This window comes from Ectothiorhodospira mobilis (assembly GCF_900114895.1).
In the GTDB taxonomy this organism is placed as follows: Bacteria; Pseudomonadota; Gammaproteobacteria; order Ectothiorhodospirales; family Ectothiorhodospiraceae; genus Ectothiorhodospira; species Ectothiorhodospira mobilis_A.
Window position 1 is genome coordinate 56,933 of the sequence record NZ_FOUO01000002.1, and the last position, 57,500, is coordinate 114,432.

Sequence of the window (57,500 nt, forward strand, 5' to 3'; positions counted from 1 at the left end):
GCTAGACTGCCCCATGTTGAGGTCGAGGTGCCTGGCGGCGCGGACAAGCGGCCCCCGGGCAGGACCGTGGGCCGCGCCGGCGGCCCCTTCAGCTTGGGGAGAATAAGGCATGGTAACTGCCAGACGACAGATCGGCCGGGAAGACGGGGAGTCGTCGCCGGGACGGGGCGGGGCCCGCCAGCCGGGCGCGGAGGGTGTCTTTCGTGCGCAGGATCAGGGGGGTGGGGCCCCTTCGGTGGAGACCTGCACCGAACGCATGCGGCGGGAGCTTTCCCGGGTCATTGAGGGGGAGATCATCCCCCGCCTGATGCTGGCCCACCGGGACCATGATCCGCTCCCCCGGGAGGACGGTGCGGGGCAGGAGGCCTCCCCCGGGATCGATGCGGGGACGGTGCAGGCCTTTGCCCGCACCATCATGGAACAGGATTCCGCCCAGGCGGTGGACTTCGTCTCGGATCTGAGGGACAAGGGGGTCTCCCTGGAGATGGTGCTGGTGCACCTCCTGGCCCCCGCGGCGCGGCGTCTCGGGGCCTTTTGGGACGAGGATGACGCGGATTTCACCCAGGTTACGGTGGGGCTGTGCCGTCTGCAGCATGTCCTCCGGGCGCTGGGGGAGGAGATGGACACGGCCTCTGCGGGGTCCAGCGGACGCCGTGTGCTGCTGGCCCCGGTACCCGGAGAGCAGCACACCTTCGGCCTGATGATGGTGGCCGAGTTCTTCCGGCGGGAGGGATGGGACGTGAATTGTGATCCGGCGGCCTCGATCCGGGATCTGAACCGCCTGGTGCGCCAGGAGCGGTTCGATATCGTGGCCTTCTCCCTGAGCTGTGACGTCATGCTGGACCGGCTTCGCGCCGCCATCCGTGGGGTGCGTCGTGCCTCCTGCAACCCGGATCTCGGGATCCTGGTGGGCGGGCGGGTGTTCGTCGATCACCCCGAAATGGCCGATCAGGCGGGGGCCGATGCCACCGCGCCGGATGCCCGGGAGGCGGTGCGGGTGGCCGAACGGCTGGTTTCCTTCCATGCCGGCGCCCCGGTGGGGAGGCCCGGCTGAGCCGGACGCTCCCCACCATGATCCGATACCGGAAAGCCCCGATGGCCCGATACCGGAAAGCGTGGAGCCCGTGAAGCCCTTCAATACCCCAAAGCAGGTGCTCGGGGATCTGGACCCCGATGAGGTGGCCTCCCTGATCGCCACCTCGGCGGATATCTCCCTGGTGCTGGATGCCTCCGGCGTGATCCGCGACCTGGCCTGCGCCAATGACGATGTGTCCCCCGAGGGGGCGGGAGAGTGGATCGGCCGGCCCTGGGTGGATACGGTGACGGTGGAGAGCCGCGCCAAGGTGGAGGCCCTGCTGCAGGAGGCGGGGGCGCCCTCCAAGCGCTGGCGGCAGGTGAACCATCCCTCCAGCCGCGGACCGGATGTGCCGGTGATGTACGCCGCCATGCAGGTGGGGGATGAGGGCCGTGTGGTGGCCTTCGGCCGTGATCTGCGCGGCGTGGCCAGCCTGCAGCGCCGCCTGGTGGACGCGCAGCAGGTCATGGAGCGGGAGTATGCCCGCATGCGTCAGGCCGAGACCCGTTACCGGCTCCTGTTCCAGGTCTCTTCCGAGGCCGTGCTGGTCCTGGAGGCCGCAAGCCAGAGGGTGCTGGAGGCCAATCCCGCTGCGGCGGAACTCCTGGGGCTCGCGGTGGAGCGCCTGAGCGGGCGGAGTTTCCCGGCGGAATTCCCCTTTGCCGATGTCCGTCCCCTGCAGGATGCCCTGGCCACGGTGCGCGCCACGGGGCACGCCGCCACGGTGCAGATGGCCCTGCAGGGGAAGGCCCTGGAGGTGTCCGCCTCCCTGTTCCGCCAGGACAATGCCAGCCATTTCCTCGTGCGCCTCCATAGCCCCCAAGAGGCGGCACTGGACGCGGTGGGCCCCCAGGTGCGTTCGCCCCTGTTGGGTCTGGTGCAGCAGGCCCCCGACGGATTCGTGGTCACCGACCCCGAGGGACGCATCCTGGCGGTCAACCCCGCCTTTCTCGAGCTCATCCAGATGGCCGCCGAGGATCAGGTCCTGGGGATGTCCCTGGGGCGCTGGCTGGGCCGGCCCGGAGTGGATCTGGGTCTGCTCCTGGGCCGGTTGCGGGAACACGGCTCCCTGCGCCTCTTCCAGACCGGGCTGCGGGGGGAGTACGGTTCGCGCACGGAGGTGGAGATCTCCGGTGTAGCGGTGGCCGGGGTGGAACCGTCCTGCATGGGGTTCACCATCCGGGATGTGGGGGCGCGGCTGCCCCATGACGGCCACTTCTCCCGGCAGGGGCCCCGCACCGAGGAGCAGCTCACCGAACTGGTGGGGCGGGTCCCCCTCAAGGAGTTGGTGCGCGAGAGCACGGACATGATCGAGCGCCTGTGCATCGAGGCGGCCCTGGAGCTGACCCAGAACAACCGCGCCTCGGCGGCGGAGATGCTGGGCCTCAGCCGCCAGAGCTTCTATGTGAAACTGCGCCGTTATGGCTTGGGGGATCCGGCCCCGGAGGACGGCGGATGAGGGCCCCGCATGGACCTGTCCAGCGGGCCTGATGCCTTCCCTCAAGAGATCTGTCAATGATGCTTGACGATCCCCGGGGCCGCGTATAAGTTACCCGCCATGTCCATGCCCGATCCGCGCGCAGCCTTTCAGCTGCTCCATCCCGTCACCTGGTTCCCGCCCATGTGGGCCTATGCCTGCGGCGTGGTGTCCGCCGGCATGCCCCTGCAGGAGCGCTGGCTGCTCCTCATCGTCGGTGTTCTGCTGGCGGGCCCCCTGATCTGTGGTACCAGCCAGGTGGTGAATGACTGGTTCGATCGCCACGTGGATGCCATCAACGAGCCGGACCGGCCCATCCCCTCGGGGCGTGTGCCCGGATACTGGGGGCTGTGGCTGGCCATCGGCTGGACCGTGCTCTCCCTGGCCGTGGCCACGATCCTGGGGTTCTGGGGTTTCATGGCGGCGGTGGTGGGCATGATCCTGGCCTGGGCCTATAGCGCCCCGCCCACCCGGTTCAAGCGCAACGGCTGGTGGGGCAATTCCGCCGTGGCCATCGCCTATGAGGGGATCCCCTGGTTTACCGGCGTGGTGGTCATGACCGGCGTCTTCCCGGACTGGCGCATCATCATCGTGGCGGTGCTCTACAGCATCGGCGCCCACGGCATCATGACCCTGAACGACTTCAAGTCGGTGGAGGGGGACACCCGCATGGGGCTGGGTTCCCTGCCGGTGAAACTGGGGGTCGAGCGGGCGGCGAAGCTGGCCTGCTGGGTGATGGCCCTGCCCCAGGCGGCGGTGGCGGTCCTGCTCCTGCTCTGGGGCGCGCCCGTCTACGCCCTGGCGGTGGCCGCCGTCCTGGCGGTACAGATCGTGCTCATGGCCCGCCTGCTGAAGCGGCCCAAGGACCTGGCCCCCTGGTACAACGCCACCGGGGTCTCGCTCTATGTCAGCGGCATGATGGTCACCGCCTTCGCCCTGCGCGGCATGGGTCTGATGCAGCCGTGAGCCGTCCCCGGGTCCAGGCCGCCGCTGCATGCGGGCGCGGACCTGCCCCGGGCCGATCACTCCCCCGTTCCCTCCCCCCGGCCCCTGCCTCCCGGCACGGGGCGCGGATGTCGCGTGCGCATCCTGCGCCCGTGGCCGCGGGGATTTCCCTTGAACGCGCCATCCCCATGGGATGCGCCGGAGCAGACAGGTAAACGCAATGACCGAGAGCGAGAGCGTGGACGTCGTCGTCGTGGGAGGCGGCCCCGCCGGGGCCACCGCCGCCACCGACCTGGCCCGGGCCGGGCATCGGGTGATGCTGCTGGAGCGGGGCGGGCGCATCAAGCCCTGTGGTGGCGCCATCCCGCCGGTGGCCATGACCGAGTTCGACCTGCCCGAATCCATCCTCGTGGCCAGGATCCGTTCGGCGCGCATGTTCTCCCCCTCCGACCGGCGCGTGGACATGCCCATCGAGGGGGGGTATGTGGGCATGGTGGACCGGGAAAGCTTCGATCCATGGCTGCGCCAGCGGGCGCAGGAGGCCGGGGCCCGGGTCTGCACCGGCACCTACCAGCGCCTGGAACGGCAAGGGGATGGTGTGACCGTGATCTACAAGGATGCGGACGGACAGGAGCGGCAGGTGCACGGCCGGGTGGTCGTCGGTGCCGACGGCGCCAACTCCCAGGTGGCCCGCCACGAGGTGGCGGGGGCGGACCGCATCCCCCAGGTGGCCGCCTACCACGAGATCATCAACGCCCCCGCCGCGGACAGCGGTGCCGAATACGACCCGCAGCGCTGCGATGTCTACTACCGCGGTTCCCTCTCCCCGGACTTCTACGCCTGGGTCTTTCCCCATGGTGACAAGGTGAGCGTGGGGGTGGGATCCGCCCACAAGGGCTTCTCCCTCAAGGGGGCGGTGGATGAACTCAAGCGCAGCGCCGGGCTGGACGGCTGCGAGGTGATCCGCCGCGAGGGGGCCCCGTTGCCCCTCTATCCCATGAAGCGCTGGGACAACGGCCGCGATGTGCTCCTGGCGGGGGATGCCGCGGGGGTAGTGGCGCCGTCCTCGGGGGAGGGCATCTACTACGCCCTGCTGGGGGGGCGGCTGGCGGCCGGTGCCGTGGAGGCCTTTCTGGCCACCGGGGACGCCAAGGCCCTGAGGCAGGCCCGCAAGCGCTTCATGAAGGCCCACGGGCAGGTGTTCTGGATCCTGGGCATCATGCAGCGCTTCTGGTACAGCAGCGACAAGCGCCGCGAGCGCTTCGTCGCCATCTGCCGCGACAAGGATGTGCAGGAGCTCACCTGGCAGGCCTACATGTACAAGAAGCTGGTGCGGGCCAAGCCCATGGCCCACATGCGCATCTTCTTCAAGGATATGGGCCACCTGCTGGGCCTGTCCCGGGTCTGAGACCGGGTACGCCGGCACGCGGGGCGGCATGATGACGGCATTCTTCACCTCCGGCCAGGTGGTGGATCTCATCCTGGTGCTGATGGCCCTGGAAGGGGGCTGGCTCATGGGGTACCACCAGCGTACCGGACGGGGGCTTCCCGTCCCCGCGGTGCTGGCCCTGCTGCTGCCCGGGGCGGCGCTCCTGCTGGCCCTGCGGGTGGCCCTCACCGGGGGGGCCTGGGTATGGATCACCTTCTGGCTCATCGTCAGCCTGGCGATCCATCTCCTCGATCTGCGCAACCGTCTGAGGTGACCCATGGGGGGTGAATCCGGGGCCACCCTGCTCAGCGCCCGGCGCGATCCCCGCGCCAAGGGGCGGCATCTGCAGGCCTGCCTCTCGGACGAGGTGGAATACCGCCGCTCCACGGGCCTGGAACGCTTCGAACTGCGCAACCGCGCCCTGCCGGAGACGGCCCTGCATGGGGTGGATCTCTCCACGCGGCTGCTGGGCCGGAGCATCCCCTTGCCCTTGATGATCGCCCCCATGACGGGGGGGGATCCCCGCGCCCACGGCATCAACCGACGCCTGGCCCGGGCGGCCCAGCGCTGGGGCCTGCCCATGGGGGTGGGCAGCCAGCGGGTGGGTATCGAGGACCCGGGCCGGGCGCGTTACTTCCAGGTGCGTGCCGAGGCCCCTTCCATCCTGCTGTTCGCCAACATCGGCGGGGCCCAGTTGGTGAAGGGCTGGGGCCTGGAGCAGGCCATGCAGGCCGTGGAGATGATCGGCGCGGACGCCCTGTTCGTACATCTGAACCCCATGCAGGAGGCGGTCCAGGGGGGAGATGCGGACTTTCGCGGGCTGGCGGGACGCCTGCAGGAGCTCTGCCGGGGGCTGCATGAAGAGGGCATCCCCGTGTTCGCCCGCGAGGTGGGCTTCGGCCTGGGGGAGGGCACCTGCCGGCGGTTGCGGGCCTGTGGCGTGGACGGCATCGACTGCGCCGGGGCCGGCGGCACCTCCTGGGCCCGGGTGGAGGCCGCCTGTGCCCGGGGGGAGCGGGCACAGGCCCTGGCCATGGCCTTTGCCGAATGGGGCATCCCCACGGCCCAGAGCATCCTCAACTGCCGCCGGGCGAGTCCCACCGTGCCCCTCATCGCCAGCGGCGGCCTGCGCAGCGGCCTGGATCTGGCCAAGGCCATCGCCCTGGGGGCGGACCTGGGGGCCATGGCCCGCCCCTTCCTGGTGGCCGCCGAGGCGGGGGACGCGGCCCTGGACGCCCTGGTGGAGGGGGTGATGTCGGAACTGCGGGTGGCCCTGTTCGCCGCCGGGGCCGCGGACCTGCCCGCCTTGCGGGGGGCGCTGTCTCCCGTGGCGGGGGCGTGGGGCGAGCCCGGGGCGGAATAGGTCCCTTCCGGGATTGCCATTGTTGCGCGCGTAGCCCCCCCCGGGCCGCGGGGCGGATGTCACACCAGGGGGAACATGGCCGCCAGGGTCCAGCCCAGGAAGCCCGCCAGGGCGATCCCGTCGGCCCAGGGCCGCTGCACCGGGCGGCTCAGCAGCAGGGGCAGGGCCAGCATGGCCGGCAGCAGCGGCAGGACGATGAACAGGAACTGCATCCCCTCCACCACGGCGGCCGCCAGGCCCATGCCCACCAGGGTGATCAGGGCGATGCCCAGCCCCGTGCCCAACCCCCGCCAGCCACCGCGCCCCTGCAGGGCCGTGGCCAGGGCCACCGCCCAGGGCAGGATGAGCAGGGCCAGCACCGGCAGGTAGGGCAGGCGGTGCAGGGGCGGCCACCAGGGGATCCATAGCAGCGCCCCCAGGGCCCCGAAGGCCAGCACCAGGGCCGCCAGCAGGGCCAGTCCCCAGACCAGATCCCGCCACTGCGGTAGCGGCGGGCGTGTGCCCAGCAGCATCCAGACCCCGCCCGCCAGGGCCAGCCAGAGGGCGAACTGGGGACCCACCACGATGCCGCCGATGCCGTCCAGGTGGATCCCCAGACCAATGCCAAACAGGCCCAGGGTGGCGGCGGCGCTGGCGATGGCCGCCCGCACCAGGGGGCGCTGGTTGCGCCCCTGGCGGGTGGCCTCGTCGGCATCGATGCGGCGCCGGTCGGGATCCGCCACCAGGGGGGCCAGGGCGCGCCAGAGCACCACCACGGCCACTAGGTGCAGCACCCACCACAGCAGGGGGCTGGGCGGGGCGCCGGCGGGCGGATCCAGGCCGAAGACCCGGGTGAGCCAGTCCACGGAGGCGTCGTGGGAACGGGCGCTGAACAGCACCCCGACGTGCTCGCTGCCGGGGACGATGAACAGGTCCCGCGCCGTGCCCTGCTCCATGCGCCCGCCCTCGCCGCCGGCCTCCTGTAGCAGGGATTCCGCCGCCGCCCGGAAGGGCCCCTCCAGGGCCCCGGCCATGAGCAGGAGGTTGGGGGGATGGGTGGCGTTGACTTCGGCCGGCCCCGGGGAGACGGCCACCACCGCCTGCACGGGCGGTTGTGCCTCCCGTGCGGCGGCGATCACGGCACCGGCCCCCAGGGAGTGCCCCAGCAGGGCCAGGCGCCCGGTATCCACCTCCGGCTGCTGCGCCAGCTCGGTCAGGGCCGATTGCACATCGCGGCGGAACTGGTCCGGGTCGTTCCACCAGTCCAGGGGCTTGCGGTTGGCCCCGTGGCCGCTCAGGTCCGGCAGGGCCACGGCCATGCCGGCATCGGCCAGGGCCAGGGCCCAGGTTTGCATGAGCCGGCCGGATCCGGCGAAGCCGTGGGCCACCACCACACCCGGGATGGGCCCGCTCCGCTTTGCGGGCAGCACCAGGGTGACCGGAACACCGTCGCGGATGACTTGCCGCTCCAGGATGCCATCCTCCAGGGACAGCACCTGCCACCAGGCGGTGATGATCAGCGCCAGGGCGCACAGGGCCAGGAGGATACGGGGCAGGGGGCGGGGGGCGTTCATGGGGGCGTGGCTCAGGAGGCCCGATGCACCGGGCTCAGCCAGGGCAGGATCTCCTCGGGGTGGCGGATGCAGCCGTCGGCCCCCCAGGTATCCGGGGTCTGGTCCGCATCGATGTAGCCGTAGAGGGCGGTGAGGGTGACCATGCCGGCGGCGCGTCCCGCCTGGATGTCCCGCAGGGCGTCGCCGATGTAGAGGCATCGCTGCGGGGTGCTGCCCGCCTCCCGGCAGGCCTGGAGCAGGGGCAGGGGATGGGGTTTGCGCTCGGGGGTGGTGTCGCCGCTGATGACCGTGGCCGCCCGTTCGTACAGCCCCATGGCGCGCAGCAGGGGGTCGGTGAGCCAGCCGGGTTTGTTGGTGACCACGCCCCAGTTCATCCCCCGGGCCTCGATCCCCTCCAGGATCTTGGCCATGCCGGGGAAGAGCCGGGTCTCCACGTGCAGGGCCTGGGCATAGAGGTCCAGGTACTGCCGCTTCAGGTCCTCGAAGGTCTCTCCCTCGATCCCGGGGAATCCCAACCGCACCAGGGCCACGGAGCCGTGGGAGACGTGGTCGCGCACCGCCTCGAAGGGCAGGGGATCCACACCGTGGCGGGTTTGCAGGCGGCAGAGGGCGGCATGCATGTCCGGGGCGGTGTCCGCCAGGGTGCCGTCCAGATCCAGCAGCAGGGTTTGCACGGGATCAGTCCTCCCGCACGGCGTGGGCCAGGTAGTTCACCTCCACCCCCGGGCCCAGGTAGTAGCGGCGGTGCAGGGGGTCGTAGTGCATGCCGGTGAGGCCGCGCAGCGCCAGGCCGCTGTCGCGCATCCAGCCGTCCAGTTCCGAGGGCCGGATGAAGCGGGAGAACTGGTGGGTGCCCCGGGGCAGCCAGCGCAGCAGGTACTCGGCCCCGACGATGGCCAGGGCGAAGGCCTTGGGGGTGCGATTGAGGGTGGCCACGCAGAGATGGCCGCCGGGTTGGAGCAGGCGGGCACACGCATGGATCACGGAGCGCGGGTCGGGGACGTGTTCCAGCAGTTCCATGCAGGTGACCACGTCGAAGGATTCCGGTTGTTCCGCCGCCAGGTCCTCCACGGCGATGCAGCGGTAGTCCACCTCCAGGCCCGACTCCAGCAGGTGCAGGCGGGCCACGTCCAGGGCCCCTTCCCCCAGGTCGATGCCGGTGACCCGGGCCCCCCGGCGGGCCATGGCCTCGGCCAGCAGGCCGCCGCCGCAGCCCACGTCCAGCACCCGCAGGCCCGCAAGGCCGCCGCTGCGTTCCTCGACAAAGCCCAGGCGCACGGGGTTGATCTCGTGCAGGGGGCGGCATGCCCCCTCCGGGTCCCACCAGTGGCGGGAGAGGTCATCGAACTTGGCCAGTTCGACGTCGTCGGCGTTGCGCTGAGGTTCACACATGGCGGTGGGCATCCCGGTGGGTGCGGATCAGTCGGCCTCGGCGATGCGGCGTTGCCAGTCGGCTACGCGCCGGCGCAGGTCCGGCAGGTCGATGGTGGTGAGCTGCCGGTCCCTGAGCAGGGGGCGGCCGGCCACCCAGACATCGCTCACCTGGTGGCGGGAGGCGGCATAGACCAGATGAGAGACCGGATCGTACAGGGGTAGGGTCTCCAGTTCCCCCAGGTCCACGGCGGTGATGTCGGCGCTCTTGCCCGGCTCCAGGGAGCCGGTGCTCTCCCCCAGGCCCAGGGCCCGGGCACCGTTGAGGGTGGCCATGCGCAGGGCGGTGTGGGCGGGCAGGGCGGCGGCGTCACCGCTCACCCCCTTGGCCAGGAGCGCCGCGGTGCGCATCTCCCCCAGCAGGTCCAGGTCATTGTTGCTGGCGGTGCCGTCGGTCCCCAGGGCCACGTTCACCCCCGCCTCCACCAGGGCCTGCACCGGGCAGAACCCCGAGGCCAGCTTGAGATTGGATTCGGGACAATGGACCACGTGGGCGCCGGTGTCCGCCAGGTAGCGGATCTCGGAGGCCTCCAGCTGGGTCATGTGCACCCCCAGGAGGTTGGGGCCCACCAGCCCCAGGCGGGCCAGGCGCTCCAGGGGGCGCATGCCGAAGCGGGCGACGGACTCCTCCACCTCGTGGGCGGTCTCGTGCACGTGCATGTGCACGGGAATCTCCAGCTCTTGCGCCAGGGTGGCCAGGCGCCCCAGGGGGTCGTCGCCCACGGTGTAGGGGGCATGGGGCGCGAAGCAGAAGGAGAGCAGGGCGTCGCCCTTATAACGGTCGTGGATGTCCAGCCCCTTGGTGATGTACTCCTCGGCGTCCCCCGCCCAGGCGCTGGGGAAGTCGATGACGATGAGCCCCAGCACCGCCCGCAGACCGGCGCGGGCGGCCACCTGCCCGGTGGTCTCGGGGAAGAAGTACATGTCGTTGAAGCAGGTGGTGCCGCCGCGGATCATCTCCGCCGCGGCCAGCAGCGTGCCGTCGTGTACGAAGCCCTCGCCCACGAAGCGCCCCTCCGCCGGCCAGATGTGGTTCTGCAGCCAGTCCATCAGCGGCAGGTCGTCCGCCAGGCCCCGCAACAGGGTCATGGGGCTGTGGGTGTGGGCGTTGACCAGGCCGGGGATGAGGGCGTGGCGCTCCAGACGGCGGTGGGTCTCGGGTCGGTAGCGGGCCTGGGCCTCCTCTGTGGGCAGCAGTTCCAGGATGCGCCCCTCGTGGATGGCCAGGGCATGGTCTTCCAGCACCCGCCCCTGCGGCTCCACGGGGATGATCCAGGGCGCCGAGATCAGTTTGTCGATGGTCTGCATGGCCGAAAGATAACGTCCCGCAGGATCCGGGACAAGCGCACCCGCGGGAGGGATCTGGCACCTCGCGGGCCATGCTGGCACAGTACGGAGCCGATCCCATCCATATGACCCGACCCAGCCCATGAGCACCTACGACCACGATTCCATCCGCGCCGTGCAGTGGACCGGCACCCACCTGAGGCTGCTGGATCAGCGCCTGCTGCCCCAGCGCTGTGTCCACGTGGACCTGGACTCGGCCACGGAGGCGGCCGGGGCCATCCGCAACATGGTGGTGCGCGGCGCCCCGGCCATCGGTGTTGCCGCCGCCTATGCCGCGGTCCTGGCCGGGCGCGCCGCCTGGCGGGAGGCGGGTCCGGACTGGCGCCGGGCCATGGAACCCGCCCTGCAGGCCCTGGCGGATTCCCGCCCCACGGCGGTGAATCTGTTCTGGGCCCTGGGGCACATGCGGCAGGTGATGGACGGCCTGCCGGCGGAGGCGGACCCGGAGCCGGCCCTGCTGGCGGCGGCGCAGGGCATCCATGAGGCGGACGTGGCGGGCAACCGGCGCATGGGCGACCTGGGGGCGGCCCTCATCCCCCCGGGACAGGATGTGCTCACCCACTGCAACGCCGGTTCCCTGGCCACGGCCGGCTACGGCACGGCCCTGGGGGTGATCCGCAGCGCCTTTGCCCAGGGCCGCATCGGCCATGTCTATGCCGACGAGACCCGGCCCTGGCTCCAGGGCAGCCGCCTCACCGCCTGGGAACTGGTGCAGGACGATATCCCCGTGACCCTGCTCTGCGAAGGGGCCGCCGCCGGTCTTATGCGTCAGGGGCGCGTGGGCTGGGTGGTGGTGGGGGCGGACCGCATCGCCGCCAACGGCGACACCGCCAACAAGGTGGGCACCTATGGCCTGGCGGTGCTGGCGCGCCACCACGGCGTGGGCTTCATGGTGGTGGCCCCCACCAGCACCATCGATGCCGACGCGGCGAACGGCAGCGCCATCCCCATCGAGCAGCGGGGAGAGGAGGAGGTGCTGGAACTGGCGGGTCAGCGGGTGGCCGCCGAGGGGGCCGGGGCCTGGAACCCGGCCTTCGACGTGACCCCGGCGGAGCTGATCGACGCCATCGTCACCGAGAAGGGGGTGGTGGAACACCCCGGCGGGCGCGGGGTGACGTCTCTGCTGGACTGAATGCCGCCCCCGGATGCCGTCCTGATGCCGCATCCGGGGATGTGGTATCCTTGCTGGCTTATTTCCAGTCCTCCCACGTTCACCATCGGGACCCGAGACTGAATGGTCGACTTCGCCAAAGAGATCCTGCCCGTCAATCTGGAAGACGAGATGCGTCAGTCCTACCTGGACTACGCCATGAGCGTCATCATCGGCCGCGCCCTGCCGGACGTGCGCGACGGCCTCAAGCCGGTGCACCGGCGCGTGCTCTATGCCATGCGCGAGCTGGGCAACGACTGGAACAAGCCCTACAAGAAATCCGCCCGCGTGGTGGGGGATGTCATCGGTAAGTACCATCCCCATGGCGATTCCGCCGTATACGACACCATCGTACGCATGGCCCAGCCCTTCTCCATGCGCTACATGCTGGTGGACGGGCAGGGCAACTTCGGCTCCGTGGACGGGGACGCGCCGGCGGCCATGCGTTACACCGAGGTGCGCATGGCGCGCATCGCCCACGAGCTGCTGGCGGACATCGACAAGGAGACGGTGGATTTCGTCGACAACTACGACGGCTCCGAGACCGAGCCCTCCGTCTTCCCCACGCAGCTGCCCAACCTGCTCATCAACGGCTCCGCCGGCATCGCCGTGGGCATGGCCACCAACATCCCGCCCCACAACCTCACCGAGGTGGTGAACGCCTGCGTCGCCCTCATCGACGATCCGGAACTGGACGTGGACGCGCTCATGGCCCACCTGCCGGGGCCGGATTTCCCCACCGCCGGTGTGATCAACGGCGACCGCGGCATCCACGAGGCCTACCGCACCGGCCGCGGGCGGGTCTATGTGCGTGCCCGCTCCCACATCGAGACCGATGACGACAGCGGCCGCCAGGCCATCGTCGTCACGGAACTGCCCTACCAGGTGAACAAGGCCCGGTTGCTGGAGCGCATCGCCGAGCTGGTAAAGGAAAAGAAGCTGGAGGGCATCAGCGAACTGCGGGACGAGTCCGACAAGGAAGGCATGCGCATGGTGGTGGAGCTCAAGCGCGGCGAGGTGCCGGAGGTGGTGCTCAACAACCTCTACATGCACACCCAGATGCAGAATGTCTTCGGCATCAACATGGTGGCCCTGGTGGACGGCCAGCCGCGGCTGCTGGACCTGAAGCAGGTGCTGGAGGCCTTCCTGCGCCACCGCCGGGAGGTGGTGACCCGGCGCACGGTCTACGACCTGCGCAAGGCCCGGGAACGGGCCCATGTGCTGGAGGGCCTGGCGGTGGCCCTGGCCAATATCGACGAGGTGATCGCCCTGATCAAGGCCTCCTCCAGCCCCGCCGAGGCCCGGGCCGGCCTGCTGGAACGCCTCTGGGCCCCCGGCGTGGTGATGGACATGCTGGACCGCGCCGGCGCGCGCACCTCCCGCCCCGAGGACCTGGCCCCGGAATACGGCCTGCAGGAGGATGGCTACCGCCTCTCGGAGGCCCAGGCCCAGGCGATCCTGGATCTGCGCCTGCACCGCCTCACCGGCCTGGAGCAGGACAAGATCGTCGGCGAGTACGGGGAATTGCTGGATCGCATCGCCGATCTTCTGGAGATCCTGGCCCGCCCCGGCCGGCTCATGGAGGTGATCCGCGAGGAACTGGTGGCCATGCGGGAGCAGTACGGCGACGCCCGCCGTACGGAGATCCTCGCCCGTCAGAAGGATCTCACCCTGGAGGACCTGATCCACGAGGAGGACGTGGTGGTCACCCTCTCCCACGCGGGCTACGTGAAGTATCAGCCCCTCACCGCCTACCGCGCGCAGAAGCGGGGCGGCCGCGGCAAGGCCGCCGCCAGCTTCCGGGACGAGGACTTCGTGGACCGCCTGGTGGTGGCCAACACCCACGACACCATCCTGTGCTTCACCAGCCACGGCAAGGCCTACTGGCTCAAGGTCTACGAACTGCCCCTGGGCAGCCGCACCGCCCGCGGCCGCCCCATCGTCAACCTCCTGCCCCTGGAGGAAACGGAACGGGTCAACGCCATCCTGCCGGTGCGCGAGTACCGCGAGGATCACTATGTCTTCATGGCCACCAGCCAGGGGGTCGTGAAGAAGACCCCGCTGGTGGAGTTCTCCCGCCCCCGCAGCAACGGCATCATCGCCGTGGGCCTGCGTGAGGACGACTGGCTGGTGGACGTGAAGCTCACCGACGGCTGCCAGGACGTGATGCTCCTGAGTTCCGCCGGCAAGGCCATCCGCTTCACCGAGGACGCCGTGCGCGCCATGGGCCGCACCGCGGCCGGGGTGCGCGGCATGCGGCTGGCCGAAGGCCAGCAGGTGATCTCCCTCATCATCGTGGACCAGGGCACCATCCTGGTGGCCACGGAGAACGGCTACGGCAAACGCACCTCCCCCACGGACTTCCCCCTGCACGGCCGCGGTGGCCAGGGGGTGATCGCCATCCAGACCGGGGGGCGCAACGGGGACGTGGTGGGGGCCTGCCTGGTGGCGGAGGAGGACCAGGCCATGCTCATCACCAACGGCGGCATCCTGGTGCGCACCCCGGTGGCGGACATCCCCGTGCTGGGCCGCAACACCCAGGGGGTGCGCTTGATTCGCCTCTCGGATCAGGAGAAGCTGGTGGAGATGGCCCGGGTGGAAGGGCTCAACGGTGATGCCGAGGGCGACGCAGGGGAGGGGGATGATGACCCCGAGGGAGAAGCCAGCGAAGGGGACACCCCCGCCCCTTGAACCCCGTCCGGGCCCCCGGGCCCATCCGCGATGCAAACCAGGAGCAAGCCATGACACGTGTCTATAACTTCAGCGCCGGCCCCGCCGTCCTGCCCGAACCGGTGCTGGAGCGCGCCCGCGACGAGATGCTGGACTGGAACGGCACGGGCATGTCCGTGATGGAGATGAGCCACCGGGGCAAGGCCTTCGTCTCCATCGCCGAACGCGCCGAGCAGGACCTGCGGGACCTGATGCGGGTGCCCGAGAACTACCGCGTCCTGTTCCTCCAGGGCGGGGCCTCGGCCCAGTTCGCCGCCATCCCCATGAACCTGCTGGGGGAGCGTCGCCGCGCCGATTACGTCAACACCGGCGCCTGGTCGAAGAAGGCCATCGCCGAGGCCCGCAAGTACGCCGAGGTGAACGTGGTGGCCAGCAGTGAGGCCGACGGCTTCACCTCCATCCCCCCCTTCGAGACCTGGCAGCGGGACCCGCAGGCCGCCTATCTGCACTACACTCCCAACGAGACCATCGGCGGCCTGGAATTCCCCTGGATCCCCGACAGCGGTGACGTGCCCCTGGTGGCGGACATGTCCTCCACCATCCTCTCCCGGCCCGTGGACGTGTCCCGCTTCGGGCTCCTCTATGCCGGGGCCCAGAAGAACATCGGGCCTGCGGGGCTGACCCTGGTGATCGTGCGCGACGACCTGGTCGGCCATGCCACGCCCCAGGTGCCCTCCGTGCTGGACTACCGGGTCCAGGCCGAGGCCGGGTCCATGTCCAACACCCCGCCCACCTATGGCTGGTACCTGGCGGGGTTGGTGTTCCAGTGGCTCAAGGCCCAGGGGGGACTGGAGGCGATGGAAACCCTGAACCGCCGCAAGGCGCAGAAGCTCTACAACGCCATCGACAACTCGGCCTTCTATTCCAATCCGGTGGAGCCCTCGGCCCGTTCCCTCATGAACGTGCCCTTCACCCTGGCCGATCCGGAGCTGGACGGCCTCTTCCTGAAGGAGGCGGAGCAGGCGGGGCTGGTCAACCTCAAGGGCCACCGCTCCGTGGGCGGCATGCGCGCGAGCCTTTACAACGCCATGCCCGAGGCCGGCGTGGACGCCCTGGTGGAGTTCATGGCCGATTTCGAACAGCGCAAGGCCTGACCGCCATGTACCGCATCCTCACCCTGAACCACATCGCCACCAAGGGGCTGGAGCGCTTCGGGCGCGAGCACTACGAGGTGGCCTCGGAGATCTCCCATCCCGACGCCATCCTGGTGCGTTCCTTCGACATGCACACCATGGAGATCCCCGAGGGGCTCAAGGCGGTGGGCCGGGCCGGTGCCGGGGTGAACAACATCCCCGTGGAGGCCCTCAGCGAGCGGGGGATCGCGGTGTTCAACGCCCCCGGGGCCAACGCCAACGCCGTCAAGGAACTGGTGCTGGCGGGCATGCTCCTGGCGGCCCGCAACATCTGCCAGGCCTGGGCCTACACCCGCGAGCTCCAGGGGGACGATGCCGAACTGCATCGCCAGGTGGAGGCGGGCAAGAAGCGCTTCGCCGGGTTCGAGCTCACCAGCCGCACCCTGGGGGTGATCGGTCTGGGGGCCATCGGCGTGCAGGTGGCCAACGCCGCCCGCGGGCTGGGCATGGAGGTGGTGGGCTATGACCCCCACATGACCGTCGGACGCGCCTGGCAGCTGGATGCCGGGGTGCACCAGGCCGCCAGTGTGGACGACCTGGTGGCCCGCTGCGACATGATCAGCCTGCACGTGCCCCTGAACGAGCACACCCGCCATCTCCTCGACGCCGACCGCATCCGGTCCCTGCGCCCGGGCAGCGTACTGCTCAACTTCGCCCGGGACGGCATCGTGGATGCCGCCGCCATGGTGGAGGCCCTGGACGCAGGGCATGTGCACGCCTATGTCTGCGATTTCCCTAGCCGCCAATTGCAGGGCCACGACCGGGTCATCGCCCTGCCGCACCTGGGGGCCTCTACCGTGGAGGCGGAGGAGAACTGCGCCGTCATGGTGGCGGATCAGCTGCGGGACTACCTGGAACATGGCAACGTGCGCAACGCCGTGAACCTGCCCGAGGTGCACCTGCCCCGGGCCGGGGATGCCCGCCTGGCCATCATCAACCGCAACCGCCCGGACATGGTGGGGCAGATCTCCCATGTGCTGGGCCAGAACGGCATCAATATCGTGCACATGGTGAACGAGTCCCGCGCCGGGCTGGCCTACAGCCTCATCGACACGGAAGGGGTCATCGACGAGGAGGCGGCCCGGGGCATCGCCGGCATCGATGGCGTCCTCAGGATGCGCGTCCTCTAGGGTCGGGCCGTGGGGATCCGCTATCAGGTACATGACGGGCGCCGTCCCATGGGGTGTGACCGTGACCGCTGACGGGCAGAACACCGCGGGCGGCGACGACGCCGCCCTGGAGGCCATCCGGGAGCGCATCGACGACCTGGATCAGCGCATCATGCAGCTGATCAGCGAACGCGCCGCCTGCGCCCAGGAGGTAGCCCGCATCAAGCGGGAGGCGGACCCTGCGGCCACCTTCTACCGCCCCGAACGGGAGGCGCAGGTGCTGCGGCGCATCCATGGGGGCAATCCCGGCCCCTTGGACCGGGAGGAGATGACCCGGCTGTTCCGGGAGATCATGTCCGCCTGCCTGGCCCTGGAACAGCCCCTTTCGGTGGCCTTCCTCGGCCCCGAGGGCACCTTCACCCAGGCTGCCGCCCTCAAGCACTTCGGCCATTCCGTGCAGACCGTGGCCATGAGCGCCATCGACGAGGTCTTCCGCGAGGTGGAATCCGGCAGCGTCCAGTACGGCGTGGTCCCCGTGGAGAACTCCACCGAGGGGGTGGTGACCCATACCCTGGACCGTTTCATGCAATCCCCGCTGCACATCTGCGGCGAGGTGGAGATGCGCATCCACCACCACCTGCTGGGGCAGGATGCAGACGGCGGGCAAATACTGCGGGTCTATTCCCATCAGCAGTCCCTGGCCCAGTGCCGGGAATGGCTGGATGCCCGGCTCCCCCAGGCCGAGCGCCTGCCGGTGAGCAGCAACGCCGAGGCGGCCCGGCGCGCCGCCGGGGAGGCGGGGGCCGCGGCCATCGCCAGCGAGGCGGCGGCGGAACTCTATGGCCTGCAGGTGCTGGCGGCCAATATCGAGGATTCCCCCGACAACACCACCCGCTTTCTGGTGATCGGACGCCAGCCCAGCGGCCCCTCCGGTCAGGACAAGACCTCCCTGCTGGTCTCCGCCCGCAACCGCCCCGGTTCCCTGCACGGGCTGCTGTCGCCGTTCGCCGAGAACGACGTGAGCATGACCCGCATCGAGTCCCGGCCTTCCCAATGCGTGAACTGGGAGTACGTCTTCTTCATTGATCTCGAGGGGCACGCGCAGGAACCCCGGGTGGCCCGGGCCCTGGAGGCCCTGCGCCGGGAGGCGGAGCTGGTGAAGGTGCTGGGATCCTATCCCAAGGCGGTCCTCTAGGGCCGCATCGCGGATCAAACCATCCTGGAGTCGACATGAGTTGTGATTACCGAGCCCTGGCCAATGCCGGGGTGCAGAAGCTGACGCCCTACCAGCCCGGCAAGCCGGTGGAGGAGCTGGAGCGGGAACTGGGCATCTCCGACAGCCTGAAGCTGGCCTCCAACGAGAACCCCCTGGGGCCCAGCCCCCGGGCCGTGCAGGCCCTGGGCGGACTGCTGGATCAGCTGGCCCGCTACCCCGACGGCAACGGCTTTGCCCTGCGCCAGCGCCTGGCCCGAGAGCTGGACGTGGAGCCCGAGTGCATCACCCTGGGCAACGGCTCCAACGATGTCCTGGAACTGCTCGCCCGGGCCTACCTGGGGCCGGAGCGCAACGCCGTCTTCTCCGCCCATGCCTTTGCCGTCTACCCCCTGGCCTGCCAGGCGGTGGGGGCCGACCTGCACATGGCCCCGGCCCATGCCGCGGACCATGCCACGCCCTACGGACACGATCTGGAGGCCCTGGCCGCGCGGGTGGACGCAGACACCCGGGTGGTGTTCATCGCCAATCCCAACAACCCCACCGGCACCTGGCTGGATGGCAAGGCTCTGTATGATTTCATCCGGTCCCTGCCCGGGACCACCCTGGTGGTGGTGGACGAGGCCTATTGCGAATACGTGGAGGAGGCCGATTATCCCGATACCACCCGCTGGCTGGCGGAATTTCCCAATCTGGTGGTGACCCGCACCTTCTCCAAGATCCACGGCCTGGCCGGACTGCGCATCGGCTATGCCGCCTCCAGCCCCGAGGTGGCGGATATCCTCAACCGCGTGCGTCAGCCCTTCAACACCAGCACCCTGGCCCAGGCGGCGGCCCTGGAGGCCCTGGACGACACCGCCCATGTGCAGGAGTCGGTGCGGGTGAACCGGGAGGGGCTGGCCTGGCTCACCGCCGCCTGCCGCGAGCGGGGGTTGGGCTATATCCCCTCGGTGGGCAACTTCCTCAGCATCGATGTGGGGCGTGAGGCGGAGCCGGTGTACCAGGCCCTGTTGCACCAGGGCGTCATCGTGCGCCCCATCGCCGGCTACGGTCTGTCCCGGCACCTGCGGGTGACCGTGGGCCGGGCCCACGAGAACCGCCGCTTCATGGAGGCACTGGATCAGGTGGTGGGCGCATGATCAAACGACTGACGATCTTTGGCGTGGGCCTCATCGGCGGCTCCCTGGCCATGGCCCTGCGGGCGGCGGGCACCTGCCACGAGGTGGTGGGCTGCTCCCGTTCCGAAGAACACCTGCGCCAGGCCCTGGAGCGGGGGGTGATCGACCGCTATACCCTGGATCCGGCCGAGGCGGTGCAGGGGGCGGACATGGTGGTCCTGGCCGTCCCCCTGGGGGCCATGCGTGCCGTCTGCGCCGCCATCCGCGGCCATCTCGCCCCCGAGGCGGCCCTCACCGACGTGGGCAGCGCCAAGGGCAGCGTGGTGGAGGCGGTGCGCGAGGGCTTTGGTGAGATGCCCCTGAACTTCGTGCCCGGGCATCCCATCGCCGGCACCGAGAAGAGCGGCGTCAGCGCCGCCTTCCCGGGCCTGTTCCACGGCCGGCGGGTGATCCTCACGCCCCTGGAGACCTCCGATCTGGGGGCCCTGGCGCGGGTGCGCACCATGTGGGAGGAGACCGGCGCCGTGGTGGAGACCCTGTCGGTGGCCCATCACGACGAGGTGCTGGCGGCCACCAGTCACCTGCCGCACCTGCTGGCCTTCGGTCTGGTGGACAGCCTGGCCCGCATGGGGGAACGGGACGAGATCTTCCGCTATGCCGCCGGGGGCTTTCGCGATTTCACCCGCATCGCCTCCAGCGATCCCGTGATGTGGCGGGACATCTGCCTGGCCAACCGGGAGGCCATCCTGCAGGTCATGGCGGGGTATCAGCAGGATCTGGGCCTCATCACCCGGGCCATCGAGGCGCAGGACGGGGACGCCCTGCTGGAGATCTTCCAGCGGGCGAAGGCCGCACGGGACGAGTTCTGCCAGTGAAGGGGAGGGGAATGACACCGCATCATGCACAGATCCCGGGCCGCCGCCCGGAGGGGAGGCCCCACGGTGGCCGCTGACGATCTCACCCTGCGCGTGGCCCCCCGGGGCACGCTGGCCGGTCGCCTGCGGGTGCCCGGGGACAAGTCCATCTCCCACCGTGCCATCATGCTGGGGGCCCTGGCCGAGGGGGAGACCCGGGTCGGCGGCTTCCTGGAAGGGGAGGACTGCCTGGCCACCCTGCGGGCCTTTCGTGCCCTGGGGGTGGATATCCAGGGCCCGGAGGACGGCGAGGTGCGCATCCGGGGTGTGGGGCTGCACGGCCTGCGGGCCCCTGCAGCCCCCCTGGACATGGGTAATTCCGGCACCTCCATGCGCCTCATGGCCGGCCTGCTCGCCGGCCAGCCCTTCGACACCGTGCTCACCGGCGACGCCTCCCTGACCCGCCGCCCCATGCGCCGGGTCACCGATCCCCTGGCGCGCATGGGGGCGCGGATCGACACCAGTGCCGACGGCACGCCGCCGCTGCATATCCACGGTGGCACCCCGCTCCAGGGCAGGGACTACGCCCTGCCGGTGGCCAGCGCCCAGGTGAAATCCAGCCTGCTCCTGGCCGGGCTCTATGCCCGGGGGCGCACCTGCATCACCGAGCCCGCCCCCACCCGGGACCATACCGAGCGCATGCTGGCGGGCTTCGGCCTCGCCGTGGAGCGCGGCGAGGGGCGCGTCTGCCTGCAGGGTGGGGGGCGCCTCCAGGGCACCCGCATCCAGGTGCCCGGGGATATCTCCTCGGCGGCCTTCTTCCTGGTGGGGGCCAGCATCGCCCCGGACTGCCGTCTCACCCTGGAGCATGTGGGCATGAACCCCACCCGTACCGGGGTCATCGACATCCTGCGCCTCATGGGGGCCGACATCCGTGTGGAGAACCCACGGGAGGTGGGGGGGGAGCCGGTGGCGGACCTGACGGTGAGCTCCGCGCCGCTGCAGGGCGTGGAGATCCCCCCGGCCCTGGTGCCCCTGGCCATCGATGAGTTCCCCGCCCTGTTCGTGGCCGCCGCCTGCGCCCGGGGGCGTACCGTGCTCACCGATGCCGCGGAGCTGCGGGTGAAGGAGAGCGACCGTATCCAGGTGATGGCCGACGGTCTCCTGCGCCTGGGCATCCAGGCCGAGCCCACCGCCGACGGTATGGTCATCCAGGGCGGGGACCCGGACGGCGGCGAGGTGGACAGCCATGGGGATCACCGCGTCGCCATGGCCTTCGCCATGGCTGCCCTGCGGGCCCGTGGGCCCATCCGCATCCGCCATTGCGCCAACGTCAACACCTCCTTTCCCGGCTTTGTCTCCCTGGCGGCCGGGGCGGGACTGCCCATCGAAGCCGAGGAGAATGGGGCATGAGCGTACCCGTGATCACCATCGACGGCCCCGGGGGGTCGGGCAAGGGCACCGTCAGCCGCCTGCTGGCGGAGCGCCTGGGTTGGTCCTTCCTGGACAGTGGCGCCCTCTACCGCCTGGTGGCCCTGGCGGCCCTGCGCCGCGAGCTGCCCCTGGACGACGCCGACGCCCTGGCGGAACTGGCCCGGGGCCTGGACGTGCGCTTCGAGCTGGACGGCGCGGGGGAGAGCCGGACCCTTCTGGATGGCGAGGTGGTGGCCTCCGAGCTGCGCACCGAGGCCTGTGGCGAAGCGGCCTCGCGGGTGGCGGCGATCCCGGCCGTGCGCGAGGCCCTGCTGGCGCGCCAGCGGGACTTCCAGTCCCCCCCGGGTCTGGTGGCGGACGGCCGCGACATGGGCACCGTGGTGTTCCCCCATGCCCCCCTCAAGATCTTCCTCACGGCCAGCCGCGAGGAACGCGCCCGCAGGCGGTTCAAGCAGTTGAAGGAACAAGGGCTTAGTGCTAACCTTCAAAACCTTTTACGTGAGCTCGCCGAGCGCGACCGGCGCGACAGCGAGCGGGCCGTGGCGCCGCTCAGGCCTGCGGAGGACGCCCTTGAGGTGGACTCCACGGACATGGGCATCGATGCGGTGCTGACCGAGATCGTACAGGCCGCGCGGCAGCGCGGCCTGCTGCGCTGAACCCGCCCGGGGCAGGAAGGCCCGGGTTCTTCCCGAAACAACCGGTTTGCAAAGGGAGCCATTGCAACCCCCAATCTTTGCAGGTTCAATCAACCCATGAGTGAAAGTTTCGCGCAACTGCTCGAAGAGAGCATGGCCTCCACCCAGATGCGGCCCGGTTCCATTCTGCATGGCACCGTCATCGACATCCGCAACGATATGGTGGTGGTGAACGCCGGCCTGAAGTCGGAAGGGGTGATCCCCGCCGAGCAGTTCTACAACGAGAACGGAGAACTGGAGATCCAGGTGGGCGACGAGGTGGAAGTCGCCCTGGAGACCCCGGAGGACGGCTTCGGGGAGACCCGCATGTCCCGGGAGAAGGCCAAGCGGGCCAAGGCCTGGGAACGCCTGGAAGAGGCCATGGAGAAGGATGAGACCATCACCGGCATGATCAGCGGCAAGGTCAAGGGCGGCTTCACCGTCGAACTGGGGGACATCCGTGCCTTCCTGCCGGGTTCCCTGGTGGACGTGCGCCCCGTGCGCGACACCGCCTACCTGGAAGGCAAGGAACTGGAGTTCAAGCTCATCAAGCTGGACCGGCGCCGCAACAACGTGGTGGTGTCCCGCCGCGCCGTGGTGGAGAAGGAATACAGCGCCGAGCGCGAAGCCCTGCTGCAGAACCTGCAGGAAGGCATGGTCCTCAACGGCATCGTCAAGAACCTCACCGACTACGGTGCCTTCCTGGACCTGGGCGGCATCGACGGCCTGCTGCACATCACCGACATGGCCTGGAAGCGGGTCAAGCACCCCTCCGAGGTGGTCAACATCGGCGACGAGATCCAGGTCAAGGTGCTCAAGTTCGACCGTGAGCGCAACCGCGTCTCCCTGGGCCTGAAGCAGCTGGGCGAGGATCCGTGGGAGAACATCACCCGCCGCTACCCGGTGGGCACCCGCATCTTCGGCAAGGTCACCAACATCACCGACTACGGCTGCTTCGTCGAGGTGGAAGACGGGGTCGAGGGTCTGGTGCACGTCTCCGAGATGGACTGGACCAACAAGAACGTCAACCCCGCCAAGGTGGTGGCCGTGGGCGACGAGGTGGAGGTGATGATCCTCGACATCGACGAGGAACGCCGCCGCATCTCCCTGGGCATGAAGCAGTGCCAGCCCAACCCCTGGGACGAATTCGCTGCCATGCACAACAAGGGCGACCGGGTCTCCGGCGTCATCAAGTCCATCACCGACTTCGGGATCTTCGTCGGCCTGGATGGCGGCATCGACGGTCTGGTGCACCTCTCCGACCTGTCCTGGAACATCCCGGGCGAGGAGGCCGTGCGCAACTTCCGCAAGGGTGAGGAGATCGAGGCCGTGGTCCTGTCCGTGGATCCGGAACGGGAGCGCATCTCCCTGGGCCTGAAGCAGCTGGACAAGGATCCCTTCTCCAACTTCGTGGCCGAGCACAGCAAGGGCAGCATCGTGCGCGGCACGGTCCGTGAGGTGGATGCCAAGGCCGCCGTGGTGGAATTGGCCGAGGGCGTGGACGGGGTCCTGCGGGCCTCCGAACTCTCCCGTGACCGCGTCGAGGACGCCCGCACGGTGCTCAACGTGGGCGATCAGGTGGATGCCAAGTTCATGGGCGTGGATCGCAAGAACCGCACCGTGACCCTGTCCATCAAGGCCAAGGAGAGCGCGGAGGAGCAGGAGATCCTGCAGGACTACAGCAGTTCCTCCGTGGCCGCCACCTCCCTGGGGGATATCCTCAAGGAGCAGCTGGGCAACAGCGGTTCGGACGACAAGGGCTGACCCGACGGGAACGCCGCGGCATCACGTCGGCGCCAGGGATGGCACCGCCGGGCCGCCCCGTGACGGGCGAAGGATCGGTGGCCGTTGCGGAATGAGGGGATCGCGCAACGCGCATCAGGACAGGGCGATGACGAAATCGGAACTCATCGATATACTAGCTCGCAAGCAAAACCATCTGGCGTATAAGGATGTCGAGCTGTCCGTGAAGACCCTTCTCGAGCAGATGAGCCAGGCGCTGGCGACCGGGGATCGCATCGAGATCCGTGGTTTTGGCAGCTTTTCGCTGCACTTTCGTCCGCCGCGCGTGGGCCGCAACCCCAAGACGGGGGAGACGGTGTCCCTGCCCGGCAAGTACGTGCCGCACTTCAAGCCTGGCAAGGAATTGAGGGAGCGGGTCAACGAGCCGGCAACCACCACTGGGAAGGTGGCCGCACGCTGATCCGGGTACAACGCATGTCCACAATCGGGAAAGCAGCCCATGAGTCGACTGATACTGATCTTGTTCTCCATCGTGGCCGTCCTGCTGGGCGCCAGTTTCACGGTCATCAACTCCGATAACGTCGCGGTGAACCTGTACCTGCAGACCTATCAGGTGCCCATGGCCCTGGTGGTGTTCATCAGCATGTTCCTTGGGGCCATCATCGGCGCCCTGGCCTGTTCGGGCCTGGTGATGCGTCGCGGCCGGGATATGCGCCAGCTGCGCAAGAAGTGCAAGCGGGCCGAGGACGAGATCGCCCGGTTGCGCCAGTTGCCCAGCACCGGCAAGGTCTGAGCCCATGTGGCAGCTCCTGTGGCTGCTGCTCCCCGTAGCGGCGGCCTCGGGATGGATGGCGGCGCGCCGCACCTGCCGGAACGAGTCCGGACAGGAGCGGGGCGCCGTTTTTTCTGCCGACTACATCAAGGGCCTTAACTACCTGCTCAACGAGCAGTCGGACCGCGCCCTCGAGGTCTTCCTCGAGATGGTGAACGTGGATCCGGAAACGGTGGAGACCCATCTGATCCTCGGTAGCCTGTTCCGCCGCCGGGGGGAGGTGGACCGGGCCATCCGCATCCACCAGCACCTGGTGGATCATCACCGGCTTGTCCCCGCGCAAAGGGCCAATGCCATCCTGGAACTGGGCCGGGATTACATGAAGGCCGGGGTCCTGGACAAGGCGGAACAGCTCTTCAGCGAACTCATCCAACTGGGGTACCTCCAGGCCGAGGCCTATCAGTGGCTGCGGGGGATCTACGAGCGGGAACGGGACTGGGCCCAGGCCATCTGGGCCAGTGAACGCCTCTGTGAATTCTCCAGCGAGCCCCAGAACCAGCGCATCGCCCACTATCACTGCGAACTGGGGGAGGCCGCCCGGGCCCGTGGCGACCGCCAGGAGGCGGCCCACCGGGCGCGCAAGGCCCTCAGCTTCGACCATGACTGCACCCGTGCCAGCATCCTGCTGGGGGACCTGGCCCGGGAGGAGGGGCAGCCGCGTCTGGCCATCGAACACTACGAGCGTGTGCTGCGTCAGGACGCGGCCTTCATCCCGCTGATCCTGCCCCGGGCGGGGGAGGCCTTTCAGGCGCTCAGGGATACGGACGGGCACGAGGCCTTCCTGCGCAGCGTGCGCCGGCACGACGGCACCGTGTGCTCGGCGGTGGCCCTGGCCCGGTTCCTCAATGAGCGCGACCGCCGTCAGCCTCTGGAGGAACTGCTGGGGGAGGAGATCCAGGGGGAACGCATCGGCCTTGGTCTGGTGCTGGAGTATCTGCGCATCAAGCTGGGCCGGGGTGAGGCCGGGGAGGCCGGCGTCACCGGGGTGGCGATCCGCGCCCTGGAGCGTCACCTGGAAGAACGCCCCCTCTACGGCTGCGTGCGCTGCGGCTTCCAGTCCCGCAGCCACTTCTGGCACTGCCCCGGTTGCCATGGATGGAGTACCGTACGTCCCCTGGACCGGGTGCCGGAGCGGCGCCCGGAGACCTCCCTGACCCCGCCCGGCGAACCGGACCCTTCCCATCGATGAACTGCCCGAACGACAGGCGATCCATGGCCCAAGACCAGATGCACCAAGACCAGCCCCTCATCGTGGCCCTGGACTTCCCCGACGGGGCGTCCGCCCGCGCCTTCGCCTCCCGCCTGGATCCCCGTCTGTGTCGACTCAAGGTGGGGTTCGAGCTGTTCGTGGCGGCCGGCCCGGCCCTGGTGGAGGACCTCCAGGGGCGTGGCTTCGAGATCTTCCTGGACCTGAAGTTCCACGACATCCCCAACACCGTGGCCGGGGCCTGCCGCGCGGCGGCGGGGCTGGGTGTATGGATGATCAATGTCCACGCCTGTGGCGGGCGCGCCATGATGACCGCGGCCCGGGAGGCGGTGGAGGGTGCGGCCCACCGTCCTCGGCTCATTGCCGTGACGGTGCTCACCTCCATGGACGCGGCGGATCTGGCCGCATCGGGGATCGGGCGCGGCCTGGAGGAGCAGGCCCTGTTCCTGGCCGGGGAGGCCCGCGCGGCGGGGCTGGACGGGGTGGTCTGTTCCGCCCGGGAGGCCCCGATGCTGCGCCGGGCCCTGGGGGCGGACTTCCTCAAGGTGACCCCCGGCATCCGCCCGGAGGGCAGCGCCAGCGACGACCAGAAGCGCGTGGTCACCCCGGGGCAGGCCATGGGGGATGGGGCCACCCATCTCGTGGTGGGCCGGCCCGTGACCCGTGCCGCGGACCCGTTGGCGGTGCTGGAGGCCATGAACCGGGAGATCGCTGCCGCCCGGGGGACTTGAAACCCCAAGATCAGGCACTATGATCCACTGGTGGGCACCATGGAGGATCAGGAGATCCGCGCCCACAAGACCAGGGAAATCCACGGAAACCAGGAGACAGGTCATGAAGCTTTTTCCCGCCCTTACCCTTTCAGTGTCACTGCTGTGCGCCGCTGGTCTGGCCCAGGCGGCCGACCCGGTGAATGTGAACCGGGCCGATGCCGAGGCCCTGGCAGCGGGGCTGCATGGCGTCGGCCCCGTGAAGGCCGAGGCCATCATCGCCTACCGCGAGGCCCATGGGCCGTTCCGCTCGGTGCATGAACTGACCGAGGTGGACGGCATCGGCGAGGCCACGGTGGAGCAGAATCTGGATGCCATCCACCTGGGTGAGCAGGCCGCGGCGAAGTAATGCACGGCGGTTGATCCCGCCGTTGCACACAGGGGGCGGCCCAGGCCGCCCCCTGTGTTTTGGGACCCCTGTGCCTTGGTGCCCTTGTGTTTTGGGGGAGGGCGTGCGCATGCTTGGCAAACCATCCATTGAATCCGATTGCGAAGACGGGACATGCAGAAACAGATCCGAAAGGCAGTTTTCCCCGTGGCGGGTATGGGCACCCGTTTCCTGCCGGCCACGAAGGCGAATCCCAAGGAGATGCTTCCGGTCGTGGACAAGCCCCTCATCCAATACGCCGCCGAGGAGGCGGTGGAGGCGGGGATCAATGTTCTGGTGTTCGTCACCGGCCGCAACAAGCGCTCCATCCCAGACCACTTCGACAAGGCCTACGAGCTGGAGACGGAACTGGAGGAGCGGGGCAAGGAGAAGATGCTGGAGGTGGTGCGCAACATCCTCCCGCCGGGGGTGACCTGCGTCTATATCCGGCAGTCCGAGGCCCTGGGTCTTGGACACGCCGTGGGCTGTGCCCGTCCCGTGGTGGGGGATGACCCCTTTGCCGTCATCCTGGCGGACGACCTCATCGACGGCCGGGGCAAGGGTGCCCTGAAGCAGATGGTGGAGGTCTATGAGGAATATGGCTGCAGCATCCTGGGTGTGGAGGAGGTCCCGGAGGATCAGACCCACAAATACGGCGTGGTGCGGCCGGAGCGTGTTCAGGATGGCCTCTGGGATGTCCAGGCCATCGTGGAGAAGCCGGCCCCGGAGAAGGCCCCATCCAACATGGCAGTGGTGGGCCGTTACATCCTCACCCCGCGCATCTTTGACCTGATCGAGCAGACCGGCCGGGGGGCCGGCGGTGAGATCCAGCTCACCGACGCCATCTCCGACCTGCTGGCCGAGCAGCGTGTCCTGGCCCACCGCTTTGAAGGGACCCGCTATGACTGCGGCAGCAAGCTGGGCTACCTGCAGGCCACCGTGGAATACGCCTTGAAGCACCCCGAACTCAAGGCCAAGTTCGGCGATTACCTGCGGCGGGAAGTCTGCACCCGGGAAATCTGAACCGGGTGTCACCCCCCTGGGGGTGTCTGGTGGGCCATCGGCCCCCGGGGTGCCACCCGCCCTGCCTGCGTGAGGACCGCGCAGGCCCCATGAGCTGCCCCTGGCCCTGCGCTTGAACTGGTTCCGATTCAAAGGCAAGCCCTCCGCCGGGCGTGACGAAGGTATCTCCCTGGGAAGGGAGGACAACGAGCGGGTGGAGCGCTGGCAGCGGGCGGTGAAGCGGGTGCGGGTCACACGCAACCTGCTCAAGCTGGCCTGGACCGCCGGACCGGTGACGGGGATTGGCCTCTACGGTGGTTACTACATCGGCTACGGGCGCCCCCCCGCCACCGACCTGCTGATCTACTTCACCACCTTCACCATCCTCTCCGGCCTGCTGGGTCTTTTGGCGGCCATCGTCTACGACACCACCTATGGGGCGGCCAAGGAGCGGGCACAGCAGGACGTCCTGGAGGCGGTGGACCTGCTGGGGGATCTGATCCTGGCGGTGCGCGACCTGGCCATGGAGGGCTTCGAGCCGGAGATCCGCCGCCGTGAGGCCGCCATGCAGCTCCTGCAGCGGGTGGATCTCTCTCCAGAGGCGGTGGCCTTCGCCTGTGAGGAACTCATCGGGGAACGGGAACTGGGCCGCTGTCTGGCCAAGATCGACACCTTCCGCCGGGCGGGACTCTACAGCCGCATCCGCGATCTGCACCAGGACCAGGGGGAGGCCTTCGACAAGGCCCTGTCGGAGCTGCACCGTGTGGCCCCCCTTGCCGCCTCGGTGCTGCGGGAACGCTACATGGGGGATGCCCCCAAGCTGCAGGACGGCATGCCCCGGGATGAGTTCTTTCTGGAGCGGGTCATGGCCGCCATCGACCAGGACAACCTCCTGCTCATGACCCCGGCGGACGTGGAGGCCATGCTGCTGCTGGCCTTCGAGCTCATCAACGGGCGAGAGATCCCCATGCTCACCTTCAGCTATGCCGGAAGGTGGCGTCTGGCCTCGGTGCTGGATCACCTGGAGGAACAGCGCAGCCGCTACCGGGTGGCCCGGGCGGCCGGCAGCAACCGCATGCGCGCCCTGGCCACCTGGCTGGTGGAGGTGGAGGTGCTGGCCTATGAAGAGGTGCCGGAGGGGATCTCCGCCTCCCTGCTGGTGGACCGGGTGGTGGCGGCCCTGGACCGCCTGACCCGGCAGCTGGATGCCGAATGCGACCGTCTGCGCCGGCGGCGGCACGGTTCCACCGGCGAACTCCGTCGTCTGGGGGATACCCTGGCCACTTCCCTGCGCCTCTACCGTATGGCCCACGATGCCTATCGTGAGCTGGGCAGGGTGCATGCCGATCTGTTGCGGGCCTCGGAGGAATGGGAACGTCTGCAGGCCCTGCCGGGGGAGGAACGCGGTCATCTGCATCTGGGACCCGGGCGCAAGGGGCTGCGCATCGTGGAGCGGGTCATCGCCCTGGACGAGGATGCCCGCGAGGCGGTGTGCCAACACCTGGTGAACTACCTGCACGGGGAGCAGCTGGAACGCCGCGGCCGGCGCTTCTTCACCCGTCAGGACGGCCGCCGGCGCGCCCTCACCCTGGAAGGGGCGCGGCAGCTGGCGGTGGAGACGGCCCTGGCCCTGGATCCCCATATCCGCCTCTCCCGTCCCGAGGTGCAGCGGGGCATCGGCGCCAGTCGCGCCAGTTACCTGGGCAACCTGGAGCCGGGGATGAGCGCCCACGAAAAGCGCACCCTGGGGGAGGCCATGGCCCAGGAGGTGGTGCAGGACATGAGCCATCCGGCGGAGCGCCTGGCCCTGGCCCTGGTGCGGCACTACCGAGTGAGCCTCACCGAGGAGGCGAAACAGTTCCTGCGGGACCATTACGGTGCCCGGGAACAGGTGCTGAACATGATCGCCCAGAGCCATGCCGAGGAGATGCCGCAGATGAACCTGCTCAGCCAGCGACCCACTGTCGTGCCCGCGCCCCGGCGGGACTGGTACCGCAGCCTGGTGCGGGCAAGACGCCTGCTGGACTGACGCTGAACCCCGGGTCCCGCCTCGAGTCCATACTATGAAACGAGTATCATTCCTGTAATGAATCCCGATGGAGTACCCCATGGTGATGCACATCCTGCAGGAGATCCTGGGCCTGGCCCTGGCCGCCGCCCCCTGGCTGTTGCTGGGCCTGATGGCCGCCGGCGCGGTGAAGGCCTGGGTGCCCGAGGCCCTCATGCGCCGCTGGGTCGGCGGGGATGGATTCGCGGGGGTGGCCCGGGGGGCGGTCATCGGCGCGCCGCTGCCCCTGTGCTCCTGCGGGGCCATCCCCACCGGGATCACCCTGTATCGGGGCGGGGCCGGCCGGGGTCCCACCACGGCCTTCATGATCGGCACCCCCGGGATCGGGGTGGATTCCCTGGCGGTGAGCTACGCCCTGCTGGGCCCCTTCATGATGCTCGCCCGCGCCCTGGGGGCCGTGGTCACGGCCATCGCCACCGGCCTGCTGGTGGGGTTCAGCCGCGGCGTCGCTCCCGCTGCGGTGGATGCCCCCTCCGGGGCGGCCGCTTGCACGGGCGGCTGCTGCGGCGATGACGCATCCGTCCACGACCATGGCCACGCCCCCGCCCCTTCGCCGGCGGGTCCCGGGGGGAGGCTGCGCGCGGGGCTGGCCTACGCCTTCACCGAACTCCTGGATGACATCGGCCCCTGGATCCTGGGGGGCCTGATCCTGGCCGGTATGCTGGTGGGCCTGGTGCCCGATGCGTGGTGGGCGGGTCTGGAGAACGGGCCGTTCACCCTCCTGCTGCTGTCCCTGGTGGGGATTCCCCTCTATATCTGCGCCACCGCCGCCACCCCCGTGGCCGCGGGGCTGCTGGCCGCCGGCCTCTCCCCCGGGGCCGTGCTGGTGTTCCTGCTGGCGGGTCCGGTCACCAGCCTGGCCACGCTGGGGGTGCTGCGGCGGGAGATGGGTAACGCCGCCCTGGGGTTGTACCTGGGCGGGATCGTGGCCAGCACCGTCGCCCTGGGCCTGGGGCTGGATCTGCTGGTGGGTACCCTGGGGCTGGATGTCCCCGCACAGGCCGGTGCCGTGCGCGAACTCACCCCCGCCTGGCTGGGCTGGGCCGCCCTGGCGGTGCTGTTGGCGGTGGGGCTGCGGCCTTTGCGCCGGGGGCTCGCCGGTCTGGGACGCCGCCTGGCCCTGGGGGAGTGATCCCGTGTGCGGCCGCTTTGCCCTGTACACTCCCCTGGGGCCGGTCGTGGCCCGCTACTTCGGGTTGACCGACGCCCCGCAGGGGGAACCCCGCTACAACGTGGCCCCGGGCACGGCCATCCACATCCTCCAGACCGATGCACAAGGCAGCCCGCGGCTTGATCCCTGCCACTGGGGATTCCGGCCTCCGGGGGCCGGGGTGGACGCGCCCCGGCCCATCAACGCCCGCGCCGAGAAGGTGGCCACCAGCCCCTATTTCTGTGGGGCTTTCGCCCGCCACCGCTGCCTCATCCCGGCCGATGGCTGGTACGAATGGCGACAGACCCCGCAAGGTCGCCAGCCCTACTACATCACCCTGCGTGATCCCGGCGAGGCTGAGGTGATCTTCCTCGCCGGCATCCACGCCCCCGGCACCGGGGTGGAGGATGGCGGCTGTGCCGTGATCACCGAACCCGCCCGCGGCCCCCTGGCCACCATCCATCCCCGCCAGCCCCTGGCCCTGAATCCCACCTGCCTGCAGGCCTGGCTCGATCCGGATATCACCGAGCGTCAGACCTTACGGGCCCGCATCCGCCCCCTGGATCCCGCACGCCTGGAGATCCGCCCCGTGGACCTCCGGGTGAACCGTGCCGGGGAGGAGGGGCCGGAGTTGATCCGCGAACGTCAACGGGGACTGCCCGCCTCTTAGTGCTGCCGGATCCCGTCCCGGCGGAATATGCCGATCCCCGGCCACAGGTTGGCGCTGAGCAAGGCGTTGGAGAGGGCGAAGGCAAGGAGGGCCGAGGGATGTACTTGATCCGGATCGAGCCGCGCACCGTGCATGGGGGCCGGTGTGCTAGCCTTCCTGCAGGAACGCCCCCTGGGCGGAGTCGCACATCAGCCAGGAACGCCCCATGAGCCGATTCATCTATCCAGAACCCGAGACCTGGATCCCCGCGGACCGTCAGGGGATCCGGGATCACTACCGGTGCGACGAGGCCGAGGCGGTGCGCATGCTGCTGGGGGAACTGCCCCCGGATGAGGAGACGGGTACACGCATCCGTTACCTGGCCCGGGGTCTGGTGAAGGGCATGATCCAGGCCGGGGAACGGCGCTCGGGGATCGGCGCCCTGCTGCAGGAATACGATCTCTCCAGTGAGGAGGGCATCGCCCTGATGTGCCTGGCGGAGGCCCTGCTGCGGGTGCCGGATAAGGACACCGCGGACCGTCTCATCCGCGACAAGCTCACCGCCGCCCACTGGGATACGCACCTGGGCGGAGGGCGCCCCTTCACGGTGAACGCCGCCAACTGGGGGCTGTGGATCAGCGAGCGCATCATCGACACCGAAGAGCGCCGCCGCTGGCTCGGTGGCGTGGTGCATCGCATGCTGGCCCGGGCCGGTGGGCCGGTGATCCGCACCGCCGTGCGCCGCGCCATGGCGGTACTGGGGGACAGCTTCGTCCTCGGCCGCGACATGCCCGAGGCCATGAAGCGCGCCCGCCGCAACGAGAAGCTGGGCTACCGCTACTCCTACGACATGCTGGGGGAATCCGCCCGCACCGAGGCGGACGCGCAGCGCTATTTCCAGGACTACCGTCAGGCCATCGAGGCCATCGGCAAGGCGGTGGATCCGCGCATGGCCCTGCCGGAGCGGCCCGGTATCTCCATCAAGCTCTCCGCCCTGGATCCCCGCTTCGAGCCGGGCCAGGAGACCCGCCTGGCAGGAAGGCTCATGCCCCGGGTGCTGGAGCTGTGCAAACTGGCCCGGGAGTACCATATCCCCCTGTGCATCGACGCGGAGGAGTCCTGGCGCCTGGATCTGACCCTGGACGTGGTGGAGGCCTTGCTGCAGGAACCCGGGCTGGACAACTGGAACGGCCTGGGCCTGGCGGTACAGGCCTATCAGAAGCGCTCCTGGGAGGTGCTGGGCTGGCTGGAGAAGAAGGCGGCGGCCCGTCAGCGCCAGGTGATGGTGCGGCTGGTGAAGGGGGCCTACTGGGATACGGAGATCAAGGAGACCCAGGTGCAGGGGCTGGCGGATTATCCCGTGTTCACCCGCAAGGCGGCCACGGATGTGGCCTTCATGGCTTGTGCCCGGCGGCTCCTGGAAGACTGCCCGCACCTCTATCCCCAGTTCGCCACCCACAACGCCTACACCGTGGCCGCCGTTCTGGAGATGGCCGGGGACCGGGCCTTCGAACTGCAGCGCCTGCACGGCATGGGGGAGACCCTCTACCCGCAGTTGATCCGGCGCGAGGACGGGGGTGGCGTCCCCTGCCGCATCTACGCCCCGGTGGGCAGCCACGAGCGGCTGCTGGCCTATCTGGTGCGCCGGCTCCTGGAGAACGGGGCCAACACCTCTTTCGTGCACCGGGTGCGGGAGTCGGACCTGGAGGACCTGGTGGCCGACCCGGCGGCCCGGCTGCGGGCCCGCAATGTCCTGCGCCATCCCCGTATCCCCCTGCCGGCGGACCTGTATGCCCCCCACCGGCGCAACAGTGCCGGGCTGGATTTTTCCGACCGTGCCGCCATGGCCGACCTGGCCGTGGAGATGGGGTGCGCCTTCGGCCGGGGCGGGCCGCGCAAGGCCGGACCCATCATCGGCGGCAGCCTGCGCACCCGCACCGGCGAGGCGGTGCGGTCCCCCCGGGACACCGCCGCCGAGGTGGGCCGGGTCACCTGGGCCGGCGAACAGGAGGTGGAGGAGTCCCTGGCGGCGGCTCACGCCGCCTGGCCCGCCTGGGAGGGTACCCGGGCCGAGACCCGGGCACGGTTGCTGGAGAAGGTGGCCGATCTCTACGAGCAGCACCGGGCCGAGCTCATGGCCCTGTGCGTGGACGAGGCGGGTCGTACCCTGCGGGATGCCCATGCCGAGGTGCGCGAGGCGGTGGACTTCTGCCGCTACTACGCCTGGCAGGCCCGGCGCCAGCTGGACCGGCCCGTGGTCCTGCCGGGCCCCACGGGGGAACACAACGAACTCACCCTGCATGGACGCGGCGTGTTCGCCTGCATCAGCCCCTGGAACTTCCCCCTGGCCATTTTCACCGGTCAGGTGGCGGCGGCCCTGGTGGCGGGCAACGCCGTGGTGGCCAAACCGGCGGAACAGGCCTCCCTCACGGCGACCCGGGCCGTGGCCCTGATGCACCAGGCGGGGATTCCGCGGCAGGTGCTGCATTGCCTGCCCGGGTCGGGGGATCTGCTGGGACCGGCCCTGGTGCGGGACCGGCGCGTGGCCGGGGTGGTCTTCACCGGTTCGGTGGAGACGGCGCGGCGCATCCACCAGGACCTGGCGGGACGCGAGGGCCCCATCGTGCCCCTGATCGCCGAGACCGGCGGCATCAACGCCATGATCGTGGATTCCACCGCCCTGCACGAGCAGGTGGTGGCGGACATCGTGCGCTCCGCCTTCCTCAGCGCCGGGCAGCGCTGTTCCGCCCTGCGCCTGCTGTGTGTACAGGAGGACGTGGCCGAACCCCTGCTGCACATACTCCAGGGGGCCATGGACACCCTGGTGGTGGGGGATCCCCGCTGGCTGGCCACGGACGTGGGCCCGGTGATCGACGCCGAGGCCCTGGAGGGGCTGCGTTCCCATCACACCCGCATGCAGGGCATGGGGCGGGTGATCCACCGCGCCCCGGTGAGCGGCGATTGCGAGCAAGGGCTCTACATGCCCCCCACCCTCTACCGCCTGGAACGTCCGGAGGAACTGGACCGGGAGGTCTTCGGCCCCATGCTGCACGTGGTGCGCTGGCGCTCCGGGGAACTGGAGGACCTGGTGGATCGCATCAACGCCCTGGGCTATGGCCTGACCCTGGGCCTGCACAGCCGCATCGCCGGCGCCGCGCAGCAGGTGCGACGGCGCGCCCGGGTGGGCAATCTCTACATCAACCGGGATATGGTGGGGGCCGTGGTGGGTACGCAGCCCTTCGGCGGCGAGGGGCTCTCGGGCACGGGGTTCAAGGCCGGCGGGCCCCATTACCTGCTGCGGTTCGTCAGCGAACGGGTGGCCACCTTCAACACGGCGGCGGTGGGCGGCAATGCCAGCCTGCTGGTGCTCTCGGATGATGAGGACATGCCGCAGCCCGCATCGGGTGCGGAGAAGGAAGGGCAGGATCCGGGACGGGCAGCGGCTGGGCGCCGCAGGAGGAAGGGCGCCCGGTGATAGGGTACCGCACCCCCTGGAGGCCCGGCCCCGTCGGGATCGCGGGGCCGGGCCGGGGCTTCAGTCTTCCTTGGCGCCGGAACCCTTACCGCTACCGCCGCCGTTGGTGCGGGAGCGGGGGGAGCGGCTGCGCCGGGTGCGCGGTTTCGCGGATGCCTTCTCCTGGGAGGCCTCCCGGGAAGCGGCCGGCTTGGGTGCCGGAGCCGGCTCGGGATCAGGATCGGGCTCGGGATCGCGGTCACCGCCACCGGGCCAGAAACCGTCCCGGGCCTTTTGCAGCCAGTTCCCCAGGTAGTCCTCGATCATGTCCTGGGTGTCCTGGGGCAGGTCGCGGTAGATGAAGGTCCCGGCCACGGCGAGCACCACCAGCCCGCCGATGAAGGTGAGGAAGGGCTGGAGGAAGACGATGGTGGCCAGGGCGATGACGCTGAGCAGGATGATGCGTGTTCTTGCTGGCATGGTCTCTCTCTGTTCGGTCGCGCGGCCGCCGGGGGCGGCGGGGTGGGGAAGGATGGAAAAACCCCGTTATTTTGCCTGATTTGCCGGGGTGGAGCCAGGAAGGATGTCACGCGCCCGCGGGGATCGCGGTATCGATGACCGTCTGGGTGACCCGATCGCGGCCGCCCCGCTTGCTGGTATAGAGGGCGTCGTCCACGGCTCGTACCAGTTGGGTCCGGGAGGGTCCCACGGCCTTGCCGGCACAACTGACCACGCCGATGCTGACCGTGATTTTCAGCTTCTGGCCCCGGTGTTCCAGGGGTTGGCGGGCGATCTCCTCCCGCAGCCGCTCGGCCATGCTCAGGGCCCCATGGGGGTCGGTCTCGGGCAGGATGACCATGAACTCCTCCCCCCCATATCGGGCCGCCAGATCCGATGTCCGTGCCCAGTCCTTGAGGATCCGGGCGATATGCCGCAGGAAGGCGTCGCCCACCGGGTGTCCGTGGGTGTCGTTGATCTCCTTGAAATGGTCGATGTCCATCATGAGGATGGAGAAGGGGCTGTGGTAGCGCTGGCTGCGTTCGATCTCCCGGTCGATGAGCTGCTGCATGTGGGCGTGGTTGAACAGCCCCGTCATGCCGTCGCGGTGGGCCCGCTCGGTGAGGTGGTGCATCTGGGTCAGGGCGCGGATGATGGGGCGCAGGGCCAGGATCTTGGCAACGAAGATCAGCGCGGCCAGTATGGCCAACAGTCCCGACAGGCGCCAGAGTTGCCGATTGGTCTCGGCGAAGAAGGCCCGGGTGTGCACCACCCCGTAGATCCGCCAGTCCACGGACGCCAGGGGGCGGTAGTGGATGTGGATCCCGTCGCCGATGGGGTTCCCCGCCAGGTGGGCCTGCAGGCGTTGGCGGGCATCCTGGTAGATCGCCCCCCGGGGCCAGAACAGCAGGCGTCCGTCCGCTGTGACCACGCCCAGGGTGACGGTATCCGGGTCCTCGCCATGGGGGGTCTCCAGGATCTCCTGGACCGGGGCGGCGTCCATCAGCAACTGGTCCATGCCGATGCGCTCCCCGCCCGGGCCGTGCAGGGGGGAGCAGTACACCAGCACCTGCCTGCCCTTCAGGGGGAACGGGCCATGGATCCGGACCCCGCCTTCCTGATCCCCAGTCTCCGGTAAGGTGCAGCGGGAAGCCTCGGGCAGGGGGTCCGGTGACCACCCCACCTGGAGCAGCGGGGTCCCGTCCGGCCCCAGGCGCCGGATGCCCAGCAGTTCCTCATTGGCCTTGAGGGCATCCCGCAGCTTGGGGTTGGCGAAGGCCCGCAGGTCGGCGAGATCCATTTTTCCCGCCAGGTAGCGCACCTGTTGCTGGCGGATGGCGCTGCGGCTGGCGGTCTGCCGGGCCAGGGCGATATGGCGGTCCAGGGCCCCCTGCACCAGCCAGCGGGTGCTGTCCAGGGTGTGATCGATGATCTGCCCGTGGGCCTCCCGCAGCCGTTCGGCCAGGGGCTGGAAACCGGCGACATAGAAGGTGAGGCTGAGCAGGGCGAAGCTGCCCCCCAGTACCAGGTAGACCAGGGCGATGCTGGGTCTGAAGGGCTTTAGCGGCATGGAAGGCGGCTCCCATGGGGGCAGGGTCGCGGGGTGGAGCACCGGCGGCGCCCCCAGGTGGCCCCCGGGCCGGTCAGGGTGCGGGGGGTGCGCGGCAAAGGAACAGACATGGCGCGGGCAGTATAGCCGTATAGGGCCAAGGGCCAAAGGCGGATAGGCCGTGGTGGATCGGTCGAGGGAGAGGGATGCGCACAGGATCGCCGAGGGGTACGATGACCTCCATGAACGACACCGGAATCCAGCGGGGCAACCGCCTGCTCATCGTGGAGGACAGCCGGGCCGTGGCCCGGCTCCTGGCGGAGCGGGTGGAGACCCTGCCCGGCATCGAGCCGGTGCTGGCGGGGAGCCTGGCCGAGGCGGAGGCGCGGCTGGCGCAGGGGGCCCAGGACTTCTTCCTGGCGGTGCTGGATCTGAATCTGCCCGATGCCCCGGATGGAGAGGTGGTGGAACGGGTCCTGGCCCATGGCCTGCCCGCCCTGGTGCTCACCGCCGGGGTGAGCGATGACGAGCGCGACCGGCTGCTGGACCTGGGCATCGTGGACTACGTCAACAAGGGCAATCTCACCGAGATCGAGCATGTCATCGCCACGGTGGAGCGTATCCATCGCAACCGGCGCATCGGCGTGTTGGTGGTGGATGATTCCACCTCGGCGCGGGCCTATCTGCGCACCCTCCTTGGGCGCTATGGCTATCGCACCCTGGAGGCCCGGGATGGCCAGGAGGCCCTGGACCTGCTGGCCTCGGGGACGGGTCCCATCCACCTAGTGCTGTGTGACCAGCACATGCCGGGCATGGACGGCATCACCCTCATCAGCCGCATCCGGCGGCATTTCTCCCGTACCGAGCTGTGCATCATCGGCATGTCCAACCACGGCTCCGGCATCCTCTCCGCCCGGCAGCTCAAGGCCGGGGCTAACGACTTCATCACCCGTCCCTTCCTGGAGGAGGAGTTCTTCGTGCGGGTGAATCAGAACGTGGCCCTGTTGGAGCTCCTCCAGGAGATGCGGGAGAACGCCAACCGGGATCCCCTGACCCGGCTGTACAACCGGCGCTACCTGGCCGATGCCGGGGAGACGGTCTATCAGGCGGCCCGCCGGGAGGGGCGCGGCCTCGCGGTGATCCTCCTGGATCTGGATCACTTCAAGCAGATCAATGACCGCTTCGGCCATTCCGGAGGCGATAAGGTGCTGGTGAACGTGGCCGACTGCCTGATGGCCCGGGCACGCCGTTCGGATATCCTGGTGCGCTATGGGGGCGAGGAGTTCTGCCTGCTGGCCCAGGACGTGGATGAGAAGGGGGCCCTGGGTCTGGCGGAGGCCCTGCGGGAGGCCGTGGGCGGCCTGGAACTGCGCCTGGACGGGGAACCATTGGCGCTCACCACCAGCGTGGGGGTGAATACCCACCCGGGGACGTGTCTGGAGGCCATGCTGGAGGCCGCGGATGAGGCCCTCTACCGCGCCAAGACGTCGGGACGCAATCGGGTGGTACAGGCCGGGGGGGAAACGGTGGGATGAAGCAGGACCGGCCGCACCCGGGTGGATGCGGCCGGTCCATACAAGCACCGGAGGATGCCGGGGCTTATTTCGCGCCGGAACCCTCGTAGGTGCGTTCCATGCGCTGCATCATCTCCCGCAGACGGGCATTCTCTTCCAGGGCGCGTTCGGCCTTGCTGTCGGCCTCGCGGGCCATGCGCTGGGCCTGGTCGGCGGTGGACTGGGCCTGTTCGGCCGTGCGCATGGCCTGGTCCGCCGTCACCGCGTTGTCCTCGATCATCTGGCGCTGCTGTTCCATGTTCTGGGTGGTGGCACAGCCGGTGGCCAGCACCAGGGAGAGGGCGGCTGCGGGAACCGCGACGACTTTCATCATGCCTTTTTTCATTGTTACCTCCGTCATGCGGGTTGTTTTACGCTGGAAATTCCGAGCGGCAAGCGACCCCTCGTTCCTTGGCGCTGCCGGCAGACGCGCGGGGTCATGATTTGAAAATTGCACTTGAAGTGTAACAGGTTGTCGGCGGGGAGCCATACGGGTTCGTACCCGGAGTTGTATCACGCTCACAGAATGCACACCCCGCTGGCGGGCAGGGTGCTGCAGCGGATATCCCCGGGCCCGGCCCCCGCGGCTCGACGCCCCGGCCGGCGAGGTTACAATACCGCAAAACATCCATATGTATGCGAGTGAACCGCCATGCCCCTTGGGCCCGTGATGCTGGATCTCGAGGGGACCGCCCTCACGCAACGGGAACGCCGCCTGCTGTGTCATCCCCAGGTGGGCGGGGTCCTGCTCTTTACCCGCAACTACGACTCCCCGGAGCAACTGCGTGAACTGGTGCGGGAGATCCACGCCCTGCGGGATCCCCATCTCCTGGTGGCGGTGGATCACGAGGGGGGACGGGTGCAACGCTTTCGCGAGGGGTTCACCCATCTGCCACCCATGGCCCGCCTCGGCGCCCTGTATGATCGTGATCCGGTGCGGGCGCGGCGGGTGACGCGCCTGCTGGGCTGGCTCATGGCCGCCGAACTGCGCAGCCTGGGGGTGGACTTCAGTTTCGCGCCGGTGCTGGACCTGGGCCGCGGGGTGAGCGGGGTCATCGGCGACCGGGCCTTCCACCGCGCCCCGGAGGCGGTGGCCGACCTGGGACAGCAGTGGGTGAACGGCATGCGCGCCGCCGGCATGGAGGCGGTGGGCAAGCACTTCCCCGGTCATGGCGGCGTGCGCGCGGACTCCCATCTGGAGCTGCCCGTGGACGAACGCCCCCTGGAGTCCATCCTCCACGGGGACCTGCAGCCCTTCGAACGTCTGGCGGCCAACGGCATCGCCGGGATCATGCCCGCCCACGTGGTCTACACCCACGCCGATCCCCTGCCGGCGGGATTCTCCCGCCACTGGCTGCAGCAGGTCCTGCGCCGGCGCCTGAACTTCCGCGGGGCGGTGTTCAGCGACGACCTTTCCATGGCCGCCGCCGCGCAGTTGGGCGACTACGGTCAGCGGGCCAGGCGTGCCCTGGCGGCCGGCTGCGATATGGTGCTGGTATGCAACCATCCGCAAGGGGCCGAACAGGCCCTGCAGGCCCTGGAGGGGTACGACGATCCGGTGGCCATGGCACGGCTGGCGCGCATGCATGGCCGCGGCACCCTCACCCCCGAGGCCCTGCATGCCGATGCCCACTGGCAGCAGGCGGTGACCGCATGCCGTGCCCTGGGCGGGGAGGAGGGCAACCTGGAGATGCCGGTCTAGCCCCCCGCAGGACTCAAAAAGACCTCATGGGGGGATCAATCAAACTGAATTGGACGCCCCCCGGACTGGGGTTATAATGCCCCTGAACCATCAAAGGAGTTATAAGTATATGGCCGACAAGCTGATGATCATCATGGTCAACACCGATCCCCGCAACGGCGCGGAGCTGGGGGCGCCGTTCTTCCAGGCCACGGTGGCCGCCGCCATGGAATACGACGTGGAGGTGATCATGACCGGCCGCGCCGGGGAACTGGCCAAGAAGGGGGTGGCGGAGCACCTGTACGTGCAGGAGGGCAGCCCCAAATCGGTGTACGACTTCATCAAGGATGCCCACGAGGCGGGGGTCAAGTTCAAGGTGTGCACCCCCACCCTGGAGCTGTGGGGGGATGATCTCATCCCCGAGGTGGAGGAGACCGTGGGCGGGGCCTATGTCATCGGCGAGGCCATGGACGACGATACCGTGACCTTCACCTACTAAGACCCGGCGGATCGCCGGCGGGTTGAATCCGGGGCCGGCCCGGGGGGATGATGGAACCCCTCCGGGCCTGTCCCCGTTTCCGGGCCCACCCCATTGCGGGTGGGCTCGTTGCGTTCATCCATACCAGAAAGGATCGCCATGTCCGTTACGCCAGAACACGCCGCCCGGGTCCAGGCCCAGGCCGATTGCCTCGTATCCCGGACCGAAGTGGAGGCGGCCATGGACCGCATGGCCGAGGCCATCACCCGGGATCTGCGGGACCGGGATCCCGTGGTGCTGTGCGTCATGACCGGCGGTGTGGTGCTCGCCGGACACCTCCTCACCCGCCTGGACTTCCCCCTGCAGGTGGACTACCTGCACGCCACCCGGTATCGCGGTGAGACCACCGGCGGTGACACCCTGCACTGGGTGGTCAAGCCCCGCCTGTCCCTGGAGGGGCGCAGCGTGCTGGTGCTGGACGATATCCTGGACGAGGGGCATACCCTGGCGGGGATCCTGGACTTCTGCCGGTCCCAGGGGGCCCGGGAGGTGCGCACGGGGGTGCTGGTGTACAAGCACCACGACCGCCACGTGCCCGGCCTTGCGGCGGAATACGTGGGCGTGGAGGTGCCGGACCGGTACGTCTTCGGCTACGGCATGGACTACAAGGAATACCTGCGCAACGCCCCCGGCATCTACGCCGTGAAGGACGCCTGAGCCCTATAAACCCCCGATCCCATCCCATCCAACCAGCATCCGAGAGTTCCATGACTGAAAGCACCATCGCCATCATCGGCGGCACCGGCCTGACCTCCCTCAACGGACTCGAGATCACCCGCCGCGAGGTGATGCATACCCCCTACGGCGAACCCTCCGGCCCCCTGACCCACGGGGTCCTGGCGGGCCGCCGCGTGGTGTTCCTGGCGCGCCATGGCTATGGCCACACCATCCCGCCGCACCGCATCAATTACCGGGCCAATATCTGGGCCCTCAAGAACGCGGGGATCCACCGCGTGGTGGCCGTGGCCGCGGTGGGGGGCATCACCCGGGAGATGCACCCCCCGCGCCTGGTCTTCCCCGACCAGATCATCGACTACACCTGGTCCCGGGGGCATACCTTCTTCGAGGAGGACCTGAGCCATGTGACCCATGTGGACTTCACCCATCCCTACGACGAGGGGCTGCGCCAGGCCCTCATCCAGGGGGCCCGCGGCATCGGGATCGACGCCGTGGAGCGGGGCACCTACGCCGCCACCCAGGGGCCGCGTCTGGAGACCGGTGCCGAGATCGACCGCCTGGAGCGGGATGGCTGCGACCTGGTGGGGATGACCGGCATGCCGGAGGCGGCCCTGGCCCGGGAACTGGACCTGGCCTATGCCACCTGTGCCGTGGTGGCCAACTGGGCCGCCGGCCGCGGCGAGGGGGCCGGGGAGATCTCCATGGAGGAGGTGAACCGCAATGTCAGCCAGGGTATGGACAACGTTCGCCGCCTGCTGGAGACGGTGATCCCCACCCTCTGATCCCCATTACCCCTTTCAGGGCATCACGCCCCGGAAGGGCTGCACCTCCACCAGCTCCCCGGGCTCCAGCGTACCCCCTTCCGGGGGCAGGACGATGAAGCAGTCGGCCTCGCGCATGGAGCGCAGCACCCCGGAACCCTGGTGGTCCATGGCGCGGACCCGGAGCCGTCCGTGCGGGTCCCGTTCCAGTCGGCCCCGCTGGAATTCCAGGCGCCCGGGACGCTTGTGCAGACGGGTGGCGCAGGGCACCTGAAAACCCGCGGGCGGTGCCGGATGGGATACCCCCATGAGGCGCAGCAGGGCCGGCTGCACCAGCTGGCAGAAGGTGACCATGGCGGAGACCGGGTTCCCGGGCAGGCCGAAGAAGACCGCATCCCCCACCCGGCCGAAGGCCAGGGGCTTGCCGGGTTTGACGGCCACCTTCCAGAAGGCCACCCGGCCCACCCGGTGCAGCACCCGGCGTACATGGTCCGCCTCCCCCACGGAGACGCCGCCGGTGGTGATCACCAGATCGGCCCGGGCCCCGGCCTGGCCCAGGGCCTCTTCCAGGGCACCGGGGGCGTCGGACACGCGCCCCAGGTCCAGGACCTCCATCCCCAGGGCGGTGAGCAGCCCCCGCAGGGCGGGGCCGTTGCTGTCGTGGATCTGCCCCGGGGCCAGGGGCTGCCCCGGGGCGGCCAGTTCATCCCCGGTGGAGAAGAGGGCTACCCGCGGGCGGCGCAGCACCGTCACTTGGGTGATCCCGGCGGAGGCCAGCAGCCCCAGGCGCGGGCCGTCGATGCGTTCCCCCGCCGGCAGCAGCGTCTGACCCGGTTGCAGGTCCTCGCCGGCGCGGCGCACGTTCTCCCCGGGGCGTATCCCCGGGGGGATCAGCACCTGACCCCCGGGTTGCGTCTGCACCCGCTCCTGCATCACCACCGCATCGCAGTCCGGGGGCAGCACCGCCCCGGTCATGATGCGCACGCAACTCCCCTCCGGACGGGGGCCCTGGAATGGGACACCGGCCCGGGCCATGCCCGCCACGGCGAGGTGGGCCGGGGCGTCTGCGGGCAGTTCCCGGGTGGCCAGGGCGTAGCCGTCCATGGCGGCGTTGTCCTGCCCGGGGACGGCGATGGGCGAGGGGATGTCCCGGGCCGGGACCCGCCCCAGGGCGTCCGCGAGGGCCACGCACGTCTCCTCCCGCAGGGGCTGGACCTCGTCCAGGATGCGTTCCCGGGCCCGCTCCAGGGTCAGGGGCTTTGCATCGTGGTCCTCGTGTTTCCGGTCCCCCATGGGGGCGGCGGTGGCCTGGGTCATGGTTCGGGTGTCCTTCTGGATGGTGTGTCTGCGGGGTCATCCCCCGGTGCGGTTCATGGGATGCAGGATGCGGGTCTCCCCCGGGGCCTGGAACCCATGGCCCCGAGGCTTGCGGCGCAGTGCTCCCAGGATGGCCGCCTCCAGGGCCTGCCGGTCCCCGGGGCGGGCGCGCAGGACCCGCTTCAGGTCCACGGCACCGGAATGGCCCAGGCAGGGCAGCAGGCGGCCGTTCGCCGTGAGGCGCACGCGGTTGCAGCCGGCGCAGAAGTCATGGCTCATGGGGGCGATGAAGCCCACCCGGGTGGGATGTCCTCCCAGGCGGAAGTAGCGCGCCGGCCCGCCCGTGTCCTCCAGGGTGGGCAACAGCGGGAACTGCGCCTCCACCCGGGCGCGCACCGCGTCCGCCGGCAGCGCATCGCCGCCGTCGGCGCCGCCCCCCAGGGGCATGCGCTCGATGAATGCGATGTCCATGGCCCGGTCCCGGGCAAAGGCCACCAGCTCCGGGATCTCGTCCTCGTTGACCCCCCGCTGGATGACGCAGTTGAGCCGCAGACCCTCAAAGCCCGCCCCCCGGGCGGCCTCGATGCCGGCCAGTACCTGCTCCAGGCGCCCGCCGCGGGTGATCTCCCGGAAACGCCCCGGGCGCAGGCTGTCCAGGCTGATGTTGAGCCGCCGCACCCCGGCCACCCGCAGGGGCAGGGCGTGACGTGTCAGCTGCGTCCCGTTGGTGGTGAGCACCAGTTCCCGCACCCCCGGCAGCAGGGCCAGGTCCCCCAAAAGGCCCAGTGCGCCGCGGCGCACCAGGGGTTCACCGCCGGTGACGCGGATCTTGTCCACCCCAAGATCGGCGAAGGCCGCCGCCACGGTGTGGATCTCCTCCAGGGTGAGGATCTCCTGGCGGCGCAGGAACCGGGTTCCCTCGTCCATGCAGTAGCCGCAACGCAGGTCGCAGCGGTCGGTGATGGACAGGCGCAGGTAGCGGATACGGCGGCCGAAGGGGTCCTGCAGCGTTGCGGGCATGGGGGCGTAATCCGGCATGGGCGGCGTCTCCCTTCAGGCTCGGGGGTGGGTTGGGGATGGCCCCTGGCGGATGGCGGGGGGATCCTCCCGCGGCATCTGCGAAAGGTCCGTTGCCGACGCGGGCGGATCCCGCAGCACCGCCTCCAGGCGTCGGCGGTCCGCCTCGGTGTTGATGTTGTCAAAGGCTCGGGGATGGTCCGAGAAGTCCGCTACCACGGCCCCCTGGGCCAGGAACCAGTCCCCGGCCCGGCGCCCGCCCCGGCGCAGGTGTTCCTGCAGATCGGGGTGCAGGGCCGAGGCCAGCAGGGCGAACAGGGGTTGCAGGCGCGTCCCGTCGTGGGCCACCGCCGCCGGCGCCCCGGTACGGCGCCGGGCGGCCTCCAGCCGGGCCACCAGGTCTTGGGGGGGGCGCGGGCAGTCGCAGGGGCAGGTGATCACCCAGGGGGTGTCCGTATGGGCCAGGGCGGCGCTCAACCCGGCCAGGGGGCCGGCGTGGCCGGTGATGGCATCCCCCACCACCGGGTGGCCGAAGGCGGCATAGGCCGGTCCGTTGCGGTTGGCACTGATGAGCACCCGCTCCACCTGGGGGGAGAGGCGCTCCAGGACCCAGGCGGCCATGGGCCGGCCCGCCACGGCCACCAGCCCCTTGTCACGGCCGTCCATGCGCAGGCCCCGACCGCCGGCCAGGAGGACACCGGTGAGGGCGTGGGGAGGGAGAGACATGGCGGTTTCGGTATCCGGAATAAGGTTATGCCGGAGTGTAACCCGTTTTACGTCCTTGCGGAATCGCAAGGGGGGGTGCCACGGTGATGGCCGGGGGGAGTCCGGACCCGGGGATTCAGGGCAGGAGGGTGAGCCAGAAGGGCAGGGTGAGGCTGCCCCCCAGGGTGGTGGCGGCGATGAGGGCGGCGACGATGCGGCCGTCGCCGCCCATGCGTACCGCCAGGATGTAGGCCGAGGAGGCGGTGGGCAGGGCCGCCAGCACCAGGGCGGCGGCGAAGTAGGGCCCCTGGAGCCCGGTCCAGGTGGCGGCGGCAAAGGCCACGGCGGGAACGGCCATGAGTTTCACCAGCCCCAGGTAGAGCACGGCGGGCACGTGCACCCCAAGGCCCGACAGGTGCAGGCCGGCACCGGCGGCCAGGAGCCCCATGGGCAGGGCGGCCTGGCCGAGGAAGTCCAGGGTGGTGGCGGCCATCCCCGGCAGGGGCCAGCCGGCCAGGGACCAGGCCAGCCCGGCGAAGGTGGAGAGCACCAGGGGGTTGCGCGCCAGTTCCCGCAGCAGGCCCTGCTGCCCATGGCTTGCCAGGGCCCATACGGCCCCCAGGTTGGCCAGGGGGACCATAAACCCCGCCAGGATGGCGAAGGCGGCCACGCCGCGGTCGCCGTACAGCCCCCCGAGGATGGCGAAGCCGATGTAGGAGTTGAAGCGGAAGGCGCACTGGAAGGCGGAGGCGAAATCCCGCCGCGAGAGCCCCATCCAGCCCCGCCCCAGGCGGGCCAGGAGCATTCCCGTCGCCAGGGAGAACGCCCCGGTCTGGATCATGCCCGCGGCATTGCCCAGTTCCAGGGGGCGGCCCGCCAGGGAGCCGAACAGCAGGGCCGGGAAGAGGATATGGTAGATCAGCCATTCCAGGTCCGACCAGAAGCCCTGCCCCAGCCCCGCCCAGCGCCGCAGGACAGCCCCGGTGGCCAGGAGCAGGAAGGTGGGGACGAGCAGGGCGAGGGCGGTCAATAGGCCGTTTCCGCGCGGGTGTCCCCGGGGGCCTCGATGCCCCGGCGCAGCAGCAGGGTGCCGCTTTGCCGGTACAGGTCGGTGAGGGCCTGGCGGTGGCGGATGATGGCCTCCATCTCATCCAGGCGGCTCTCCAGCAGGTCCCGCTGGGCCTGGGCCACCGCCAGGGCGGTGCCGCTGCCCACGCGAAAGCGGGTCTGTTCCGTTTCCAGCACCTGTTCCTGCAGGATGCGGGTCTGGCGGGTGGCGGCGATCTGCTCCCGGGTGCGGTTGGCCTCGTACCAGGCGTTCTGCACGTCCAGGGCCGTCAGCTGCTCCATGTGGTACAGGGATTCCAGGGCCTGTTCCCGGGACAGCCGGGCGCGGCGGGCATCGGCCTCCCCGGCGCGGTTACCCAGGGGGTGGGAGAACTGCAGACCCACGCTGTAGTCGTAGCCCTCGTCGTCCACGGCGCGCCAGGCGGAGCCGAAGCTGTCGGCGTAGCCGCTCCGGCCCAGGGTGATGAACAGGTCCAACCGGGGCAACAGGCCCTGGCGGGTACGCACCACCTCCAGTTCGCCCCGCTGCAGCTGCAGCCGGGCCTCGTTCAGGTCCGGGCGCAGGTCCATGGCCAGTTGGAGATGGGCCGCCACCGGTTCCAGGGGCGGGACGTCGGGGGTCGGGCTGTCCTCGGCCTGGATGCGGCTGTCCCAGCGGGCCGCTGGCGGATTGATGAGCTGCAGCAGGCGGATGCGGGCCCGGGCCCGCTGGGAACGGGCGTCGATGAGCCCCTGGCGGCGCAGGGCCACCTCCGCCAGGGCCGAGGTCTCCTCGGTCTCGGGGCGGTCGCCCACGCGGATGCGCTGGCGGGTCTCCTCCAGCTGCCGGCGGGCCACTTCCAGGGATTCCTCGTAGATGGCGGTGTTGCGGCTGGCCAGGACGTAGTCCCAGTAGGCCTGCTCCACGTCCGCCACCAGGGATTCGGCGAAGCCCCGGAAGGCATAGCGGGAGATGGCGGTGTCCACCCGGGCCTGGCGCAGGCTGGCCAGATTGGAGTCGATGCGGGCCCCTTGCAGCAGGGCCTGGGTGAGGGTGAGGCCGGCGCGGGAGGTGAACTGCTCGGTGGTGCTGATCTGGTCGCGGCGCTCGCTGCGGCTGGCGCTCAGGGTCAGTTCGATGTCCGTGCCCGTGGGCAGGCTCTGGCGCAGACCCGCCTCGGCCTGTTCCCGCTGCGAGAGGCTCACCGCCGGCGGCCGGTTCACCTCGCTGAACTGGCGCACCGACTCCTCCCGGGAGGCGCTCGCTTCGGCGAAGAGTTCCGGGTCGAAGACGGCCCGCTCCACCGCCTCGAAGGTGCCGGTGATGGCGGGCTGGAGTTGCTCCGCGGCCAGGGAGCGGTTGTGCCGCAGGGCCATGAGCACCGCGTCCTCCACCGACAGGGTCAGCCCTTCCCCGGAGTCCGGGGGCGGGAGATCCCCCTGGGGCAGTCCCAGTGCCTGCGCCGCTGCGGATGGGCGGGGTTCCCTTCCGGCCGGTTCCAGGGGGGCGTCCAGGGTGGGGGGTGCGGGTACCGGGTCCTCTTCCCCGGCCGGGGCCGCTGCGGGCAAGGTCAGCAGCAGACCCAGCACCAGGGCGTGGACGGGGCGCCGGGGCAGTTGGGTGGCCGTCATGGGGTCTCCGCCTTGGGGGTTGCGGGATCGGGATGGAACAGGGTGTAGAGCACCGGCATCAGCAGCAGGGTGATGGCCGTGGAGCTGATCAGGCCGCCGATGACGGCCCGGGCCATGGGGGCCTGGGTCTCGCCCCCCTCCCCGGCGCCGATGGCCAGGGGGATGAGGGCGAGGATGGTGGTGAGGGCGGTCATGAGGATGGGGCGCAGGCGCCGCCGTCCGGCCTCCCGCACCGCCTCCATGGACCGCAGCCCCTCCACCCGGTGCAGGCGGGCGCTCTGGTCCACCAGCAGGATGGCGTTGTTCACCGAGATCCCCGCCAGCATGATGATGCCGATGAGGGATTGCACGTTCAGGGTGGTGCCGGTGAGCAGCAGAAGGGCCACCACGCCGATGAGGCTCAGGGGGACGGAGAACATGACGATGAAGGGATCCCGTAGGGATTCGTAGAGGCTGGCCATGACCATATACACCAGGGCGATGGCCACCACCAGGGCCAGCCCCAGTTCCCGGAAGGCCTTCTGCTGTTCCTCGAAGTCCCCGGCGAAGGTGATCTCCACGTTGCGCGGCAGGGGGATGCCGTCCACGGCCGCGCGCACGTCCGCGACGATGGAGCCCAGGTCGCGGCCGGCGATATTGGCGTAGACGGTATTGGTGCGCTGCTGTTCCTTGCGCTCGATCTCCAGCGGGGCCCGGTCCCTTTCCAGATGCACCAGGGCGCGCAGGGCCACGGGTTCCCCTTCGGATGCGGGGAGGGTGATGTCCAGCACCTCTTCCAGGTCCATAGCCTCGGCGTCCTCCAGCTGCACCCAGATGCGGGTCTCCGTGCCCCGGTCCCGGTACTGTCCGGCACTGCTGCCGCTGAGGGCGGTTTCCAGGGTACGGGCTACCTCGGAGACACTCACCCCCAGATCCGCCGCCCGCTGCCGGTCGATGCGCACCAGGCGCTGTTCCCGCGTATCGTCCCGGCTCAGGCGTACATCGGTGATTCCCTCGATGGAACGGATGCGCTCGCGGATCTCCTCGGCCACCCGGTCAATGGCCTCCAGGTCCAGTCCGCGCACTTCCAGGCTCAGGCGTTCATCGTTGCCGCCCCCGCCCATGCGCAGCATCATCCCCTGGCTGGCGCGCACCCGCACCACGGCGCCGGGGATGCCCCCCAACTCCCGGCGCAGCTGGGCGGCGATCTGGCCGGTGGATCGGGACCGCTGTGCCTCGGATACCAGGGAGATGCGCAGTTGGGCGGTGGAAGGGGAGGTGGAGCGGTAGCTGGAGGCCCCGACGCTGGTGACCAGGTTTTCCACCTCGGGGACGCTTCGTTCCACGATCGCCTCCATGCGCCGCACGGCGGCGTCCAGGATCTCCAGGCGCGTGCCGGGCTCCATCTCCACGCTGATGCGCAGTTCCCCCTCGTCCGAGGGGGGCATGAATTCCGTGCCCAGGGTGGGGATCAGGGCCAGCGAGCCTAAAAAGAGCACGGCGCTGACGACGATGACGGGCCAGCGCCGCGCCAGCACCCGGTCCAGGGCGCGCAGATAGCCTCGTTCCAGGGCCGAGAGGATCTTCCCGGCCCCATCGCTCAGGCGCTGGGCGGGCCGGGAGATGCGCCGAGGCCGCACCGTGGCCCGGCGCCCCATGAGCATGGGCACCAGGGTGAGGGCCACCAGCAGGGAGCAGAACAGGGCGAAGGCCACCACGAAGGCCAGCTGCTTGAACAAGACCCCGGCCAGTTCCTGGGCGAAGAACATGGGGGTGAAGATGGCCAGGGTGGTGAGGGTGCTGGCGGTGACGGCGGCGGCCACGTCGCCGGTGCCGGCGGTGGCCGCCTGGTCCGGGGCCAGATCCTCCTCGGTGCGGCGCCGGGCGATGTTCTCGATGACCACGATGGCGTTGTCCACCATCAGGCCCACCCCCAGGGCCAGCCCCCCCAGGGTCATGAGGTTGAGGGTGAAGCCGCCGAAGTGGATCAGGCCGAAGGTGGCGATCACCGATACGGGGATGGCGGTGGCGGCCACCAGGGTGTAGCGCAGGTGGCGCAGGAAGAAGAGCAGCACCAGCACCGCCAGGCTACCGCCGTAGAGGATGGAACGGCTGACGTTGGCGATGGAGCGTTCGATGAAACGGGAGGTGTCGATGGCCACGTCGATGGCCAGCTGGGGAAAGTCCCGGTTCAGCCGGTCCACCGCCGCGCGCATGGCCCGGGCCACCTCCACGGTGTTGGCGTCGGACTGCTTGCGCACCGCCAGGCGAACGCCGGGGGTGCCGTTGATGCGGATCAGGCGGGTGATGCGCTGGTGGGTGTCGTGCACCTGGGCCACCTGGCGCAGGCGCACCGGGGCACCGTCCCGATAGGCGAGCACCAGGTCGCGGATCTGCTCCAGGTTCTCGAATTCCCCCGGGGTCTGCAGCCGCAGGTCCATGTCCCCGCGGGTGATCTGGCCCGCCGGGGCGGTGACGTTGGCATCCCGCAGGGCCTGGCGGATGGTCTCCAGGCCCAGTTCCAGGGCCCGCAGCCGTTGCGGGTCCACCTCCACGCGGATCTCCCGTTCCAGGCCGCCCCAGACGTCCACGGCGGCGACCCCGGGGACCCGTTCCATGCGGGGGCGGATGAGATCGTCGATGATCTGGCGCAGTTCGATGGGGTCCAGGTCCGCCGCCACCCCCACCAGCATCACCGGGATATCGGAGCTGTCGAAGCGGCGGATCTGCGGCCGCTCCGCGTCCTCGGGCAGGCTGTCCAGGATGCGCTCCAGGCGATCGCGCACGTCATTGGCGGCGGTGTCCAGGTCCGTGCCCCAACCAAAGGAGACCCGTACACTGCTGCTGCCCTCCGACGAGGTGGAGGTGACCTCCTCCACCCCGGGGACGGCGGAGACCGCCTCCTCCACCGGGCGGGTGATGAGCTGTTCCATCTCCTCGGGCCCGGCGTTCTCGTAGCTGGTGACCACCGACAGGGTGGGGAAGCTGAGATCCGGCAGCAGATCGATGGGCAGGCGCAGCAGGGACATGAGCCCCAGGGTGACCACGATGGCGGTCACCATGGAGGTGAACACGGGGCGGTGGACGGTGAAACGGGCGGGATTCATCAGCGCACGCCCTCGATGAGCACCTCATCCAGTTCCCCCAGGCGCAGGCGGGTGCCATCGGTGAGCAGATGCCGCCCCAGGGTCACCACCCGGCCTTCCATCTCGGGGGAGAGGATCTGCACGCGACCCTCCGTCTCGATGCCCGTCTCCACGGGGACGAAGCGGGCCACCGGTCCCGTATCCGTTTCCTCCACCCGGAACACGCCGCGGCGTCCATCCCGTTCCACCAAGGCCTCCACCGGCACCACCGTGGCCCGCTCCACCGTGCGCGTGCGCACCTGCACCTCTGCAAACATGCCGGGGCGCAGGCGCTCGTTGTCATTGGGCACGTGGATCTCCACCAGGGCCTGGCGCGAGTCCTCGTCGAATTCCGGGGCGATGCGGGCCACCTCCCCGGCAAAGCCCACCCCGGGGAAGGCGGCGACGCTGATCTCTGCCGGCTGGCCCACCGCCAGGCGGGTGTAGTCCCGTTCGGTGACATGGATCCGCGCAATCAGGGGCTGCAGGTTCACCAGGGTGAGGATGCGGGTATTGGCCTGCAGCAGGCTGCCCGGGTCCACCAGGCGTTCCCCCACCCGCCATGCCCCGGCCCCCGGTTCCACGTCGGCGTGGATGCGGGTGTAACCCAGGCGGATGCGGGCGTTCCGCAGGGCCGCCTGACGTTGCTGCACCTGGGCCCGGGCCAGCATCACCTGGGCCTTTTGGGCCTCCACCTCGGTGGCGGCCGTCTCCAGCTCCGCCTCCGAGGCGATGCGCTGCGCCCGCAGCTCCCGGGTGCGGGCCAGTTCCTTGCGCGCCAGGGCCAGGGCCGCCTCGCTCTCCTGCAGGGTGGCCCGGGAAACGCCCAGTTCCGCCTGGGCCTGTTCCACTTCCTGCTGGAACTCGTCGTCGTCCAGCTCCGCCAGCAGATCCCCCGGGGAGACTACATCCCCGATGTCCACGTGCAGGCGTTCCAGTTCCCCGGTGACCCGGGTGGCGATCTCCACGCGATGGGCGGACCGCAATGTGCCGGTGAAGGGCAATCGCTCGGTGATCTGCGTCTGTTCCACCGCTGCGGCGGCCACGGTGACCGTCTGGTCGCCCCCTCCGGGACCGGCCCCTGGGCCTGGGTCCGGTCGCCCCATCCACCACAGGAACAGGGTCAGGATCACCAGGGCGGTGGGGATGACGAGCAGTGCGCGGCGCATGGGCGGGTTCACGTCCGTTGCAGGGAATGGACCCGGGCGGACCTGCTTCGAAGGTACGGGGTCCGTCCGGGAGAGGACCGGTGTATGGGAAGGATGAAGGCACGATGGCGGGCCCGGTTGACCCGGGACCCGCGGTGAGATGCCGTCCATCTGGAACGGATCGAAAGTATAGGGCGGCGACCGGGCGCGGGCCAAGGGGCCCGGCCGCCATGGGCAGGATCAACGCCGGCGGTAGCAGTCGAAGGCCCGTTCGATCTCCTCGGGGTCCAGATCGGCGCAGTTGGCCATGCCGTCCTGGGTGAGGATGGCCTCTTCCTCCTGCTGCCATTGGCGCACCTCCGCCTCGGTGGCCCGGGGCATGAACCAGCCGGTGGCGGCGAACAGCAGGCCGATGAGGGGCGAGATCCAGCAGGTGAAGGCGAAGGGGGCATAGACCAGGGTGGGGATGCCCAGGGCCCCGGCGGTGAAGGCGGCCCCGGCGCCCCAGGGGATCAGCGGGTTGATGAGGGTGCCGCCTTCCTCCACGGAACGGGACAGGTTCAGGGTGGACAGCCCCTGGCCCCGGTAGACCGGTGCGAACATGCGCCCCGGCAGGGCGATGGAGAGATAGGGATCACCGGAGATGACATTGGTGCCGGCGGCGGCGCCGGTACTGGCCAGCACCAGGGAGAAACGCCCGCGCACGGCGCCGATGATGGCCTTGAGGATGGCCTCGACGCTGCGGGTCTGTTCCAGGATGCCGCCGAATGCCAGGGCGATGAGCACCAGGGAGATGGTCCACATCATGGACTGGATGCCGCCGGTGGTGAGCAGGTTGTCCACCGACGCCACGCCGGTTTGGCTGACGAAGCCGTCCTGCATGGCCATGACCGCCTCGACGGGCCCCACGCCCTGCACCAGCATGGCCATGAGGGCCCCGGTGATGGCCCCCAGGAAGAGGGTGGGCAGTACCGGGAAGCGGGTCACCGCCAGGCCCAGCACCAGCACCGGCGGCAGCAGCAGCACCGGATGCAGCACGAACTGGTTCTCCAGTCCCGAGAGGATGGCGTCGATGCGGGTGGGGTCCAGGTCGCTGCCGCTGAAGCCGGCGCCGATGACCCCATAGAGGATACCGCCGATGAGCAGGGCGGGCACGGAGGTGGCCATCATGTTGCGGATGTGGCTGAACAGGTCGGTGGAGGTGACCGCGGGGGCCAGATTGGTGGTGTCCGACAGGGGGGACATCTTGTCGCCGAAGAAGGCCCCGGAGACGATGGCGCCGCCGGTGAGGGCCATGGGGATGCCCAGGCCCTCGCCGATGCCCACCAGGGCCAGGCCGACGGTGCCCACGGTACCCCAGGAGGTGCCCAGGGCGATGGAGATGACGGCGGTGAGCAGCATGGCGGTGAGCAGGAACAGTTCGGGCGTGATCAGCTGCAGGCCGTAGTAGATGAGCAGCGGCACCGTGCCGGAGAGGACCCAGGTGCCGATGATCATGCCCACGGTGACCAGGATGGCCACCGACTGCAGACCGATATGCACCACGTGGTAGAGACCGTTTTCCATGCGCCACCAGCGGATGCCCCGCATCCAGCCCAACAGGCCGGTGAAGGCGATACCCAGGGCCAGGGGGACGTGGGGCACGAAATCGTCGAAGGCGACGATCTGCAGCAGCATGAGGGTCATCGTGAAGACGATGGGGAGCAGGGCGATGGCGAGATTGGGGAGGGGGATTCGAGGCAGTTCAGTGTCTTGGGATGGGCAGGTCATGAGGACTCCATAGGGCCAATGATCCGGTTATTATGCCCGAATGCTCGAAATCATGAAAATTCGACAACCAAAAGGCATAAAAAGCGGCCGGACGGTGCACTCCCACCCGTCCCGGCCGGTACAATGCCCTGCCGATCCCATGAGCCAGTCCATGCCGACGCGTTCGTCCCCGCCCCGCATCCGTCCTCTGCCCTATCCGGGGGACGGTGCCCGGTTGCTGGAGGCCATCGCCCACCGGCCCTGGTCCATGCTGCTGGACAGCGGCGGCGCCGGTGCGGGGTTCCCCCGGGGACGCTACGATCTCCTCTGCGGCGATCCCTTCATGACGGTGGTGACCCATGGCGGACTGACCCGGGTGCGGCACCGGGACGGATCGGCATGGGAGACCCGGGGGGATCCCCTGAAGGTGCTGCGCCGCCTTCTGGGCGAGCCCCTGGCACCGCTGGAGGGCCTGCCCTTCGCCGGCGGGGCCGTGGGCTATCTCGGCTATGAACTGGGATACCGCCTGGAGGGGCTGCCCCCGGCGCCCGAAGAACCCGGGGCCCTGCCGGAGATGGCCCTGGGGATCTATGACTGGTGCGTGGTGGTGGATCATCGGGAGGCCCGCGCGTATCTGGCCACGCGGGGCCGGGATCCGGCCACGGCGGGGGTCTGGCGGGATCTGGAAGAGGGCTTCGCCCGGCCCGCCACACCCCGCGGCGGTCCGCCCCTGCGGGCCCGCGGGCCCCTGGTCACCGACCTGGGCCCGCGGGACTACGCGACCCGGTTTGCGCGGCTGCAGGGGTGGATCCGGGACGGGGACTGTTATCAGGTGAATCTGGCCCGGCGCCTGGAAGGGGCCACCCGGGGGGATCCCTGGCGCGGCTACCTGGCCCTGCGGCGGCAGAGCCCGGCCCCCTTCGGGGCCTATCTCAATCTGCCCTGGGGGCAGATCCTGTGCAATTCCCCGGAGCGCTTCCTGCATCTGCGGGAGGGAGCGGTGGAGACCTGCCCCATCAAGGGGACCCGGCCCCGGGGCGGGACCGCCGCCGAGGACGAGGCGCTGCGCCGGGAACTGTCGGACAGCCCCAAGGACCGGGCGGAGAACGTCATGATCGTGGACCTGCTGCGCAACGACCTGGGACGCAACTGCGCCACCGGCAGCGTGACGGTGCCCTCCCTGTTCCAGGTGGAGAGCTATGCCCGGGTGCATCACCTGGTGAGCACGGTCACCGGCCGCCTGGCCCCGGGCCGGGATGCCCTGGACCTGCTGCGGGGTTGCTTTCCCGGCGGCTCCATCACCGGCGCCCCCAAGCGCCGCGCCATGGAGATCATCGCCCAACTGGAGCCCCATCGGCGCGACGTCTATTGCGGGGCCATCGGCTATATCGGGTTCGACGGCGCCATGGACACCAACATCGCCATCCGCACCCTGGTGCATACCCGCGGCCGGATCCGCTTCTGGGCCGGCGGGGGGATCACAAACGGCTCCGAGCGGGATGCGGAATACCGGGAGACGGTGGACAAGGCGGCGGCCCTGCAGGCGCTGCTGCGACCCGGCTAAGCGCATGCCGTACGGTACCGGGTTCAAGAATGCCCCGCTGGTGGCCGATAACGCGAAAAACGGGGCGCATCCCCGTGCCCCGACCCCGTTTTCACGAAGAGAATCCAGACCATGCTACAAAACCTGAAGATACAGAGCCGGCTGATCCTGTTCGCCGTGCTGGGCCTGATCCTGGTGGGGGGCAGTCTCACCGCGGTGTCCTATCTCTCCGGCGCCGATACCGCCCGCACCCTGGTGAATCACACCCTCCTGAAGAAGGCGGACGGGGATCTGCGGGCGGCGCGGGTCTATATGGAACGGTACTACGGCGGGGTCGGGGTCTCCGGCGGGGAACTGGTGGACGGCGAGGGCCGACCCCTGGACGGACGCCACGAGATGGCCGATGCCATCAGCAGCGACCTGGGCCTGGTCTTCACCCTGTTCACCCGGGATGGACAGGATTTCCGCCGCGTGGTCACCAGTGTCGTCGGGGACAACGGCCGCCGTGCCGTGGGCACGATCCTGGAACGGGACACCCAGGCCTATCAGGCCGTGATCGACGGCGAGCGCTTCGTGGGGCATTCCAGTGTCCGCGGTGAGCCCCATCTCACCGCCTACGAACCCCTGTTCGATGCCCGCAACCGGGTCATCGGCATCATGGGGCTGGGTATCCCCACCTCGGAAGCCGAGGCCATCGTCAGCCGCGGCATGGACAGCATGCTGCTGCGCATGCTGGGGATGCTGGCCCTGGTACTGATCTTGGGCGTTGTCGCTTCCTTGTTCTTCGCCCGCAGCCTGGTGAATCCCATCCGGGCACTGTCCCAGACCCTGCACGGCATGGCCACCGGCAGCGGTGATCTGACCCGGCGTCTGCAGGTCCAGGGCAAGGATGAACTCTCGGACCTGGCACGGGGCTTCAATGCCTTCGCCGAGCGGGTGCATGAACTGGTGAAACAGGTGGCCGGCGCCACCGCACAGCTCTCCAGTGCCGCGGAGCAGCTCTCCGCCACCTCGGGGCAGACCCGGGAACAGGTGCAGCGCCAGCACTCGGAGACGGATCAGGTGGCCACGGCCATGAACGAGATGACCACCACCGTGCAGGAGGTGGCGCGGAACGCCTCCCAGGCGGCCCAATCCGCCCAGGAGACCCAGCAGGAGACCCAGGCGGGGCGTCAGGTGGTGGACCAGACGGTGCATTCCATCGAGACCCTGGCCAAGGAGGTGGAGAACGCCGCCGAGGTGATCCACCGCCTCTCCGCCGACAGCGAGGAGATCGGCAAGGTGCTGGACGTGATCCGGGGCATCGCCGAACAGACCAACCTGCTGGCCCTGAACGCCGCCATCGAGGCGGCCCGGGCCGGGGAGCAGGGGCGCGGGTTTGCCGTGGTGGCGGACGAGGTGCGCACCCTGGCCAGTCGCACCCAGGATTCCACCACGGAGATCCAGGAGATGATCGAGCGCCTGCAAAGCGGCGCCAGCGGTGCCGTGCAGGTGATGGAGCAGGGACGCAACAAGGCCCGGGAGAGCGTGGATCAGGCCGGCAAGGCGGGGAGTTCACTGCAGGCCATCGAGCAGGCCATCCACAATATCAACGATATGAACGCCCAGATCGCCAGCGCCGCCGAGGAGCAGTCCGCGGTTGCCGAGGAGATCAACCGCAACATCACCAGCATCAGCCAGGCCACGGAGCAGACCTCGGGCAG

The 57,500-nt window shown here is 69.7% G+C and carries 48 protein-coding genes (1 of these 48 cut by a window edge); 33 read left to right on the forward strand and 15 right to left on the reverse strand.

Annotation, left to right across the window (positions count from 1 at the left end; genetic code table 11):
• The first annotated feature begins 109 nt into the window (after nt 1-109).
• From BM214_RS01695 to fni, 6 genes are all read left to right on the forward strand, one after another.
• Nucleotides 110-1,054: a cobalamin B12-binding domain-containing protein gene (locus BM214_RS01695; protein WP_090483479.1), complete on the forward strand. Its 945-nt coding sequence runs from the start codon at nt 110-112 to the stop codon at nt 1,052-1,054.
• Nucleotides 1,055-1,124: 70 nt separating this feature from the next.
• A complete protein-coding gene (ppsR, locus tag BM214_RS01700; protein ID WP_090483680.1) occupies nt 1,125-2,534 on the forward strand; it encodes a transcriptional regulator PpsR in 1,410 nt (469 codons plus the stop codon).
• Between the two features lie 105 nt (nt 2,535-2,639).
• Nucleotides 2,640-3,518, forward strand: coding sequence for a chlorophyll synthase ChlG (chlG, locus tag BM214_RS01705; RefSeq protein WP_425319145.1), 879 nt, complete (start codon nt 2,640-2,642; stop codon nt 3,516-3,518).
• 199 nt (nt 3,519-3,717) lie between these two features.
• Nucleotides 3,718-4,905 carry a geranylgeranyl diphosphate reductase gene (locus BM214_RS01710; protein ID WP_090483481.1) on the forward strand — a complete coding sequence of 396 codons (1,188 nt, stop codon included), beginning with the start codon at nt 3,718-3,720 and terminating at the stop codon, nt 4,903-4,905.
• A gap of 28 nt (nt 4,906-4,933) precedes the next feature.
• Entirely contained in the window at nt 4,934-5,200 is a 267-nt protein-coding gene (locus tag BM214_RS01715; RefSeq protein WP_244887806.1) for a hypothetical protein, read from the forward strand.
• A 3-nt stretch (nt 5,201-5,203) separates the two neighbouring features.
• Nucleotides 5,204-6,289, forward strand: a complete 1,086-nt coding sequence (gene fni, locus BM214_RS01720) for a type 2 isopentenyl-diphosphate Delta-isomerase (RefSeq protein WP_090483482.1) — start codon at nt 5,204-5,206, stop codon at nt 6,287-6,289.
• A 59-nt stretch (nt 6,290-6,348) separates the two neighbouring features.
• Here fni and BM214_RS01725 read toward each other — a convergent pair whose 3' ends face one another.
• The 4 genes from BM214_RS01725 to BM214_RS01740 are packed head-to-tail and all read right to left on the reverse strand — an operon-like array spanning nt 6,349 to nt 10,581.
• A complete protein-coding gene (locus BM214_RS01725; RefSeq protein WP_090483483.1) occupies nt 6,349-7,842 on the reverse strand; it encodes an alpha/beta hydrolase in 1,494 nt (497 codons plus the stop codon).
• 11 nt (nt 7,843-7,853) lie between these two features.
• Complete coding sequence (locus BM214_RS01730; protein WP_280521872.1) at nt 7,854-8,516, reverse strand: HAD family hydrolase; 663 nt, start codon at nt 8,514-8,516, stop codon at nt 7,854-7,856.
• Between the two features lie 4 nt (nt 8,517-8,520).
• On the reverse strand, nt 8,521-9,234 hold the full coding sequence (gene ubiG / locus BM214_RS01735) for a bifunctional 2-polyprenyl-6-hydroxyphenol methylase/3-demethylubiquinol 3-O-methyltransferase UbiG (protein ID WP_090483682.1): 714 nt from the start codon (nt 9,232-9,234) through the stop codon (nt 8,521-8,523).
• 27 nt (nt 9,235-9,261) lie between these two features.
• Nucleotides 9,262-10,581, reverse strand: a complete 1,320-nt coding sequence (locus BM214_RS01740) for a TRZ/ATZ family hydrolase (protein WP_090483484.1) — start codon at nt 10,579-10,581, stop codon at nt 9,262-9,264.
• Nucleotides 10,582-10,702: 121 nt separating this feature from the next.
• On the opposite strand from BM214_RS01740, the gene mtnA reads away from it, so the two are divergent.
• The 20 genes from mtnA to putA all read left to right on the forward strand — a co-directional run bounded on the left by mtnA (nt 10,703) and on the right by putA (nt 35,298).
• Nucleotides 10,703-11,752, forward strand: a complete 1,050-nt coding sequence (mtnA, locus tag BM214_RS01745; RefSeq protein ID WP_090483485.1) for an S-methyl-5-thioribose-1-phosphate isomerase — start codon at nt 10,703-10,705, stop codon at nt 11,750-11,752.
• A gap of 102 nt (nt 11,753-11,854) precedes the next feature.
• Entirely contained in the window at nt 11,855-14,461 is a 2,607-nt protein-coding gene (gene gyrA, locus BM214_RS01750) for a DNA gyrase subunit A (RefSeq protein WP_090483486.1), read from the forward strand.
• 50 nt (nt 14,462-14,511) lie between these two features.
• Nucleotides 14,512-15,594: a 3-phosphoserine/phosphohydroxythreonine transaminase gene (serC, locus tag BM214_RS01755; RefSeq protein ID WP_090483487.1), complete on the forward strand. Its 1,083-nt coding sequence runs from the start codon at nt 14,512-14,514 to the stop codon at nt 15,592-15,594.
• 5 nt (nt 15,595-15,599) lie between these two features.
• Nucleotides 15,600-16,763: a 3-phosphoglycerate dehydrogenase family protein gene (locus BM214_RS01760; RefSeq protein WP_090483488.1), complete on the forward strand. Its 1,164-nt coding sequence runs from the start codon at nt 15,600-15,602 to the stop codon at nt 16,761-16,763.
• 61 nt (nt 16,764-16,824) lie between these two features.
• The gene (gene pheA / locus BM214_RS01765) at nt 16,825-17,937 is read left to right on the forward strand and encodes a prephenate dehydratase (RefSeq protein WP_244887807.1); all 1,113 of its coding nucleotides are present in this window, start codon (nt 16,825-16,827) and stop codon (nt 17,935-17,937) included.
• 35 nt (nt 17,938-17,972) lie between these two features.
• A complete protein-coding gene (gene hisC / locus BM214_RS01770) occupies nt 17,973-19,094 on the forward strand; it encodes a histidinol-phosphate transaminase (protein WP_090483490.1) in 1,122 nt (373 codons plus the stop codon).
• A complete protein-coding gene (locus BM214_RS01775; protein ID WP_090483491.1) occupies nt 19,091-19,948 on the forward strand; it encodes a prephenate dehydrogenase in 858 nt (285 codons plus the stop codon). The genes hisC and BM214_RS01775 overlap by 4 nt, the downstream gene beginning before the upstream one ends.
• A 66-nt stretch (nt 19,949-20,014) precedes the next feature.
• Nucleotides 20,015-21,340: a 3-phosphoshikimate 1-carboxyvinyltransferase gene (aroA, locus tag BM214_RS01780; protein WP_244887808.1), complete on the forward strand. Its 1,326-nt coding sequence runs from the start codon at nt 20,015-20,017 to the stop codon at nt 21,338-21,340.
• Nucleotides 21,337-22,017, forward strand: coding sequence for a (d)CMP kinase (gene cmk, locus BM214_RS01785; protein ID WP_090483493.1), 681 nt, complete (start codon nt 21,337-21,339; stop codon nt 22,015-22,017). Before aroA ends, cmk begins: the two co-directional genes overlap by 4 nt.
• A 96-nt stretch (nt 22,018-22,113) precedes the next feature.
• The gene (gene rpsA / locus BM214_RS01790) at nt 22,114-23,799 is read left to right on the forward strand and encodes a 30S ribosomal protein S1 (RefSeq protein WP_090483494.1); all 1,686 of its coding nucleotides are present in this window, start codon (nt 22,114-22,116) and stop codon (nt 23,797-23,799) included.
• A 127-nt stretch (nt 23,800-23,926) separates the two neighbouring features.
• On the forward strand, nt 23,927-24,238 hold the full coding sequence (locus tag BM214_RS01795) for an integration host factor subunit beta (RefSeq protein ID WP_090483684.1): 312 nt from the start codon (nt 23,927-23,929) through the stop codon (nt 24,236-24,238).
• A gap of 39 nt (nt 24,239-24,277) precedes the next feature.
• Nucleotides 24,278-24,571, forward strand: a complete 294-nt coding sequence (locus BM214_RS01800; protein WP_090483495.1) for a LapA family protein — start codon at nt 24,278-24,280, stop codon at nt 24,569-24,571.
• Between the two features lie 4 nt (nt 24,572-24,575).
• Nucleotides 24,576-25,799, forward strand: a complete 1,224-nt coding sequence (lapB, locus tag BM214_RS01805; protein ID WP_090483496.1) for a lipopolysaccharide assembly protein LapB — start codon at nt 24,576-24,578, stop codon at nt 25,797-25,799.
• Nucleotides 25,800-25,822: 23 nt separating this feature from the next.
• Nucleotides 25,823-26,548, forward strand: a complete 726-nt coding sequence (pyrF, locus tag BM214_RS01810; protein ID WP_244887809.1) for an orotidine-5'-phosphate decarboxylase — start codon at nt 25,823-25,825, stop codon at nt 26,546-26,548.
• Between the two features lie 103 nt (nt 26,549-26,651).
• The gene (locus BM214_RS01815; protein ID WP_090483497.1) at nt 26,652-26,936 is read left to right on the forward strand and encodes a ComEA family DNA-binding protein; all 285 of its coding nucleotides are present in this window, start codon (nt 26,652-26,654) and stop codon (nt 26,934-26,936) included.
• A gap of 153 nt (nt 26,937-27,089) precedes the next feature.
• On the forward strand, nt 27,090-27,977 hold the full coding sequence (gene galU, locus BM214_RS01820; RefSeq protein ID WP_090483498.1) for a UTP--glucose-1-phosphate uridylyltransferase GalU: 888 nt from the start codon (nt 27,090-27,092) through the stop codon (nt 27,975-27,977).
• Nucleotides 27,978-28,089: 112 nt separating this feature from the next.
• Nucleotides 28,090-29,985 (forward strand): hypothetical protein, encoded by a 1,896-nt coding sequence (locus BM214_RS01825; protein WP_090483499.1) that lies wholly within the window; start codon nt 28,090-28,092, stop codon nt 29,983-29,985.
• A 79-nt stretch (nt 29,986-30,064) separates the two neighbouring features.
• Complete coding sequence (locus BM214_RS01830; protein ID WP_090483686.1) at nt 30,065-31,156, forward strand: SO_0444 family Cu/Zn efflux transporter; 1,092 nt, start codon at nt 30,065-30,067, stop codon at nt 31,154-31,156.
• Nucleotides 31,157-31,160: 4 nt separating this feature from the next.
• Nucleotides 31,161-31,844 (forward strand): SOS response-associated peptidase, encoded by a 684-nt coding sequence (locus BM214_RS01835; RefSeq protein WP_090483500.1) that lies wholly within the window; start codon nt 31,161-31,163, stop codon nt 31,842-31,844.
• Between the two features lie 205 nt (nt 31,845-32,049).
• Complete coding sequence (putA, locus tag BM214_RS01840) at nt 32,050-35,298, forward strand: bifunctional proline dehydrogenase/L-glutamate gamma-semialdehyde dehydrogenase PutA (protein WP_090483501.1); 3,249 nt, start codon at nt 32,050-32,052, stop codon at nt 35,296-35,298.
• 60 nt (nt 35,299-35,358) lie between these two features.
• Here putA and BM214_RS01845 read toward each other — a convergent pair whose 3' ends face one another.
• Nucleotides 35,359-35,757 carry a hypothetical protein gene (locus BM214_RS01845; RefSeq protein ID WP_090483502.1) on the reverse strand — a complete coding sequence of 133 codons (399 nt, stop codon included), beginning with the start codon at nt 35,755-35,757 and terminating at the stop codon, nt 35,359-35,361.
• Between the two features lie 106 nt (nt 35,758-35,863).
• On the reverse strand, nt 35,864-37,345 hold the full coding sequence (locus BM214_RS01850) for a sensor domain-containing diguanylate cyclase (protein WP_090483503.1): 1,482 nt from the start codon (nt 37,343-37,345) through the stop codon (nt 35,864-35,866).
• A 221-nt stretch (nt 37,346-37,566) separates the two neighbouring features.
• On the opposite strand from BM214_RS01850, the gene BM214_RS01855 reads away from it, so the two are divergent.
• Nucleotides 37,567-38,859 carry a response regulator gene (locus tag BM214_RS01855; protein WP_177217549.1) on the forward strand — a complete coding sequence of 431 codons (1,293 nt, stop codon included), beginning with the start codon at nt 37,567-37,569 and terminating at the stop codon, nt 38,857-38,859.
• A 64-nt stretch (nt 38,860-38,923) separates the two neighbouring features.
• Here the strand turns inward: BM214_RS01855 and BM214_RS12475 are convergent, their stop codons facing one another.
• Nucleotides 38,924-39,211 (reverse strand): Lpp/OprI family alanine-zipper lipoprotein, encoded by a 288-nt coding sequence (locus BM214_RS12475; protein ID WP_177217550.1) that lies wholly within the window; start codon nt 39,209-39,211, stop codon nt 38,924-38,926.
• Between the two features lie 318 nt (nt 39,212-39,529).
• Here BM214_RS12475 and nagZ point away from each other — a divergent pair, with 318 nt between their 5' ends.
• The 4 genes from nagZ (at nt 39,530) to BM214_RS01880 (ending at nt 42,556) form a co-directional block, all read left to right on the forward strand.
• Nucleotides 39,530-40,579 carry a beta-N-acetylhexosaminidase gene (nagZ, locus tag BM214_RS01865; protein ID WP_090483505.1) on the forward strand — a complete coding sequence of 350 codons (1,050 nt, stop codon included), beginning with the start codon at nt 39,530-39,532 and terminating at the stop codon, nt 40,577-40,579.
• A 109-nt stretch (nt 40,580-40,688) separates the two neighbouring features.
• Complete coding sequence (locus BM214_RS01870) at nt 40,689-41,057, forward strand: DsrE family protein (RefSeq protein ID WP_090483506.1); 369 nt, start codon at nt 40,689-40,691, stop codon at nt 41,055-41,057.
• 138 nt (nt 41,058-41,195) lie between these two features.
• Entirely contained in the window at nt 41,196-41,753 is a 558-nt protein-coding gene (locus BM214_RS01875) for a hypoxanthine-guanine phosphoribosyltransferase (protein WP_090483507.1), read from the forward strand.
• Nucleotides 41,754-41,803: 50 nt separating this feature from the next.
• Nucleotides 41,804-42,556, forward strand: coding sequence for an S-methyl-5'-thioinosine phosphorylase (locus tag BM214_RS01880; RefSeq protein ID WP_090483508.1), 753 nt, complete (start codon nt 41,804-41,806; stop codon nt 42,554-42,556).
• Nucleotides 42,557-42,571: 15 nt separating this feature from the next.
• Here BM214_RS01880 and moeA read toward each other — a convergent pair whose 3' ends face one another.
• The 8 genes from moeA to nhaC all read right to left on the reverse strand — a co-directional run bounded on the left by moeA (nt 42,572) and on the right by nhaC (nt 54,275).
• Nucleotides 42,572-43,852: a molybdopterin molybdotransferase MoeA gene (gene moeA, locus BM214_RS01885; RefSeq protein ID WP_244887810.1), complete on the reverse strand. Its 1,281-nt coding sequence runs from the start codon at nt 43,850-43,852 to the stop codon at nt 42,572-42,574.
• A gap of 36 nt (nt 43,853-43,888) precedes the next feature.
• Nucleotides 43,889-44,872, reverse strand: coding sequence for a GTP 3',8-cyclase MoaA (gene moaA, locus BM214_RS01890; RefSeq protein WP_244887811.1), 984 nt, complete (start codon nt 44,870-44,872; stop codon nt 43,889-43,891).
• 33 nt (nt 44,873-44,905) lie between these two features.
• On the reverse strand, nt 44,906-45,595 hold the full coding sequence (gene mobA, locus BM214_RS01895; RefSeq protein ID WP_090483510.1) for a molybdenum cofactor guanylyltransferase MobA: 690 nt from the start codon (nt 45,593-45,595) through the stop codon (nt 44,906-44,908).
• A gap of 115 nt (nt 45,596-45,710) precedes the next feature.
• On the reverse strand, nt 45,711-46,604 hold the full coding sequence (locus BM214_RS01900) for an AEC family transporter (RefSeq protein WP_177217551.1): 894 nt from the start codon (nt 46,602-46,604) through the stop codon (nt 45,711-45,713).
• Complete coding sequence (locus BM214_RS01905; RefSeq protein ID WP_090483511.1) at nt 46,601-48,253, reverse strand: TolC family protein; 1,653 nt, start codon at nt 48,251-48,253, stop codon at nt 46,601-46,603. The genes BM214_RS01900 and BM214_RS01905 overlap by 4 nt, the downstream gene beginning before the upstream one ends.
• Nucleotides 48,250-51,339 carry an efflux RND transporter permease subunit gene (locus BM214_RS01910; RefSeq protein WP_090483512.1) on the reverse strand — a complete coding sequence of 1,030 codons (3,090 nt, stop codon included), beginning with the start codon at nt 51,337-51,339 and terminating at the stop codon, nt 48,250-48,252. The genes BM214_RS01905 and BM214_RS01910 overlap by 4 nt, the downstream gene beginning before the upstream one ends.
• On the reverse strand, nt 51,339-52,526 hold the full coding sequence (locus BM214_RS01915; protein ID WP_090483513.1) for an efflux RND transporter periplasmic adaptor subunit: 1,188 nt from the start codon (nt 52,524-52,526) through the stop codon (nt 51,339-51,341). Before BM214_RS01915 ends, BM214_RS01910 begins: the two co-directional genes overlap by 1 nt.
• 219 nt (nt 52,527-52,745) lie before the next feature.
• Nucleotides 52,746-54,275, reverse strand: coding sequence for a Na+/H+ antiporter NhaC (gene nhaC, locus BM214_RS01920; RefSeq protein WP_090483514.1), 1,530 nt, complete (start codon nt 54,273-54,275; stop codon nt 52,746-52,748).
• Between the two features lie 151 nt (nt 54,276-54,426).
• On the opposite strand from nhaC, the gene pabB reads away from it, so the two are divergent.
• Both pabB and BM214_RS01930 read left to right on the forward strand, forming a co-directional pair.
• The gene (gene pabB / locus BM214_RS01925; RefSeq protein ID WP_090483515.1) at nt 54,427-55,818 is read left to right on the forward strand and encodes an aminodeoxychorismate synthase component I; all 1,392 of its coding nucleotides are present in this window, start codon (nt 54,427-54,429) and stop codon (nt 55,816-55,818) included.
• 111 nt (nt 55,819-55,929) lie between these two features.
• Nucleotides 55,930-57,500 carry the 5' portion of a methyl-accepting chemotaxis protein gene (locus BM214_RS01930; RefSeq protein WP_090483516.1) on the forward strand. Its footprint extends 85 nt past the window's final position, so the window shows 1,571 of its 1,656 coding nt (coding positions 1-1,571); it begins with the start codon at nt 55,930-55,932; its stop codon lies off the right edge, out of view.

What these genes read in the sequence shown, in the direction of transcription:
- BM214_RS01695 (WP_090483479.1), top strand. Translation starts at nt 110, where the DNA reads ATGGTAACTGCCAGACGACAGATCGGCCGGGAAGACGGGGAGTCGTCG.
- chlG (WP_425319145.1), top strand. Translation starts at nt 2,640, where the DNA reads ATGCCCGATCCGCGCGCAGCCTTTCAGCTGCTCCATCCCGTCACCTGG.
- BM214_RS01710 (WP_090483481.1), top strand. Translation starts at nt 3,718, where the DNA reads ATGACCGAGAGCGAGAGCGTGGACGTCGTCGTCGTGGGAGGCGGCCCC.
- BM214_RS01715 (WP_244887806.1), top strand. Translation starts at nt 4,934, where the DNA reads ATGATGACGGCATTCTTCACCTCCGGCCAGGTGGTGGATCTCATCCTG.
- fni (WP_090483482.1), top strand. Translation starts at nt 5,204, where the DNA reads ATGGGGGGTGAATCCGGGGCCACCCTGCTCAGCGCCCGGCGCGATCCC.
- BM214_RS01725 (WP_090483483.1), bottom strand. Translation starts at nt 7,842, where the DNA reads ATGAACGCCCCCCGCCCCCTGCCCCGTATCCTCCTGGCCCTGTGCGCC.
- ubiG (WP_090483682.1), bottom strand. Translation starts at nt 9,234, where the DNA reads ATGTGTGAACCTCAGCGCAACGCCGACGACGTCGAACTGGCCAAGTTC.
- BM214_RS01740 (WP_090483484.1), bottom strand. Translation starts at nt 10,581, where the DNA reads ATGCAGACCATCGACAAACTGATCTCGGCGCCCTGGATCATCCCCGTG.
- mtnA (WP_090483485.1), top strand. Translation starts at nt 10,703, where the DNA reads ATGAGCACCTACGACCACGATTCCATCCGCGCCGTGCAGTGGACCGGC.
- gyrA (WP_090483486.1), top strand. Translation starts at nt 11,855, where the DNA reads ATGGTCGACTTCGCCAAAGAGATCCTGCCCGTCAATCTGGAAGACGAG.
- serC (WP_090483487.1), top strand. Translation starts at nt 14,512, where the DNA reads ATGACACGTGTCTATAACTTCAGCGCCGGCCCCGCCGTCCTGCCCGAA.
- BM214_RS01760 (WP_090483488.1), top strand. Translation starts at nt 15,600, where the DNA reads ATGTACCGCATCCTCACCCTGAACCACATCGCCACCAAGGGGCTGGAG.
- hisC (WP_090483490.1), top strand. Translation starts at nt 17,973, where the DNA reads ATGAGTTGTGATTACCGAGCCCTGGCCAATGCCGGGGTGCAGAAGCTG.
- BM214_RS01775 (WP_090483491.1), top strand. Translation starts at nt 19,091, where the DNA reads ATGATCAAACGACTGACGATCTTTGGCGTGGGCCTCATCGGCGGCTCC.
- cmk (WP_090483493.1), top strand. Translation starts at nt 21,337, where the DNA reads ATGAGCGTACCCGTGATCACCATCGACGGCCCCGGGGGGTCGGGCAAG.
- rpsA (WP_090483494.1), top strand. Translation starts at nt 22,114, where the DNA reads ATGAGTGAAAGTTTCGCGCAACTGCTCGAAGAGAGCATGGCCTCCACC.
- BM214_RS01795 (WP_090483684.1), top strand. Translation starts at nt 23,927, where the DNA reads ATGACGAAATCGGAACTCATCGATATACTAGCTCGCAAGCAAAACCAT.
- BM214_RS01800 (WP_090483495.1), top strand. Translation starts at nt 24,278, where the DNA reads ATGAGTCGACTGATACTGATCTTGTTCTCCATCGTGGCCGTCCTGCTG.
- lapB (WP_090483496.1), top strand. Translation starts at nt 24,576, where the DNA reads ATGTGGCAGCTCCTGTGGCTGCTGCTCCCCGTAGCGGCGGCCTCGGGA.
- pyrF (WP_244887809.1), top strand. Translation starts at nt 25,823, where the DNA reads ATGGCCCAAGACCAGATGCACCAAGACCAGCCCCTCATCGTGGCCCTG.
- BM214_RS01815 (WP_090483497.1), top strand. Translation starts at nt 26,652, where the DNA reads ATGAAGCTTTTTCCCGCCCTTACCCTTTCAGTGTCACTGCTGTGCGCC.
- galU (WP_090483498.1), top strand. Translation starts at nt 27,090, where the DNA reads ATGCAGAAACAGATCCGAAAGGCAGTTTTCCCCGTGGCGGGTATGGGC.
- BM214_RS01830 (WP_090483686.1), top strand. Translation starts at nt 30,065, where the DNA reads ATGGTGATGCACATCCTGCAGGAGATCCTGGGCCTGGCCCTGGCCGCC.
- putA (WP_090483501.1), top strand. Translation starts at nt 32,050, where the DNA reads ATGAGCCGATTCATCTATCCAGAACCCGAGACCTGGATCCCCGCGGAC.
- BM214_RS01845 (WP_090483502.1), bottom strand. Translation starts at nt 35,757, where the DNA reads ATGCCAGCAAGAACACGCATCATCCTGCTCAGCGTCATCGCCCTGGCC.
- BM214_RS01850 (WP_090483503.1), bottom strand. Translation starts at nt 37,345, where the DNA reads ATGCCGCTAAAGCCCTTCAGACCCAGCATCGCCCTGGTCTACCTGGTA.
- BM214_RS01855 (WP_177217549.1), top strand. Translation starts at nt 37,567, where the DNA reads ATGAACGACACCGGAATCCAGCGGGGCAACCGCCTGCTCATCGTGGAG.
- BM214_RS12475 (WP_177217550.1), bottom strand. Translation starts at nt 39,211, where the DNA reads ATGATGAAAGTCGTCGCGGTTCCCGCAGCCGCCCTCTCCCTGGTGCTG.
- nagZ (WP_090483505.1), top strand. Translation starts at nt 39,530, where the DNA reads ATGCCCCTTGGGCCCGTGATGCTGGATCTCGAGGGGACCGCCCTCACG.
- BM214_RS01870 (WP_090483506.1), top strand. Translation starts at nt 40,689, where the DNA reads ATGGCCGACAAGCTGATGATCATCATGGTCAACACCGATCCCCGCAAC.
- BM214_RS01875 (WP_090483507.1), top strand. Translation starts at nt 41,196, where the DNA reads ATGTCCGTTACGCCAGAACACGCCGCCCGGGTCCAGGCCCAGGCCGAT.
- BM214_RS01880 (WP_090483508.1), top strand. Translation starts at nt 41,804, where the DNA reads ATGACTGAAAGCACCATCGCCATCATCGGCGGCACCGGCCTGACCTCC.
- moeA (WP_244887810.1), bottom strand. Translation starts at nt 43,852, where the DNA reads ATGACCCAGGCCACCGCCGCCCCCATGGGGGACCGGAAACACGAGGAC.
- moaA (WP_244887811.1), bottom strand. Translation starts at nt 44,872, where the DNA reads ATGCCCGCAACGCTGCAGGACCCCTTCGGCCGCCGTATCCGCTACCTG.
- mobA (WP_090483510.1), bottom strand. Translation starts at nt 45,595, where the DNA reads ATGTCTCTCCCTCCCCACGCCCTCACCGGTGTCCTCCTGGCCGGCGGT.
- BM214_RS01905 (WP_090483511.1), bottom strand. Translation starts at nt 48,253, where the DNA reads ATGACGGCCACCCAACTGCCCCGGCGCCCCGTCCACGCCCTGGTGCTG.
- BM214_RS01910 (WP_090483512.1), bottom strand. Translation starts at nt 51,339, where the DNA reads ATGAATCCCGCCCGTTTCACCGTCCACCGCCCCGTGTTCACCTCCATG.
- BM214_RS01915 (WP_090483513.1), bottom strand. Translation starts at nt 52,526, where the DNA reads ATGCGCCGCGCACTGCTCGTCATCCCCACCGCCCTGGTGATCCTGACC.
- nhaC (WP_090483514.1), bottom strand. Translation starts at nt 54,275, where the DNA reads ATGACCTGCCCATCCCAAGACACTGAACTGCCTCGAATCCCCCTCCCC.
- pabB (WP_090483515.1), top strand. Translation starts at nt 54,427, where the DNA reads ATGCCGACGCGTTCGTCCCCGCCCCGCATCCGTCCTCTGCCCTATCCG.